61 protein-coding genes (1 of these 61 running past the window's edge) are annotated in these 52,421 nt (G+C 70.3%); 23 read left to right on the top strand and 38 right to left on the bottom strand.

Annotated elements, in window-relative coordinates; translation table 11 throughout:
* Nucleotides 1-51: 51 nt before the first annotated feature.
* Nucleotides 52-960: an MFS transporter gene (locus tag ACWEOO_RS32505; protein WP_452146284.1), complete on the bottom strand. Its 909-nt coding sequence runs from the start codon at nucleotides 958-960 to the stop codon at nucleotides 52-54.
* Between the two features lie 55 nt (nucleotides 961-1,015).
* On the opposite strand from ACWEOO_RS32505, the gene ACWEOO_RS32500 reads away from it, so the two are divergent.
* Complete coding sequence (locus ACWEOO_RS32500) at nucleotides 1,016-2,059, top strand: LacI family DNA-binding transcriptional regulator (protein ID WP_452146283.1); 1,044 nt, start codon at nucleotides 1,016-1,018, stop codon at nucleotides 2,057-2,059.
* Between the two features lie 48 nt (nucleotides 2,060-2,107).
* On the opposite strand, the gene ACWEOO_RS32495 is transcribed toward ACWEOO_RS32500, so the two are convergent.
* The 3 genes from ACWEOO_RS32495 to ACWEOO_RS32485 all read right to left on the bottom strand — a co-directional run bounded on the left by ACWEOO_RS32495 (nucleotide 2,108) and on the right by ACWEOO_RS32485 (nucleotide 3,165).
* Nucleotides 2,108-2,335: a hypothetical protein gene (locus tag ACWEOO_RS32495; RefSeq protein ID WP_452146282.1), complete on the bottom strand. Its 228-nt coding sequence runs from the start codon at nucleotides 2,333-2,335 to the stop codon at nucleotides 2,108-2,110.
* A gap of 72 nt (nucleotides 2,336-2,407) precedes the next feature.
* Complete coding sequence (locus tag ACWEOO_RS32490) at nucleotides 2,408-2,857, bottom strand: hypothetical protein (RefSeq protein ID WP_452146281.1); 450 nt, start codon at nucleotides 2,855-2,857, stop codon at nucleotides 2,408-2,410.
* Entirely contained in the window at nucleotides 2,854-3,165 is a 312-nt protein-coding gene (locus ACWEOO_RS32485; protein ID WP_359935545.1) for an STAS domain-containing protein, read from the bottom strand. Before ACWEOO_RS32485 ends, ACWEOO_RS32490 begins: the two co-directional genes overlap by 4 nt.
* Nucleotides 3,166-3,307: 142 nt before the next feature.
* Here ACWEOO_RS32485 and ACWEOO_RS32480 point away from each other — a divergent pair, with 142 nt between their 5' ends.
* Complete coding sequence (locus ACWEOO_RS32480; protein WP_359935543.1) at nucleotides 3,308-4,009, top strand: response regulator transcription factor; 702 nt, start codon at nucleotides 3,308-3,310, stop codon at nucleotides 4,007-4,009.
* Here ACWEOO_RS32480 and ACWEOO_RS32475 read toward each other — a convergent pair.
* Nucleotides 3,988-4,596, bottom strand: a complete 609-nt coding sequence (locus ACWEOO_RS32475; RefSeq protein ID WP_452146280.1) for a hypothetical protein — start codon at nucleotides 4,594-4,596, stop codon at nucleotides 3,988-3,990. The genes ACWEOO_RS32480 and ACWEOO_RS32475 overlap by 22 nt on opposite strands.
* Between ACWEOO_RS32475 and ACWEOO_RS32470 the strand changes: the two genes are divergently transcribed.
* Together ACWEOO_RS32470 and ACWEOO_RS32465 are read left to right on the top strand one after the other, a co-directional pair.
* Nucleotides 4,565-5,377, top strand: coding sequence for a HAMP domain-containing sensor histidine kinase (locus ACWEOO_RS32470; RefSeq protein ID WP_452146279.1), 813 nt, complete (start codon nucleotides 4,565-4,567; stop codon nucleotides 5,375-5,377). The two genes, ACWEOO_RS32475 and ACWEOO_RS32470, sit on opposite strands and share 32 nt — an antisense overlap.
* Entirely contained in the window at nucleotides 5,374-5,958 is a 585-nt protein-coding gene (locus ACWEOO_RS32465; RefSeq protein ID WP_452146278.1) for a GerMN domain-containing protein, read from the top strand. The genes ACWEOO_RS32470 and ACWEOO_RS32465 overlap by 4 nt, the downstream gene beginning before the upstream one ends.
* Before the next feature lie 736 nt (nucleotides 5,959-6,694).
* On the opposite strand, the gene ACWEOO_RS32460 is transcribed toward ACWEOO_RS32465, so the two are convergent.
* A complete protein-coding gene (locus tag ACWEOO_RS32460) occupies nucleotides 6,695-6,832 on the bottom strand; it encodes a hypothetical protein (protein ID WP_452146277.1) in 138 nt (45 codons plus the stop codon).
* A gap of 129 nt (nucleotides 6,833-6,961) precedes the next feature.
* Between ACWEOO_RS32460 and ACWEOO_RS32455 the strand changes: the two genes are divergently transcribed.
* Together ACWEOO_RS32455 and ACWEOO_RS32450 are read left to right on the top strand one after the other, a co-directional pair.
* Entirely contained in the window at nucleotides 6,962-7,903 is a 942-nt protein-coding gene (locus ACWEOO_RS32455; RefSeq protein WP_452146276.1) for a TIGR03560 family F420-dependent LLM class oxidoreductase, read from the top strand.
* A gap of 127 nt (nucleotides 7,904-8,030) precedes the next feature.
* Nucleotides 8,031-8,396 carry a TraR/DksA family transcriptional regulator gene (locus ACWEOO_RS32450; RefSeq protein WP_452146275.1) on the top strand — a complete coding sequence of 122 codons (366 nt, stop codon included), beginning with the start codon at nucleotides 8,031-8,033 and terminating at the stop codon, nucleotides 8,394-8,396.
* Nucleotides 8,397-8,627: 231 nt separating this feature from the next.
* Here the strand turns inward: ACWEOO_RS32450 and ACWEOO_RS32445 are convergent, their stop codons facing one another.
* The 3 genes from ACWEOO_RS32445 to ACWEOO_RS32435 all read right to left on the bottom strand — a co-directional run bounded on the left by ACWEOO_RS32445 (nucleotide 8,628) and on the right by ACWEOO_RS32435 (nucleotide 9,868).
* Entirely contained in the window at nucleotides 8,628-8,831 is a 204-nt protein-coding gene (locus ACWEOO_RS32445) for a hypothetical protein (RefSeq protein WP_452146274.1), read from the bottom strand.
* Between the two features lie 129 nt (nucleotides 8,832-8,960).
* Nucleotides 8,961-9,227 carry a hypothetical protein gene (locus ACWEOO_RS32440; protein ID WP_452146273.1) on the bottom strand — a complete coding sequence of 89 codons (267 nt, stop codon included), beginning with the start codon at nucleotides 9,225-9,227 and terminating at the stop codon, nucleotides 8,961-8,963.
* Complete coding sequence (locus tag ACWEOO_RS32435) at nucleotides 9,224-9,868, bottom strand: hypothetical protein (protein WP_452146272.1); 645 nt, start codon at nucleotides 9,866-9,868, stop codon at nucleotides 9,224-9,226. The genes ACWEOO_RS32440 and ACWEOO_RS32435 overlap by 4 nt, the downstream gene beginning before the upstream one ends.
* A gap of 132 nt (nucleotides 9,869-10,000) precedes the next feature.
* On the opposite strand from ACWEOO_RS32435, the gene ACWEOO_RS32430 reads away from it, so the two are divergent.
* Nucleotides 10,001-10,441 (top strand): Hsp20/alpha crystallin family protein, encoded by a 441-nt coding sequence (locus ACWEOO_RS32430; protein WP_452146271.1) that lies wholly within the window; start codon nucleotides 10,001-10,003, stop codon nucleotides 10,439-10,441.
* Nucleotides 10,442-10,660: 219 nt separating this feature from the next.
* Here the strand turns inward: ACWEOO_RS32430 and ACWEOO_RS32425 are convergent, their stop codons facing one another.
* Nucleotides 10,661-11,080 (bottom strand): hypothetical protein, encoded by a 420-nt coding sequence (locus tag ACWEOO_RS32425; protein ID WP_452146270.1) that lies wholly within the window; start codon nucleotides 11,078-11,080, stop codon nucleotides 10,661-10,663.
* 102 nt (nucleotides 11,081-11,182) lie between these two features.
* On the opposite strand from ACWEOO_RS32425, the gene ACWEOO_RS32420 reads away from it, so the two are divergent.
* Complete coding sequence (locus tag ACWEOO_RS32420; RefSeq protein WP_452146269.1) at nucleotides 11,183-11,944, top strand: GAF and ANTAR domain-containing protein; 762 nt, start codon at nucleotides 11,183-11,185, stop codon at nucleotides 11,942-11,944.
* A 64-nt stretch (nucleotides 11,945-12,008) separates the two neighbouring features.
* Here ACWEOO_RS32420 and ACWEOO_RS32415 read toward each other — a convergent pair whose 3' ends face one another.
* The gene (locus ACWEOO_RS32415) at nucleotides 12,009-12,431 is read right to left on the bottom strand and encodes an LIC_13387 family protein (RefSeq protein ID WP_452146268.1); all 423 of its coding nucleotides are present in this window, start codon (nucleotides 12,429-12,431) and stop codon (nucleotides 12,009-12,011) included.
* Nucleotides 12,428-12,622: a hypothetical protein gene (locus ACWEOO_RS32410; RefSeq protein WP_452146267.1), complete on the bottom strand. Its 195-nt coding sequence runs from the start codon at nucleotides 12,620-12,622 to the stop codon at nucleotides 12,428-12,430. The genes ACWEOO_RS32415 and ACWEOO_RS32410 overlap by 4 nt, the downstream gene beginning before the upstream one ends.
* An 85-nt stretch (nucleotides 12,623-12,707) precedes the next feature.
* Between ACWEOO_RS32410 and ACWEOO_RS32405 the strand changes: the two genes are divergently transcribed.
* Complete coding sequence (locus ACWEOO_RS32405) at nucleotides 12,708-13,301, top strand: TetR family transcriptional regulator (RefSeq protein ID WP_452146266.1); 594 nt, start codon at nucleotides 12,708-12,710, stop codon at nucleotides 13,299-13,301.
* A gap of 2 nt (nucleotides 13,302-13,303) precedes the next feature.
* On the opposite strand, the gene ACWEOO_RS32400 is transcribed toward ACWEOO_RS32405, so the two are convergent.
* Together ACWEOO_RS32400 and ACWEOO_RS32395 are read right to left on the bottom strand one after the other, a co-directional pair.
* On the bottom strand, nucleotides 13,304-13,891 hold the full coding sequence (locus ACWEOO_RS32400) for a hypothetical protein (RefSeq protein ID WP_452146265.1): 588 nt from the start codon (nucleotides 13,889-13,891) through the stop codon (nucleotides 13,304-13,306).
* A gap of 74 nt (nucleotides 13,892-13,965) precedes the next feature.
* Nucleotides 13,966-14,829 carry an extracellular catalytic domain type 1 short-chain-length polyhydroxyalkanoate depolymerase gene (locus tag ACWEOO_RS32395; RefSeq protein WP_452146264.1) on the bottom strand — a complete coding sequence of 288 codons (864 nt, stop codon included), beginning with the start codon at nucleotides 14,827-14,829 and terminating at the stop codon, nucleotides 13,966-13,968.
* Between the two features lie 447 nt (nucleotides 14,830-15,276).
* Between ACWEOO_RS32395 and ACWEOO_RS32390 the strand changes: the two genes are divergently transcribed.
* Nucleotides 15,277-17,982, top strand: a complete 2,706-nt coding sequence (locus tag ACWEOO_RS32390) for an ATP-binding protein (RefSeq protein WP_452146287.1) — start codon at nucleotides 15,277-15,279, stop codon at nucleotides 17,980-17,982.
* On the opposite strand, the gene ACWEOO_RS32385 is transcribed toward ACWEOO_RS32390, so the two are convergent.
* From ACWEOO_RS32385 to ACWEOO_RS32375, 3 genes are read right to left on the bottom strand one after another with little or no spacing between them, the layout of a single operon-like run.
* A complete protein-coding gene (locus tag ACWEOO_RS32385; RefSeq protein WP_452146263.1) occupies nucleotides 17,979-18,707 on the bottom strand; it encodes an SDR family oxidoreductase in 729 nt (242 codons plus the stop codon). The two genes, ACWEOO_RS32390 and ACWEOO_RS32385, sit on opposite strands and share 4 nt — an antisense overlap.
* A gap of 21 nt (nucleotides 18,708-18,728) precedes the next feature.
* Entirely contained in the window at nucleotides 18,729-20,213 is a 1,485-nt protein-coding gene (locus ACWEOO_RS32380; RefSeq protein ID WP_452146262.1) for a DHA2 family efflux MFS transporter permease subunit, read from the bottom strand.
* A complete protein-coding gene (locus tag ACWEOO_RS32375; RefSeq protein WP_452146261.1) occupies nucleotides 20,210-20,815 on the bottom strand; it encodes a muconolactone Delta-isomerase family protein in 606 nt (201 codons plus the stop codon). The genes ACWEOO_RS32380 and ACWEOO_RS32375 overlap by 4 nt, the downstream gene beginning before the upstream one ends.
* Before the next feature lie 160 nt (nucleotides 20,816-20,975).
* On the opposite strand from ACWEOO_RS32375, the gene ACWEOO_RS32370 reads away from it, so the two are divergent.
* A complete protein-coding gene (locus ACWEOO_RS32370) occupies nucleotides 20,976-22,331 on the top strand; it encodes a dihydrolipoyl dehydrogenase family protein (protein WP_452146260.1) in 1,356 nt (451 codons plus the stop codon).
* Between the two features lie 6 nt (nucleotides 22,332-22,337).
* Here the strand turns inward: ACWEOO_RS32370 and ACWEOO_RS32365 are convergent, their stop codons facing one another.
* Complete coding sequence (locus ACWEOO_RS32365; RefSeq protein ID WP_359935505.1) at nucleotides 22,338-22,820, bottom strand: MarR family winged helix-turn-helix transcriptional regulator; 483 nt, start codon at nucleotides 22,818-22,820, stop codon at nucleotides 22,338-22,340.
* 95 nt (nucleotides 22,821-22,915) lie between these two features.
* Here ACWEOO_RS32365 and ACWEOO_RS32360 point away from each other — a divergent pair, with 95 nt between their 5' ends.
* On the top strand, nucleotides 22,916-24,928 hold the full coding sequence (locus tag ACWEOO_RS32360) for an MMPL family transporter (RefSeq protein WP_452146259.1): 2,013 nt from the start codon (nucleotides 22,916-22,918) through the stop codon (nucleotides 24,926-24,928).
* Between the two features lie 7 nt (nucleotides 24,929-24,935).
* Here ACWEOO_RS32360 and ACWEOO_RS32355 read toward each other — a convergent pair whose 3' ends face one another.
* The 4 genes from ACWEOO_RS32355 to ACWEOO_RS32340 all read right to left on the bottom strand — a co-directional run bounded on the left by ACWEOO_RS32355 (nucleotide 24,936) and on the right by ACWEOO_RS32340 (nucleotide 28,468).
* Nucleotides 24,936-25,925 carry a cobalamin B12-binding domain-containing protein gene (locus tag ACWEOO_RS32355; RefSeq protein WP_452146258.1) on the bottom strand — a complete coding sequence of 330 codons (990 nt, stop codon included), beginning with the start codon at nucleotides 25,923-25,925 and terminating at the stop codon, nucleotides 24,936-24,938.
* Complete coding sequence (locus ACWEOO_RS32350) at nucleotides 25,922-27,223, bottom strand: PP2C family protein-serine/threonine phosphatase (RefSeq protein ID WP_452146257.1); 1,302 nt, start codon at nucleotides 27,221-27,223, stop codon at nucleotides 25,922-25,924. The genes ACWEOO_RS32355 and ACWEOO_RS32350 overlap by 4 nt, the downstream gene beginning before the upstream one ends.
* Nucleotides 27,210-27,602 (bottom strand): STAS domain-containing protein, encoded by a 393-nt coding sequence (locus tag ACWEOO_RS32345; RefSeq protein WP_452146256.1) that lies wholly within the window; start codon nucleotides 27,600-27,602, stop codon nucleotides 27,210-27,212. Before ACWEOO_RS32345 ends, ACWEOO_RS32350 begins: the two co-directional genes overlap by 14 nt.
* A 227-nt stretch (nucleotides 27,603-27,829) precedes the next feature.
* Complete coding sequence (locus ACWEOO_RS32340) at nucleotides 27,830-28,468, bottom strand: ANTAR domain-containing protein (RefSeq protein ID WP_452146255.1); 639 nt, start codon at nucleotides 28,466-28,468, stop codon at nucleotides 27,830-27,832.
* Nucleotides 28,469-28,667: 199 nt separating this feature from the next.
* Here ACWEOO_RS32340 and ACWEOO_RS32335 point away from each other — a divergent pair, with 199 nt between their 5' ends.
* Nucleotides 28,668-29,357 carry a GAF and ANTAR domain-containing protein gene (locus ACWEOO_RS32335; protein WP_359935493.1) on the top strand — a complete coding sequence of 230 codons (690 nt, stop codon included), beginning with the start codon at nucleotides 28,668-28,670 and terminating at the stop codon, nucleotides 29,355-29,357.
* Here the strand turns inward: ACWEOO_RS32335 and ACWEOO_RS32330 are convergent.
* The 3 genes from ACWEOO_RS32330 to ACWEOO_RS32320 are packed head-to-tail and all read right to left on the bottom strand — an operon-like array spanning nucleotide 29,354 to nucleotide 32,846.
* Entirely contained in the window at nucleotides 29,354-30,316 is a 963-nt protein-coding gene (locus ACWEOO_RS32330; protein WP_452146254.1) for a family 43 glycosylhydrolase, read from the bottom strand. The genes ACWEOO_RS32335 and ACWEOO_RS32330 overlap by 4 nt on opposite strands.
* Nucleotides 30,317-30,342: 26 nt before the next feature.
* Complete coding sequence (locus ACWEOO_RS32325) at nucleotides 30,343-31,791, bottom strand: glycoside hydrolase (RefSeq protein ID WP_452146253.1); 1,449 nt, start codon at nucleotides 31,789-31,791, stop codon at nucleotides 30,343-30,345.
* Nucleotides 31,788-32,846 carry a LacI family DNA-binding transcriptional regulator gene (locus ACWEOO_RS32320; protein WP_452146252.1) on the bottom strand — a complete coding sequence of 353 codons (1,059 nt, stop codon included), beginning with the start codon at nucleotides 32,844-32,846 and terminating at the stop codon, nucleotides 31,788-31,790. The genes ACWEOO_RS32325 and ACWEOO_RS32320 overlap by 4 nt, the downstream gene beginning before the upstream one ends.
* 161 nt (nucleotides 32,847-33,007) lie before the next feature.
* Here ACWEOO_RS32320 and ACWEOO_RS32315 point away from each other — a divergent pair, with 161 nt between their 5' ends.
* From ACWEOO_RS32315 to ACWEOO_RS32300, 4 genes are read left to right on the top strand one after another with little or no spacing between them, the layout of a single operon-like run.
* A complete protein-coding gene (locus ACWEOO_RS32315) occupies nucleotides 33,008-34,411 on the top strand; it encodes an ABC transporter substrate-binding protein (protein ID WP_452146251.1) in 1,404 nt (467 codons plus the stop codon).
* Entirely contained in the window at nucleotides 34,411-35,343 is a 933-nt protein-coding gene (locus tag ACWEOO_RS32310) for a carbohydrate ABC transporter permease (protein ID WP_452146250.1), read from the top strand. The genes ACWEOO_RS32315 and ACWEOO_RS32310 overlap by 1 nt, the downstream gene beginning before the upstream one ends.
* Entirely contained in the window at nucleotides 35,340-36,179 is an 840-nt protein-coding gene (locus ACWEOO_RS32305; RefSeq protein ID WP_452146249.1) for a carbohydrate ABC transporter permease, read from the top strand. The genes ACWEOO_RS32310 and ACWEOO_RS32305 overlap by 4 nt, the downstream gene beginning before the upstream one ends.
* Nucleotides 36,176-37,507 carry a glycoside hydrolase family 32 protein gene (locus tag ACWEOO_RS32300; RefSeq protein ID WP_452146248.1) on the top strand — a complete coding sequence of 444 codons (1,332 nt, stop codon included), beginning with the start codon at nucleotides 36,176-36,178 and terminating at the stop codon, nucleotides 37,505-37,507. The genes ACWEOO_RS32305 and ACWEOO_RS32300 overlap by 4 nt, the downstream gene beginning before the upstream one ends.
* Before the next feature lie 51 nt (nucleotides 37,508-37,558).
* Here the strand turns inward: ACWEOO_RS32300 and ACWEOO_RS32295 are convergent, their stop codons facing one another.
* The 7 genes from ACWEOO_RS32295 to ACWEOO_RS32265 all read right to left on the bottom strand — a co-directional run bounded on the left by ACWEOO_RS32295 (nucleotide 37,559) and on the right by ACWEOO_RS32265 (nucleotide 43,313).
* Nucleotides 37,559-38,530, bottom strand: coding sequence for a hypothetical protein (locus ACWEOO_RS32295; protein ID WP_452146247.1), 972 nt, complete (start codon nucleotides 38,528-38,530; stop codon nucleotides 37,559-37,561).
* Between the two features lie 363 nt (nucleotides 38,531-38,893).
* Entirely contained in the window at nucleotides 38,894-39,262 is a 369-nt protein-coding gene (locus ACWEOO_RS32290) for a DUF2255 family protein (RefSeq protein WP_452146246.1), read from the bottom strand.
* A 22-nt stretch (nucleotides 39,263-39,284) separates the two neighbouring features.
* Nucleotides 39,285-40,163 carry an aldo/keto reductase gene (locus tag ACWEOO_RS32285; protein ID WP_452146245.1) on the bottom strand — a complete coding sequence of 293 codons (879 nt, stop codon included), beginning with the start codon at nucleotides 40,161-40,163 and terminating at the stop codon, nucleotides 39,285-39,287.
* Entirely contained in the window at nucleotides 40,163-41,035 is an 873-nt protein-coding gene (locus ACWEOO_RS32280) for a helix-turn-helix transcriptional regulator (protein WP_452146244.1), read from the bottom strand. The genes ACWEOO_RS32285 and ACWEOO_RS32280 overlap by 1 nt, the downstream gene beginning before the upstream one ends.
* 56 nt (nucleotides 41,036-41,091) lie before the next feature.
* Complete coding sequence (locus ACWEOO_RS32275; RefSeq protein WP_452146243.1) at nucleotides 41,092-41,235, bottom strand: hypothetical protein; 144 nt, start codon at nucleotides 41,233-41,235, stop codon at nucleotides 41,092-41,094.
* Nucleotides 41,236-41,239: 4 nt separating this feature from the next.
* Nucleotides 41,240-42,019 (bottom strand): CoA transferase subunit A, encoded by a 780-nt coding sequence (locus tag ACWEOO_RS32270; RefSeq protein ID WP_452146242.1) that lies wholly within the window; start codon nucleotides 42,017-42,019, stop codon nucleotides 41,240-41,242.
* A gap of 85 nt (nucleotides 42,020-42,104) precedes the next feature.
* Nucleotides 42,105-43,313 (bottom strand): acetyl-CoA C-acetyltransferase, encoded by a 1,209-nt coding sequence (locus ACWEOO_RS32265; protein ID WP_452146241.1) that lies wholly within the window; start codon nucleotides 43,311-43,313, stop codon nucleotides 42,105-42,107.
* A gap of 80 nt (nucleotides 43,314-43,393) precedes the next feature.
* Here ACWEOO_RS32265 and ACWEOO_RS32260 point away from each other — a divergent pair, with 80 nt between their 5' ends.
* Together ACWEOO_RS32260 and ACWEOO_RS32255 are read left to right on the top strand one after the other, a co-directional pair.
* Nucleotides 43,394-44,275 (top strand): LysR family transcriptional regulator, encoded by an 882-nt coding sequence (locus ACWEOO_RS32260; RefSeq protein WP_452146240.1) that lies wholly within the window; start codon nucleotides 43,394-43,396, stop codon nucleotides 44,273-44,275.
* Nucleotides 44,276-44,368: 93 nt separating this feature from the next.
* Nucleotides 44,369-45,052, top strand: coding sequence for a hypothetical protein (locus tag ACWEOO_RS32255; RefSeq protein ID WP_452146239.1), 684 nt, complete (start codon nucleotides 44,369-44,371; stop codon nucleotides 45,050-45,052).
* A gap of 1 nt (nucleotide 45,053) precedes the next feature.
* On the opposite strand, the gene ACWEOO_RS32250 is transcribed toward ACWEOO_RS32255, so the two are convergent.
* From ACWEOO_RS32250 to ACWEOO_RS32235, 4 genes are all read right to left on the bottom strand, one after another.
* The gene (locus tag ACWEOO_RS32250; protein ID WP_452146286.1) at nucleotides 45,054-46,361 is read right to left on the bottom strand and encodes a sensor histidine kinase; all 1,308 of its coding nucleotides are present in this window, start codon (nucleotides 46,359-46,361) and stop codon (nucleotides 45,054-45,056) included.
* 2 nt (nucleotides 46,362-46,363) lie between these two features.
* On the bottom strand, nucleotides 46,364-47,047 hold the full coding sequence (locus ACWEOO_RS32245; protein ID WP_359935459.1) for a response regulator transcription factor: 684 nt from the start codon (nucleotides 47,045-47,047) through the stop codon (nucleotides 46,364-46,366).
* 133 nt (nucleotides 47,048-47,180) lie between these two features.
* Nucleotides 47,181-47,801 carry a hypothetical protein gene (locus tag ACWEOO_RS32240; protein WP_452146238.1) on the bottom strand — a complete coding sequence of 207 codons (621 nt, stop codon included), beginning with the start codon at nucleotides 47,799-47,801 and terminating at the stop codon, nucleotides 47,181-47,183.
* Between the two features lie 17 nt (nucleotides 47,802-47,818).
* On the bottom strand, nucleotides 47,819-48,640 hold the full coding sequence (locus tag ACWEOO_RS32235) for a tryptophan 2,3-dioxygenase (RefSeq protein WP_452146237.1): 822 nt from the start codon (nucleotides 48,638-48,640) through the stop codon (nucleotides 47,819-47,821).
* Nucleotides 48,641-48,721: 81 nt separating this feature from the next.
* Between ACWEOO_RS32235 and ACWEOO_RS32230 the strand changes: the two genes are divergently transcribed.
* The 4 genes from ACWEOO_RS32230 (at nucleotide 48,722) to ACWEOO_RS32215 (ending at nucleotide 51,596) form a co-directional block, all read left to right on the top strand.
* Nucleotides 48,722-49,225, top strand: coding sequence for a hypothetical protein (locus ACWEOO_RS32230; protein ID WP_452146236.1), 504 nt, complete (start codon nucleotides 48,722-48,724; stop codon nucleotides 49,223-49,225).
* 100 nt (nucleotides 49,226-49,325) lie between these two features.
* Nucleotides 49,326-50,783: a glycoside hydrolase family 76 protein gene (locus ACWEOO_RS32225; RefSeq protein WP_452146235.1), complete on the top strand. Its 1,458-nt coding sequence runs from the start codon at nucleotides 49,326-49,328 to the stop codon at nucleotides 50,781-50,783.
* Between the two features lie 34 nt (nucleotides 50,784-50,817).
* Nucleotides 50,818-51,309 carry a DUF2505 domain-containing protein gene (locus tag ACWEOO_RS32220; RefSeq protein WP_452146234.1) on the top strand — a complete coding sequence of 164 codons (492 nt, stop codon included), beginning with the start codon at nucleotides 50,818-50,820 and terminating at the stop codon, nucleotides 51,307-51,309.
* Between the two features lie 77 nt (nucleotides 51,310-51,386).
* Nucleotides 51,387-51,596, top strand: coding sequence for a hypothetical protein (locus ACWEOO_RS32215; protein WP_452146233.1), 210 nt, complete (start codon nucleotides 51,387-51,389; stop codon nucleotides 51,594-51,596).
* 134 nt (nucleotides 51,597-51,730) lie between these two features.
* Here ACWEOO_RS32215 and ACWEOO_RS32210 read toward each other — a convergent pair whose 3' ends face one another.
* Entirely contained in the window at nucleotides 51,731-52,342 is a 612-nt protein-coding gene (locus ACWEOO_RS32210; RefSeq protein ID WP_452146232.1) for a hypothetical protein, read from the bottom strand.
* Nucleotides 52,343-52,384: 42 nt separating this feature from the next.
* Nucleotides 52,385-52,421, bottom strand: partial view of an esterase/lipase family protein gene (locus ACWEOO_RS32205; protein ID WP_452146231.1) — the end only. Its footprint extends 824 nt past the window's final position; the window shows 37 of its 861 coding nt (coding positions 825-861); the start codon falls outside the window, past its right edge; it ends in the stop codon at nucleotides 52,385-52,387.

Raw genomic sequence — 52,421 nt, 5'->3', positions numbered from 1 at the left:
GGTCATGGTACTTCGCGGACATGTCGTCCTCCGCCACGGACCCCTCGCCGGTCACCCGGCCGGCGAGGGCGCACCCCGCCTGCGCCCCCCCCACCCCGACCACCCCGCCCCCCCCCCCACGAACCCGGCCAGGGCCACGGTGAGCGCATAGGCGAAGAGCCGGCTCGGATCGTACCGACGCGCGAACCGGCTGCCGAGCAGCCGGCCGGCCAGAACGCCGCCGAAGTACCCGCCCATCGCCGTCACCGCAGTGCCGGCAGCAATTCCCGCGGTGTCGGCGACGAAAGTGGCACCCCAGGCGGCGATGCACCATTCAGCCGCCGTGGCGCAGAACAGCATCGCCGCGGCGAACCAGAACACGCTGGGCAGCCGTCCGCCGGACGTCTGAGTCTGCGGCGGGGTGTCGATGGCCAGCCGTCGGTTACCGGCCCAGGCGACCAGCGGGACGGCGAGGGCGGCCAGCAGCGCGGCCCGCCAACCCCAGTGCAAGGCCGCGGTCAATGCCAGCGCCCCGATCAAGGTGAGGTAGCCGATGCTGGCCGCCAGGTTGCCCTCGGTCAAAGCGACGGTGCGCCGCTCGCCGTGGTGGTCGGCGAGCACGGCCTGGATGGTGATCAGCAGCAGTCCGCCGCCGACCCCCATCACCGTTGCGGCGGCGATCGTCACCGCAGCGACCGGACCGAGGGTCAGCCCCACCGCCCCCGCTGCCATGCCGGCGGCCGCCGCCCACAGCAGCGCACGCCGCCCCACCAGGCGCTCCAGCCGCGGCGACACGACACCGGCGATCATGCTGCCGGTGGAGAAGGCGGCGATGTGCAGCCCGCCGACGGTGTAGCTCAAGCCGAGCTCGGCTCGCAGATGCATCATCACGAGCCCCGGCGCCGCCTGCAAATAAGCGAAGAACGCCAGCAGCAGATACGCCAACCAAGTCAACCGATCCCGAACGAAGCCGTGAGTCATATGTGTAAGGTTACACAGGATGTGTAAGGATACACAAGCCGGTAGGCTGAACGCTGTGACTCCGATCAATAGCTCCAGCCGGGCGACGCTGACCGCGGTCGCCGAACATGCCGGGGTCTCGGTGATGACCGCCTCCTACACCTTCAACCAGCCCAGCCGGGTCTCTGCACAGGCGCGGGCGAAGGTGCTGGCCGCCGCGGCCGAGTTGGGCTACGCCGGACCGGATCCCAGCGCCCGGTCCTTGCGCCGCGGCAGCACCCGCACGGTCGGGGTGGTGCTCGGGGAGCACCTCAGCTATGCCTTCGAGGATCCGGGAGCCACCGCCTTCTTGGCCGGGGTCGCCGAGGTCTGCGCCGACCAGGGCTACGGCATGACGATCCTCCCGATCACCGGCACCGACGCCGACATCGACCGAATCAGCGACGCCGCCGTCGACGGGTTCATTGTCTGGACTACCTCCGACGACGACCCGGTGCTGTCCGCCGTGCAGGCCCGACGACGTCCAGCCGTAATCCACGGCGGACCTCCGCTAACCGGTGTCGAGTTGGTGGGCATCGACAACTACGCGGCAGCCCGCGCCATCGGCACTCTCGCCTTCACCGGCGCCCAGCGGCCCGCGATCATCAGCCAGCCGCTGTCCCGGGCCCGTATCAGCACGATCACCCACGGCCTCGACATCACCGACGTCGCCTTCCCGGTGACCCGGGACCGGCTGGCCGGCTACCGGCAAGCAGCCCAAGACCTCGGACTCGACTGGCACGACCTGACCGTCGCGGTCTGCGGCCGCAACGACACCGTCGAAGCCGACCAAGCCGCCACCACCCTCCTGGCGGCGCCAGAACCGCCCGACGCCATCGCCGCCATGAGCGACGAACAAGCCGCCGGTGTCATCCGCGCGGCCCGAGCCAAAAAGATCCGTATCCCTCACGACCTCGCCGTGACCGGCTGGGACGACATAGCGATCGCGGCGGACCTCGAGCTGACCACAGTCGCCCAATCCCTACGCGACCAAGGCGCGGCCTGCGCCCAGGCCGCGCTCGGCCAGCAGTTCAACGGCCACGCCTCGTGGTCCATTGTGGAACGACGTAGCACGCGCTGAACACCAACTCGCCAGCCAACACCCTCTCGATCAGGTCGGCTGGATGGCTCAGATCGTGTCGGCGGGTGTGCCTGCAGCCCCCTGCTCTGCGGAACGGTTGGCCGCGGCCAGTGATTCGACGGCGTAGGCGAGTCCGTTCTGCACGACTACTTCGCTGCCGGTACGGACCTGGTACGCCTCGGTCAGGACTTGGTCGACGAAAACGACCGCAACCTCGACAAGGTCCGCGAGCTGAACCCCGCCCTGGAATCCTTTGCAACCTGGGTCAACAAGCACCGGGACGAGCTCAAAGCCTCGCAAAATTAGGAGAAACCAAGCGCCAGGGCAGACGGCCCGTGCTGCGCGGGTTCAGTCCCAGCGGATGCTGGGAGCTTCGGCGCAGGTGGTGTGCGGGTCCAGGTCCGCGGCGATGTCGAGCGCGATGATGGCGGAGTCCAGCGCCTCGTACGACGGCTGTTCTGTCGTCGCCGGTCCGTAGATGCATACGGCACGGCGCCCGTCGCGTGTCCGTCCTGCTGACTCCACCGCGCCGTCCTCGTCGTGCAGCAGACTCCATCCGGTCTCTGCGAGCGAGGTCAGTGCCCGTTGCCGGTCGGCCGCGTGCAGGGAGAGCGGCCGTGGGCGCTCGAAGTCGGTGAGCCGTTCGGACCAGGCCGCTTCGACCAGAGGATCCGACAACGCCTCGATGTCGGAGCCGGCCGGCGGCAGCACCAGGTAGCCGATGCCGGTGACCGGGTCGAGAAAAGCTGTATGGGCGGCGAATTCGACCACCGTGACGTCGACGTACGGGCGCGTCATGCTGCCTCGACCTCGAACACGCGGTCGAGCCCGGTCCTGCGGAGTACGTCGGACATCCTGCGGCTCGCGTGCCGGATGACCACGCCACCGCCGCGCCGCCGGCAGACGCGATGCGTGTCGAGCAACGCGGCCAGCACGGTCGAGGAGATCTGGTCGAGCTCGGACACGTCGACGACGACCAGGCTGACACCGTCCATGACCAGACCGCGCAGTTGCCAGCGCAAGGCGGTCGGTGCGCTGCCCGGATCCGGCTCGGACAGGGTCACGATCGCCTTCTGGTGAGGCGGGCTGTGGGTGGGGTCGGTCATCGACGGCCCTTCCGCGGCGGTTTCGGGTGATGTCACCACTGTGGCCCGCGGAGTTTGAGAGCACCGGTGCGCCTTCTTTACGATCGGATGACATGCCCCGCCCCGCTGTCACGGCAACCTGTTCGGTTGCGAGGATGTGACGATGCCTATGCATGTCCTGGTCGTGGAGGACGACGATCGCATCCGGGCCGTCCTGCGCCTGGCGCTCGAGGACGAGGGCTACCAGGTCGCCGAGGCCGCCGACACGCCCTCGGCGCTGGAGGCCGTCAGATCGGCGCTGCCCGACCTGATGATGGTCGACCTGATGCTCGGCGAGGTCGACGGCTACACCTGCATCCGTGAGGTACGGCGGGTCAGCGACATCCCGATCGTCATCGTCAGCGCGCGCTCCGACACCCACGACATCGTCGCCGGACTCGAGGCGGGCGCCGACGACTACGTCACCAAACCCTTTCAGGTGAAGGAGATCACGGCCCGGATCCGCGCGCTCCGCCGCCGGCTGCGCGGCAGCGCCGAGGCGACCGAACCCGACATCGTCCTCGACTCCGACCCCGCCCGCGCCCTGGTGCTGTCCACCTCGCGCGGGGCCGTCATGCTCGACGGCAGGGACGTCCCGCTGACCGTCACCGAGTATCGCCTGCTGGCCGAGCTCGCGCATCCACCCGGCCGGGTGCTCAGCCGCCCGAGCCTGCTCGAGAAGGTGTGGGAGCACGGGTACTACGGCGACGAGCGGATCGTCGACGTGCACATCCGGCGGCTGCGCACCAAGATCGAACGCGATCCCGGACGGCCGCAGGTCGTCGTCACGGTCCGAGGGATGGGCTACCGACTGGACCCGCAATGAGGCGCGGACGTCGTACGCTCGGCCTGCGGCACCGGCTCGTCGCGGCCTTCTCCCTGGTGGCTCTCCTGGTGTCCGCGGTCTTCGCGATCAGCACGTACCTGCTGGCCCGCGGGTACCTGCTGGCCCAACGCGAGCGCGTCGTCCAGCACCAGAGCTTCGCCGACGCGGTCTTCGTGCAGCGACGGCTCGAGAGCGCGGGCGCGGACGTGTCGGCCGTGCTGACCGCTGCCGGGACACCCGCCGGGCACACGATCATCCTCAGATGGCATGACCAGTGGTACGCCTCGGCCCTCGACCAGGGCCGGGACGCGGTACCGGCCTCGGTCCAACAGGAGATTGCCGCCGGGCGCTCGGTCAGCCAGCGGTTCCGATCGGCCGACGGTCCGGCCCTCGTCGTCGGCGTCCCGGTGCGAACGGCCGAGGCCGAGTTCTACGAGATCGCCCCGCTGACCGAACTCGACGGCACGGTGCGTCTGCTCAGCGGCATCCTCCTCGGCGGCGCGCTGCTGGCCACCGCGGCCGGGGCGGCGCTGGGGGGTCTGGGCCAGCCGGTCGGTGGTCACGCCGCTCAACCGGGTCGCGATCACGGCCGCCTCGATCGCCGGGGGCGATCTCGACCGCCGCCTGGCGGCCACCGACGATCCCGAGCTCGCCACCATCGTCGGCTCGTTCAACAGCATGGTCGACACCCTCCACCAGCGGATCACGCGGGACGCACGGATGGCAGCCGACGTGAGTCACGAACTCCGGTCCCCGCTGACCACTCTCGTCGGCAGCGTCGACCTGCTGAACGCCCGGCGCGACGAGCTTCCCGAACGCTCCCGGAAGGCCCTCGATCTCGTCACCGCCGATCTGCAGCGCTTCCGGCGGCTGCTCGACGACCTCCTCGAACTCGCACGCTCCGACGCCGGACTCGACCAGCGGCCGAACACCGTCATCGACCTCGGCGGGCTCTTGCGACAGGTACTGGGCGAAGCCGGCGCCGGACCACCGGCGTTCCCCGACGGCGACGACGTCTTCGTGGCAGCGGACAAGTCGCGTCTCGGCCGGCTCTTCCGCAACCTGTTCGACAACGCGAACACCCACGGCGGCGGACTCACCAGCGTCACAGTGACCCGATCCGGCGACGACGTGCTCGTGCTGGTCGACGACAGCGGTCCGGGCATCCGGCCCGAGGACCGGGAAAGCGTCTTCGAGCGGTTCGCCACCGGCGCGGCGAAACGCGGGTCGTCGTCGGGTACGGGTCTCGGGCTCGCGCTCGTGGCCGAGATGGCGGCGGCCCATGACGGAGCCGTGTGGTGCACGGCATCGCCCGGCGGCGGCGCGCGGTTCGTCGTACGGCTCCCGGAAGCGGAGCGAGAGTCGTGAGGAACGCCGTCGTCTGCCTGGCGGCCGCGGTGCTCGTTCTCGCCGGGTGCGGCGTTCCGATGCAGGACGAACCGGCGCCGATCGCCTCCGGCGAGATCCCGTCCCGCCTGCAGCGCACCGCTCGCCCGTCCTCGGCGGCGCCCATACCGAGCACCGGCAGGCCCGCCGTCCAGGTGAGCTTCGTCCGCGACGACAAGCTGGTCACGCTTGTGCGCGAGGTGCCCACGACGACGCCCGCGGACGGGCTCACCGCGGTTGTTGACGCCTTGCTTGCGGGACCGACCGACCGGGAACAGGCCGGCGGCATCACCACGGCGCTGCCGCCCGGCCTGATCCTGACGATCGTCGAGGTCCGAGGCAGTCGCGTCGTCCTCGAACTGTCCGGCCAGACCGGCGGCAGGTCCGCGACCGAGAACATCCTCGCCGTCGGGCAGATCGTCCTGTCCCTCACGGCGTCGCAGTCCATCGACCAGGTGACGTTCGCGCGCGACGGGGTGCCGGTCGAAGCCCTGCTGGCCGACGGCGCCCTGACGACCGCGCCACTCACCGCCGCCGACTACGACTCCCTACGGAGCCGGTAGCAGTTGACGGTGGCACTGAGAGAACTTTGAGATCACGTGACGTTCCGCGACCTGAGCCGCACCGTGACCGGCTCGCGCGCTAGACAGGTGACGACCGCTCGAAGGGAACCCATGATGACCGAACCACGCCCGACCTGACGATGGCGCTTCACCGATCCATCGGGACGGTCCTGGCGGCTGTCTCACGACTCCGCCGGAGGCCGAAGCCCGCGATTGCCGCTCCCGGATTGCAGGCGCCGCCGCGGCTCGCCGACTGGTCCGACGCTGAGCTCTATTCGGTCTGGCGTGCCACCGGAGCGGAGCTTGTCCGTGCTCTGCACGCCGAGCACACCGCGACGGCCGCCGAGGCACGGCAGTATCTCCTCACCGAGATAGAACGCCGGCACCCCCTCGAGACGGCCGCGTGGCTCGAGTCGGACGCGCTCCGGACCGGCGGAGCACCGGACTTCCTGAAATCTGACCGCTGACTCCACTGCCGTAACGGCCGTGCCGAGTCAGCGCGTGACTGCGAAGTCAACTTCTCTGGCTCTGCGGAGGCAGCGATGGTATGACCTTCCAAGCGCTTGATCGATTCCTCCGGAAGTCTGGTCGAGACACCCCGAGACTGGCTTTCGCCTGCCGCGCCGGACCTGGCGCAAGGTGCGGCAGGCGAAAGCCGCCTACCCGATGACAACAACACCGGCGGCACCAACCGACGTACCCGATCACTGTCAGAACCAGGTCGCGCGTCCGTGGGTCAGTTCTTGGCGGCGGCCTTTCCGCCCTTGCGGCCGGCCTTCTTCTTCTGGGCCGTGGTTCCGCCCTGGCTGCTGGAGCCGCCCTTGCCGCTCTGCTTGCCGCCGTGCTCACTGGCCCAACCCGGTGCCCGCCACACCGACTCCTGTGCGGCGCCCTGAAGTGCACAGACGGGACAGCGATTCCTTTCGCGGGTTCGTCCGGTCAGTACCTCTCGACAGCCTGGCCGCGTCGTGCCAGGTCGGCCAGACGAAGCAGGAGCCTGACGATGAAGTTCAATCTGTTCCTCCCCACCGGCTTCGGCAGTGATCTGTCGTCGTTCAGCGATCCGGTGGATGCGGTCGAGCGGATCATCCAGCTGGCGCAGACCGCCGAATCCGTCGGGTTCGCGGAGGTCTGGCTGCCGGATCACCTGCAGACCATCCCGCCGTCGAACCGCTACCTGTTCGAGGCCTGGACGCTGCTGACCGCGGTGGCCCGGGCGACCACCAGGATCCGCGTCGGCCAGCTCGTGACCGGCAACGGCTATCGGAACCCTGCCCTGCAGGCGAAGATGGCCTCGACACTCGACGTGCTCTCCGGCGGGCGTCTGACCTTCGGGATCGGCGCGGGCTGGTACGAGGCCGACTACGCCGCGTTCGGGTACGAGTTCCCCGGTGCGGGCCGGCGACTTCGCGAGCTGCGCGAGGCTGTGCAGGTGATCCAGTCGTTGTGGACGGACGAGGTCAGCGACTTCGCCGGCGAGTTCTACTCGCTGAAGAACGCCATGGTGCAGCCGAAGGGCGTCCAGGCACCGCGCATCCCGCTGATGATCGCCGGCGGCGGTGAGAAGGTGACGCTGCGGATCGTCGCCGAGTTCGCGGACGTCTGCAATCTGATGACGTCGCCGGCCGACATCGAGCGCAAGCTGCAGATCTTGCGCAAGCACGCCGCGGACGTCGGCCGGGACGCCGGCTCGATCAGGGTCACTGCGACGACCGGCGCGCTGGTGACCGACACGGACGAGGCCGCCCAGGCGCAACTGCACCCGAGCATGGGCGCGTTCTATCCCGGTGACTTCGCGTCCTACCTGCTCTACGGGACGCCGGAGACGGTCCGCGCACGGGTCGCGGCGTACGAGAAAGCCGGCGTCGACGAGTTGGTGGTCGGCTTCCACCAGTCGACCGATCCCGGCGCGATCCGGGACTTCGCCGAGATCGTCGGGCTCTGATCCGACTGGCAGGGGTTCCGGCGGGGTACTTGAGGCGTGGTTACAACACGGAAGCGCTGAGGAGCGATCTCCTTCCGGACGGTCAAAAAGCGGCCTGAGTTTGTCACCTCGTACGAGGAGGCTGTCGATGAGCCAGGAGCGATCGACCGAGGTACGGCGGAGCGAACCCGCGATGGACGTGGATTGGTTCCGCTGGGAGTTGTGTCAGGAACGTCAGTTCCGGCTGGATCAACTGATGGATCTGGCCCGCGAGGAGACCACGCCCTTCTCGCCGGCGGTGGCGGAGGTGCGGGCCGTGCTGAAGGCCGGGGCGGTCCGGGCGTTGGAAGAGATCGACGCCGCGCTGTCCCGCCTTGCCACGGGTGTCTTCGGCGCCTGCGAGATGTGCGGGGAGATGCTGCCGCTGCATCGTCTCCGAGCGATACCGACCGTGAGGCTCTGTCTGCGATGCGAGCACCGCCAGGCGAGAAACGCGAGGCCCGTGGGCCGGTAGGCATGCCGAGGGGTACTGCAGGGTCACCATGTCTGACAGCACCATGCCTGACGCGGACACCGCGGAGATCGCGGAGCGGATGGGCCGTGCGGTACTCGCGGTTCGTCGGCGGAGTCGTGGCGTACGCGGCGGACGTCAAGTTCAAGGTCTTGGACGTCGATCCAGGTCCGCTGGTGACGCCACGCTGCGCGGCTCAGTTGGCGTCACGACCTGGTTGCGGCTTGAATCCCTTTAAGCTTTGCCGGTCTCGGCGCGGAGATGTGCGGCCCGCTTTGCCTGGGCGTCGGCCGGCGCGATCGGCTCCTGGGTGGTCACGGCAGCCCGCTGGGTTGCGGGGCGGCGGACAGCCTCGCGTACCGGCCCGCCACCGAGCCGGCGGAATTTCCACTGCCGCTCGTCGTAGTCGTAATAGGTGTCCACGCCGCCGACAGCCACGATCGAACCCTCCCACCCGTTGACGCGCTCGAGTGAGCACGGTGCTCCCGCGGTTCCCGGCGAACCCGCTCCGCAAACCTTTTCCACCCGAACTGACGGGTGCGGCGCCTCAGATCGGGCCGCCGGCCGTCACGGTGCGGGAATCGTCTCGCGGATGCTGCCGTCGGCCGCACGGATGATGTGCGGCAGCCGGTTCCAGCGGGCGACCTGGGAGCCGAGGGCGATCTGCTCGAGCTCCTCGTCCCCGGCGGCGAACGGGATGTCGCTGTCGTACCGGCGTGAACACCACGTGCCATCGGCGTAGTACGTCTCGATGTACCCGGCCTCGTGTCCGGCTTCGCGGCGGGTCTCGGTGCGGTCGTGGGGGCGCGTGCTGGGCACGGGAAGGTGGGTCATTTCTCGGCGCCTCCTGGCGGGGTGCGGCGGGCAAGGTCGGCGGTGCGGATGGTGTCGGTTGTCTCCGAGATGGCGGTGATCTGGTCGGCGAGGCTCGGGTGGGTGGGGCGGAGTTCGGGGCCGGCGGCGGCCAGCGGCTGGATCAGGTCGGCCGGGTCGTTGCCGCCGAGCGCGTCGCGGAGACGGTCGATCGCGGGTGCCGCGCCGGCCGCGGACGGATTGGAACTGTCGGACGGCAGAGCGGTGATCCGCCCGGCGAGCTGGCGCAGGTCCGCGGCGTTGTCGCGGGCCCACCCCGCGACGGCGCGATCGCCCGAGCGGCGGTCGCGGGCAGCTTGGACGCGCCGCTCGCGCGTGGTGTCCGGTTGGTCGGCGGCATGGGGTTTCAGCCGTAGGTAGCGCCGCTCGGCGGCTTGGCGGCTGGCGAGGCCGAGCGTCGGTGCGATGTCGGCCCAGGTCGCGCCGCGGTCGCGGGCGGCGTCGACGAGGACGGGCTCCCACTGGTCGAAGTACGCGCGCAGGCGATGCAGTGTCGTGAGTGTGGCGAGCAGTTGCTCGGCGTCGGCGTCCGCGAGCGCGCCGGGTGTCTCGAGCAGCTCGAGCCCGCGGAGTCGATCGCCCGTGTCTTTTCTGCTGGTCACCCGCTACCCCGATCTGCGTCAGATGTCGTCTAGATGCTGACAATGGATCTTGTCATCGTTTCGATGACATGTTAGAACAGGAGTGCGTGTTGACACCACCGGTTCCATCGACGATCAGGAGGTGCAGGACAGATGTTGATGCGCACAGACCCGTTCCGGGAGCTCGACCGACTGACGCAGCAGGTCTTCGGCGCGGGGAGCCAAGGGACCTGGTCGCGGCCGAACCCGATGCCGCTGGACGCCTACCGTTCGGGCGACGAGTACGTGATCGCCTTCGATCTTCCCGGCGTGTCGCCGGACGCGATCGACCTGGACGTGGAGCGCAACGTGCTGACGGTGAAGGCGGAGCGGCGTCCGCCAGAGGTCCCGGAGAGCGTCGAGATGCAGGTGGCCGAGCGGCCGCTCGGGGTGTTCTCCCGGCAGTTGTTCCTCGGCGAGACACTGGACACCGACAAGATCGAGGCGCAGTACGACGCCGGCGTCCTGACGCTGAGGATCCCGATCGCCGAACGGGCCAAGCCGCGGCGGATCGCGATCGCCGGTGTCGACAGCCAGAAACAGATCAACGCCTGACGGCTGAAAGGTGGTGGTTCATCTGAGCGGATCGGCGAGCACCGCCGACGTCGCAACCCAGTGAAAACCAGTCGAGTACGGCATCACCACAGCGAACCGAGTGCGTGACGTGGCGGCCCGCGGCACCGACAGGGCCATGCGAACACGTGCAGCGGCCACCGGGACGACATCCCACCGGCGAGGCCGCCACGTCACACCTCACCTGCCGCGGCCGGGTCCTCAGCCGTTGGCGTTCGAGCCCTGTGCCGCTCGTGAACGAGCCGAGCTGTTGCCCTCAGGGTCGGCCGAAGCGTCCTGCTGGTCGAGTTTGCGGCGGTAGAAGTCGTAGGCCGCTTGCTTGCTCATTCCCAGCGCGCTGCCGACCTGGCTCCAACTGGAGCCCTCTTCCCGGGCCTGCCGGATCATGTGCCATCGCGCGCCGGTGAGGAGATCGACCAACCGCCGGCTGGCGCTCAGGGCTTCGAGTCCGGTCACGCCGGGCAGGTTTCCCAACGCCCGCACGAGCGCCGTGACGGGCTGGCCCGCGCCCTCGGCTTTCGCGATGCGGCGCTCGTACGACTCGCGCTGGTCGCTGACCCGCAGTACGCCGAGCAGTTCCTCCATACCCCTGTCGTCCGCGGCCAACGGAGGCTGTGCCATGTCACCACCCATCTCGTCAAGATATCTTGACGACCGTCGCCACGCCAACCCATGGCGTCAAGCTATCTTGACGCCAGTTCGCCGTCAAGCTATCTTGACGCTATGAGTACAGCCGCGCTACACCAAGGGCATCTGGCCGGGCACCCCCGTCGCCAGACCGACCGCGCGCCTCAGATCAGGTCGCGCGAACTCACTTCGGCCGACCGCTTCGCTCAGCTCGCCCTCGACCTGCACGACTCCGGCGGGATCGAAGAGACCGTGGAGGCCGTGGTCGAGTTCGCCTCACAGGCGCTGAGCTGTTCCCACGCCGGCGTCGCGCTGATCTCGGGCCGGCCCCGGCGGCTGGAGATCCCGGCGGTGACCGACCCGCTGGTGGCCGAGATCTACAAGCTGCAGGTGGACGGCGAGCAGGGCCCTCTCACCGAGTCGATGCGCGACCACTCCGTCGTCCGCGTCGAAGACGCCGAAACCGACGATCGCTGGCCGGAATGGTCCGCGAAGGTCCTCGAGCTCGGCGTGCGAAGCGTCCTCGACGTCCCGTTGCACACCGGAAGTTCCGTCGTCGGCGTGCTCGGTCTGTACTCGTCCCAGCCGGGCGGATTCGGGCCCGACGAGGAAGCGATCGCCGAGATCCTCGCCCGGCACGCCTCGGTCGCCGTCGCGAGCGCCCGCAACGAAGGCAACCTCGCCGCCGCGGTCGACGCCCGGAAGCTGGTCGGTCAGGCGATGGGCATCCTGATGGAACGCTTCGACCTCGACGACGAGCGAGCCTTCGAGGTCTTGCGGCGCTACTCCCAGGACAACAACCGCAAGCTCCGCGACGTCGCCCAGGAACTCGTCGACACCCGCAAACTGCCCCGCTGACGAGAGTCCGCCGGGCCCTGTGCCGGAGCGCCGGATGCAGGGCCGCACAACCGATCGCGCGCGGTCAGTGCATAGCCGTCGCGCGGGTTGGTGACTTGGTGAACAGGGCGGCGCAGAAGGCGATGGTGGCGACGGAGAAGGTTACGAGGGGCGGGCCCGGGACCCACAGTGCGGCGATCGCCAAAGCCAGAAGCGTTGCGATCAAAGCGACGATCCCGTACGGGCGCAGGCGATCCGGGGCACTTCGGAGTGTGTCGGCGATCATCCACAGGAGAGCGCCCACGACGATCACCGCCAGGCCCATGACGAGGCTCACGCCGCGGTGCAGGGACTCGGCGTTGAGCTGCAGCGGGCCGATCTCGAACTGACTCGCCCGCATCACGACGTCCAGCTCCGGGTCGCTGGGGAGGAAGAAGCTCAGGACGGTGTGGCCGACACCGGTGACGGTCCAGGTGACGGCTCCGACCCGGAACGCGGTCGCGTTCATGAGGCCGCCATCAGCTCGGGCCAGCAGCGAGTCTCGCGGCCGCGGAACTCGCGGTCGACCGGGAGTGGCAGGCCGGGGCTCAAGGTGAGGACGAAGTCTTCGTGAACGGCATCGCGCAGGGCACCCGGGTCGTGTGCGGCCAGGCTGTCGTAGAACTTCCGTACGGCGAATTGTCCGGAATCATCGCTCATGGTCTGGAAGCTACGCCCGCCGCGACATCCCCGGCAACGCGAGCTGTCTCACACATACATACATGCGTGAATGTATGATGATGCTGTGCAACGGCGGACGCAGGCGGAGCGGATCGAGCTGACCCGGAACAAGCTGCTCGAGGCCGCAGCGAGAGGCTTCTCGACGTACGGCTACGGGAACGTGCGGCTCGACGACATCGCCCGCGAGGCGGGATACACCCGCGGCGCGCTGTACCACCAGTTCGCGAACAAGGAGGAGCTCGCACTCGCCGTCATCGACTGGGTGTCTCGCACCTGGCGTGCCGAGGTCGGCGACCCCGCGGAGGCGATCACCGACCCGGCCGAGCGGCTGCTGTGGACGGCGCAGGCGCACGCGCTCTACTGCCGGCGCGACGTCGCCGCGGTGCTGATGAGCCTGCGGGTCGAGTTCGCCGGCCGCGACCACGCCGTCACAAAGGCACTCACCGAACTGATGACGCCTTTGAAGGACACGATCGCCAAGCTCATCACCCGCGGCCGGCGGACCGGATCGATCCCCGCCGGCCCGCCGCCGCGCGCACTCGCCTCGGCGTACCTCGGTGCCCTCGAGGGCGTCACCGCCGCAGTCGGCGGACCGCCGCACGACAAAGAGCTGACCATGCGGGCGGTCCGCGGGGTGCTTGGCCTGCCGCCGAGCTGACGTCACCCTTCCGGCAGGGGCGGCAGCTCGACGTGCCGGACCTTGTAGTCGCCCTTCGTCACCGGCGCGAACGGGGCCGGTGCCATGCAGGTGCCGACCGGCGCCTCCTCGGTTTGACCGGACGCATTCTGGGTGAGGTTGACGACCGTCCAGGACAGTCCGACGCGATCGTGCTTGCCGTTGTCCAGGACGCTGAAGCCGAGTCGCTTGCCGACCCAGTCCTTGACCGGCTCGTCCGCCCTCGTGATCTTGGCGGTCAGCGAAGCGACGCCCGGCCCGGTGACCAGACAGTCCACCGTTCCCTCGGCGCGGATGGTCTGCTTCCAGGCGGCGACGTAGTGCGAGATCTGCACGGTGCCGCGCGCGTCGGTCGGCAGCCCGATCGGGGCGCCGGGGATCGGGCGGGTGTACGGCGCGGCCGCGGCGTCGAAGGCGAAGTGGCGTACGTCGTCGTCCGGGGCGAACGGCAACATGAAGTCGGCCGCACCGGTGACGCGAGCCACCTTCGGAGCGGCCTGCGCGGTGGAGATCCCGGCCACAGCGGTGGTAGCCACAACGGTCAGGGCGGCGAGCTTCTTGGTGAGGTTCATACCAGGATCCTCGCGAGCCGACCGCGCCGGGACCTCCCTCGCGAGAGGGGATCAGGTCCCCCGCAGGTAGCAGATCAGGTGATGCCCCAGAAGCGGGTGATGTGGGCGGCTGCGCAGAGGTTGACGTCGAGGATGTACGGCGCGGTGGCGCCGCACTGGTCCGCGCCGGCGCCAGGGTCGACGGGCTGGCCGTGGCCCATGCCGGGGATCGACCAGGTCTCGACGACCGGCGTACCGGTGCCGTCGGTGTACGACTTGTGCGTGGCGCCGTTGACCGTTTCGGTGGCGTCGGCGGTCTGGTCCGCGGCGTTCACGTCGGTCCACTGCTCCATCGACTCGTTGAGGTTGCGGTAGGCAACGGTATAGTCGGCGGTGCCGTGCCAGATCGACACCTTCGGCCGGTGCGTGGCCGAGGCCGCGGCGCGGACCTTGTCACCCCATTGCCGCGGCGTGAGGTCGACGCCGGGGTTCTGGCAGCTGAAGGCCTGGACGAGTGACGTCGCACACCGGTACGGCAGGCCGGCCACGATCGCGCCGCCGGCGAACACGTCCGGATACGTCGCCAGCATCACGGCCGTCATCGCACCGCCCGCGGACAGGCCGGTCACGAACACACGTCCGGTGTCCGAGCCGAGATCACTCACAGTGCGGTCCACCATCTGCTTGACCGACAGCGCTTCTCCCGAACCGCGCGCCGTGTCACCGGCCTCGAACCAGTTGAAACACGAGCTCGCGTTGTTGGCGGACTGCTGCTGCGGCAGGACCAGCGTGAAGTTCGCGCGCTGCGCCATCGCGACCCAGCCGGGCTCGTCGTCGTACGTCGCTGCCGACTGCGTGCACCCGTGCAACGCGACCACCACCGGCCGGCCGGCGCCGAGCCCGGGCGGCACGTAGCGGAACATCTTCAGATTCCCCGGATTCGATCCGAATCCGGTCACTTCCTCGAGCGTCGCGGCATCGGCTCGCGACGCCGGACTGATGGCCAGAGCTGCCAGTAGAGCGATGGCCGAAACGACAGGACGGAGAGTCATTCCACACCTCCAGGACGGGTCCTTCACCCGAACGTCGCACGACCCGCACCGCCGCAGCCATGTCGTGCGGCACCACATTCGGTCAGTGCAGCGTGTAGCCGCGCGCGACGACAAGCACGGAGTCAGTGCACCGTTCTCCCGGCCTGCGCGCCTGTCGCGGGCTGCTTCCGGCAACGGCCTTGCGGTCTTAGGCTGGAGCGGTTCGGCAGACCGCGGCGGGACGGACTCGGCGCGTCGTAGGCGTACCGCGAAAGGGCGGCGGACGGTTTGGGACGTGGAGACGGGTTCCGCGACCTGGGGGCGGAGCGAACGCAACCTGCGCAGCTTCTCGGTCGGCGGGCGGAACGGGCAGTCCTGGACCAGTTACTGACCGATGTCCGCAACGGCAGGAGCCGGGTGCTGGTCGTACGCGGCGAGGCCGGCGTCGGCAAGACCGCCCTGCTGACCTACGCGGCCGAATCCGCGACGGACGTCAGCACGCTGCGGGCGGTCGGCGTCCAGTCGGAGATGGAGCTGGCGTTCGCGGCGCTCCACCAGCTGTGCGCGCCGCTCCTCGATCGGCTGGACCGGATCCCCGAGCCGCAGCGCCGGGCGCTCGCGACCGTGTTCGGGCTGGCGCCGGGCCCCGCTCCGGACCGCTTCATGGTCGGGCTCGCAGTGCTCAGCCTGATCTCCGACCTGGCCGGTGAACGGCCGGTCCTGGTGGTCGTCGACGACGTGCAATGGCTCGACACAGCCACCGCGCAGGTGCTCGGGTTCGTCGCCCGCCGGATCGGCGCCGAGGCGGTCGGGTTGTTGTTCGGCGCCCGCGAGATCGGTGTCGAGCTGCACGGTCTCGCCGAGCTCCAGGTCGAGGGGCTGCCGGCCGACGAGGCCCACGCCTTGCTCGGTTCGGCCGTCGAGTTCCTGCTCGACGAGCCGGTGCGCCGGCGGATCGTCGCCGAGACCGGCGGCAACCCACTCGCCCTGCTCGAGCTGCCGCGTGGCCTGACCGCGACGCAGCTCGCGGCCGGGTTCGGCCTGCTCGGCGGCCAGGAGCTGCCCGGCCGCATCGAGCAGAGCTTCCTGCGGCAGGCGGACACCCTGCCCGCGCCGACGCGCCGGCTCCTGCTGGTGGCGGCGGCCGAGCCGATCGGCGATCCGGTGCTGGTCCGCCGGGCAGCCGACCAGCTCGGGATCGAGGTGGCCTTCGCCGAGATCGACGGGCTGATGAGCCTGGGCGAGCGGGTGACGTTCCGCCATCCGCTGGTCCGGTCGGCGCTGTACGGCTCGGCGTCCGAGACGGAGCGGCGCGCGGTGCATCTGGCACTGGCCGGAGCGACGGACTCGGCGACCGATCCCGACCGGCGTGCCTGGCATCTGGCCGCCGCCGCAACCGGACCTGACGAGGACGTTGCCCTCGAGCTGGAGCGGTCCGCGGGTCGCGCGCAGGCTCGGGGCGGTTTCGCCGCCGCCGCTGCGTTCCTGCAGCGGGCGGTCGCGCTGACCCGCGACCCCGTCCGCCGGACCGAGCGCGCGCTGGCGGGCGCGCAGGCCAGTCTGCAGGCCGGTGCGTTCGGGACCGCCTGGGCGCTGCTGGCGACGGCCGAGGCCGGGAAGCTCGACGGTCTGGGCCGGGCACGGATCGATCTGCTCCGCGCCGAGGCGGCGTACGCGCAGCAACGCGGCGGGGACGCGCCCGGCCTGCTCCTGCGCGCGGCCAAGACGCTCGAGCCGCTCGACGTCCGGCTCGCTCGCGACACGTATCTGGACGCCTGGAGTGCGGCTCTGTTCGCCGGTCAGCTGGCCACGGATGCGAGTCTGCGCGACGTCTCGGCGGCGGCCGAGTCAGCGCCCCGGCCCGAGACCCCCGGCCGCAGCTCCGACGTCCTGCTGGACGGGTTCGCGCTGCTGTTCGCCGAGGGCCGCCCTCGTGCCGTGCCACTGCTCAAACAGGCTGCCCGCGCGTTCGGTGATCAGGGTGCCACGGTCGAGGAGGTACTGCGCTGGGGTTGGCTGGCCACCGCGGCCGCGGCGACCGCATGGGACTTCGAGGCGTGCCTGTCGACCGCCACCCGGCAGGTCGAGGTGGCGCGCGGCGCCGGCGCGCTGGCGGTCCTGGCGGTCGGCGTCAACGTGCTCGGCCAGGTCGTCGCGCTGGCCGGCGACTTCGCCGAGGCGACCTCGCTGCGGGCCGAGGCCGACGCGGTCCGCGAGGCGACCGGCGCGCACGTCCTGCCGTACGGCGGGCTGGTGCTGGCTGCCCTGCGCGGGCTCCCGGACGAGGCGTTCCCGCTGATCGACGAGACCATCGAGAGCGCGATCGCCGGAGGGCAGGGTACGGCGGCGCAGTACGCGCGCTGGGCGCGGTCCGTCGTACTGAACGGCCTCGGCCGCCACGGCGAAGCGTTGCCGTGGGCAGTCGCCGCGAGCGAGGACACACCGGAGCTGTTCGTGTCGTCGTGGGCGCTGAGCGAGCAGATCGAGGCGGCCGTCCGCAGCGGACGCCCGCGCGAGGCTGCCGCCGCACTCGGCCTGTTGCAGGACAAGACCCTGGACACCGAGGAGCGCTGGGGCCGCGGTATCGAGGCACGCGCGCGAGGTCTGCTGGACGACGGCCCGACCGCGGAGGGTGCGTACCTCGAGGCGATCGAACACCTCACCGGAACCAGGCTGCGCCCCGACCTGGCACGGGCACATCTGCTGTACGGCGAGTGGTTGCGTCGGCGCACGCGCCGCGGGGAGGCGCGGGCCGAGCTGCGGGCGGCGTACGACCTGTTCGCGTCGATCGGCATGGCCGCGTTCGCCGAGCGGGCGCGCCGCGAGTTGCAGGCGACCGGAGAGACGGTGCGCCGCCGGACGAACGGACCGGGCACGAGTGACGAACTCACGCCGCAGGAACTCCAGATCGCGTTGCTGGTCCGCGACGGCCTGTCGAACCCCGAGGTGGGCAGCAGACTCTTCCTGAGCCCGCGCACCGTCGAATGGCACCTCCGCAAGATCTTCGACAAGCTCGCCATCAGCTCGCGCCGGCAGCTGCGCGACGCCCTGCCGGACGCGGTCAGCGAGGCCGCTGGTTAGTGCCGCAGCAGCTGCTGACCGCCGTCGACGTCGTACGTCGCTCCGGTGAGTGCCGTGTTCGTCATCAGGTGCAGGATCAGCGCGGCGACATCGTCCGGGCCGACCACCCGCCGGATCGGCAGGGTCGCCCGCAGGTCGGCGCGGCGGGCCTCGAGCTGGTCGCCGAGCAGCCGCGCCGACAGCGGCGTGTCGACGAATCCGGCGGCGACCGCGTTCACCCGGATCGGGGCGAGCTCCAGCGCGGCGTTGGCGGCGATCGCCTGCAGTGCGACGGTCCCGATCGCGGCGACACTCAGGCCGATGCCGGGCCGGCGCGCGCCGGTCCCGCTGATGAAGGTGAGCGAGCCGCCGGCCCGGACCCTTCCGATGCACAACCGCGCGATGCGGAGGGCGCCGACCAGATCCTCGTCGAACACCCGCAGCGCCCAGTCGAAGTCCAGCTCGGCGATCGGTGCGTAGAACGGCCCGCCGCCGCTGACCAGGACGTGATCGAGGTCCGCGGGCAGGTCGGCGAAGACCTGCGCGAGACGGCCCGGATCGCCCAGGTCCAGGATCGGCGCGCTCTCCGCGCCGACCTCGGCGGCGGCCGCGGCGAGCCGCTCGGGATTCCGGCCGGTGACGACGACCCGGGCGCCGGCACTGCGGGCCTGGTGGGCCGTCGCCAGCCCGATCCCCGAGCTGCCGCCGATCACGACCACACGCTGCCCGTCGAGACTGCCGTTCATCGTGTTCTCCCTCTCCTCAGGTCAGGTGGACACCGGGACGGCGCAGCCGTGAACCCGCGGCGTCGCCGGCAGTTGGGTGGCGGGTGGGCGGCCGCGGGCGACGTACCCGAGGGTGATCACCGCGGCGACCACGCTGAGAGCCGCCATCACGAGCATCGCCGTCTGGTACCGGTGCCCGAGCGGCTGGACGAGGTCGTCCGAGCCGCCGACGCCGAGCAGCGCGGGGACGAGCGCGATCAGCACCACGCCTCCGACCCGGGAGGCGGCGTCGTTGATCGCCGACGCCTCGCCGAGGTCGGCGTCGTCGACAGCGGCGAGTACGCCGGCCGTGAGCGGAGCGACGGTCAGTCCGATGCCAAGGCCCCACAACAGCGCGCCCGGCAGGATCGCGCTCAGGTAGCTCTCGCCCGGGCTCGCCGCCGACAACCACGCGAATCCGCCGGCCACGATCAGGATGCCGGCAGCCATCGGCAAGCGGACACCGACCCGGGCGACCAGAGCGCCGGCGAACGGCGAGACGAGCAAGAACACCACCGACTCCGGGATCAGCGCCGCACCCGCCTCGGTTGCGCTGTACCCCAGCTGCAACTGGCATTGCAGGACGACGAGGTAGCTCGCGGCGGACAGTGCGCCGTAGAACAGGACCGTCGCGGCGTTGATGGCGACGAACTGGCGGATCCGGAAGAGCGCCGTACGCAGCATGGGCGCTGCCTGTCGTTGCTCCACCGGGACCAGGGCGGCGAGACAGACCACACCGACACCGCCCGGGACCAGCACCGTCGCGCTCCCCCATCCGTCGGACGGTCCTGCGGTCAGCGCATAGATCACGCCGCCCAGTCCGACGACGGTGAGCAGAGCGCCGAGGAGGTCGACAGAGAGCTCCCGACGCGGGCGGCTGACTTCCGGTACGCCGCGCAGTACCCAGAGCGCCGCTCCTATCAGCGGAACGTTCAGCAGGAACACGTACCGCCAGGAGGCGTGGTCGATCAGCCAGCCTCCGCCGTACGGCCCGAGCGTCGTACCGAGGGTCGACAACCCTGCCCAGATGCCGATCCCCTTGGCACGATCCGCGGGCCGCAAGGTGCCGTTGAGCAAGGCCAGGCTGCTGGGCACGACCATCGCTCCGCCGACTCCCTGCACGACCCGCGCGGCGATCAGCGCCTCGGTGTTCGGGGCAGCCGCGCAGCACAGCGACGCAATCAGCATGACGCCGAGGCCGATCATCAGGAGCCGGCGCCAGCCGAAGTGATCGGCCAGCGCACCGGCGAGGAGAAGCATCGAGGCGACCGTCACCAGGTAGCCGGTCAGGACCCATTGCAGCCCGGTCACACCGGTCCCGAGGTCGCGGCCGATCGCGGGGATCGCGACGTTGATCATGTAGGCGTCGATGAAGCCGACCATCGAGGCCAGCACCGTCGCCGCCACCAGCAAGGCCCCGGCCCGCCCACGGATCGCGATCCCGGCGTACGACGCCCCGCCCGCCGCGGGCTCGTTCCGTGTCGTCATCGCGCGACCGTTCCGGGATCGCTCGGGTGCCGGGTCAGGGGCAGCGTGTCGACCGAGAGCCAGGGCGCCATCGGCAGGCCGTCGACGATCTTGCGGAGCAGCTCGGCCTCTGCGGTCTGCCAGTGGCCGAGGTTGCGGCCGTCCCCCGGAAGCCGCCACAACCGGATCAGCTGTCCCGCGGCCGCGAGCTCCCGCGTCCGCCGCGCCTCCCGCGCAGTCATGGCGTCGACGTCGGCGGCGGTCGCGTCGGACGGGACGGCCACGACGAAGGTCGTGAAGAACTCGCCGGCGCCCGGATCGAGCGCGATCCGATCAGCCCCCGGATCGTTCGGATGGGCGGACAGCTCGGTCACCTCGTCGGTCCGCCAGATCCGCAACGGCATCGAGGCCAGGACGACCTCCAGCGCCGCGGCGTCGTCCGCCGCGAACAGACCGAGCGTTCGCCACTGACCGGGTGCCGGCGGCGGACGCCACAAACGCTTCAGGTGGCCCTGCCCGGCCAGATCCGCGGAATGGGCGGCCTCCCGGGCGCGCACTTCGGCGACCTCGGCCTCGGTGACGCCGTCCGGCACCCGGGTCGTCATCGTGACGAGAAATTCCATATCCAGCCTCCGGCTCGTGGATGCCCCCGGGTCCCACGATCCGCCGCGCCCGGCCACCACGACACCAGTGACGGTCCCTGGTCGCGAAAACCAGGGACAGTCACTGGCCCGGCGGCCACGTGGTGGGCGCCACCCTGGACGCAACCGAAGGGAGTGCGCAATGGACAGCAAGCACGAGTACGACGTGATCGTGCTCGGCGCCGGGGCACCGGGCGAGCACTGTGCCGCGACGTTGGCCAAGGGCGGCGCGCGCGTCGCCGTCGTGGAGCGTGAGCTGCTCGGCGGCGAGTGCTCGTACTGGGCCTGCATCCCGTCGAAGACCTTGCTGCGCCCCGGCGAAGCGCTGGCCGAGGCACTCGACGCGCCCGGCGCCCGGGAAGCAGTCACCGGCTCGCTCGACGTCTCCGTCGCCCTCGGCTGGCGGGACTTCATGGTCTCCGGGTACGACGACTCCGGTCAGGTCTCGTGGGCCAAGGGCGCCGGGATCGAGGTCCTGCGCGGTCACGGCCGGCTCGCGGGTCCGCACACCGTCGCGGTGGACGACCGGACCTACACTGCGGACGCGATCGTGGTCGCGACCGGCGCCGACCCGGTCATCCCGCCGGTCCCCGGACTCCAGGACCTGCCCGGCGTGTGGACGAACCGCGACGTCACCGGGCTGGTCGACGTCCCGGACCGGCTGATCGTCCTGGGCGGCGGAGCCACCGGGGTCGAGATGAGTCAGGCACTGGCCCGGATGAGCGCGACCGTGACGCTGCTCGAGCGCGGCGAGCACCTGCTCCCCCGCGAACCCCGGGCAGTCGGCGAAGCGGTCGCGACCACACTCACCGCGGACGGCGTGGACGTCCGGGTCGGCACCGGCGCGGAGCGCGTCGCGCTCGCGGGATCGACGTACGTGGTCGACCTGAGCGACGCGACGCAGGTGACGGGTGACCGGATCCTGGTCGCGACCGGCCGCCGGCCGCGGGTCGACGGCATCGGGCTGGAGACCGTCGGCATCGATCCCGATCCGCGCGGCGTCCCGGTCGACGACACGCTGCAGGCAGCTCCCGGCATCTGGGCGATCGGCGACGTCACCGGTCTGTGGCAACTGACGCACGTCGGCGAGTACCAGGGACGTGTTGCCGCAAGCAACATTCTCGGCAGGCCCCGGACTGCGAACTACGAAGCGGTGCCGCGGGTCGTGTACTGCTACCCGCAGGCGGCGTCGGTCGGCGCCGCGGACGGCGCGTTCGTGGCCACCGTGCAACTGTCCGGGGTGCCACGAACCGCGACGTACCTCCGCTCGTACGACACCCAGCCCGGCTTCCTGACGCTGGTCTCGGACGGAAGCCTGATCACCGGCGCGTACGCCGTCGGCCCGGAAGCCGGCGAGTGGCTGCAACAAGCCACGCTGGCGATCCGCGCAAAGGTCCCGCTGCCCGTCATGCTCGACGTCATCCAGCCGTTCCCGACGTTCTCCGAAGCCTTCCTCCAAGCGCTGCGCGATCTGGAGGCCCAAGTCACCGCACGCTGACACGCCTCAGCGCTTGGGCTGCTCGCTCAGCTCCGAGCGATACGCGCGGAACGCGTCGATGGACGCCGTCAGATAGCGCTTGACGACCTCGAGCTCGGCGGGCGTGAACTCGCTGGTGGCCGCGCGGTGATGGGCTCCCAGCGGCGTGAAGAACCGGCCGGCGAGTTCGCGGCCGGGCTCGCCGTACCGCAGGATCACCCGGCGCCGGTCGGCCGGGTCGCGTTCCCGCTGGACGTGGCCGGCACGTTCGAGCCGGTCGAGCAGGGTCGTCACGGACCCGGTCGTCAGTCCCAGTTCGGCGGCCAACTGGCCGGCCGTCAGCGGCCGGCCACGCTCGCCGGCGACGAGGATCCGCACCAACGCCTCGACGTCGGTGCCGTGGACGCCGTGCCGCTGGGCGAACACGTGCGCGATCCGCTGCCCCTCCGCGACGAGCATCTGCACCAGGCCGACCAGGTCGTCCTGTGGGGGCCGGGACTTGCGCTCCACCACCTCCACCTCCTAATGTCTTGGAAATCAAGATACTTGATCATCGAGTTTTCTAGGTCTCGTTGGGAGTCACTGTGCCAGGTCCGGCCCGGTTGGTGCGCAGTCGGCGCACGGCCGCCTTCGTCGTCCTCGTGGCCGTCCTGCTGGCGGCCGCGGCGTTGCTGCTGCCCAGCCCGGGCGAGGCCGCGCCCAGATCCGCGACGGGTCTGTCGACCGCGGCCGAGTCCGCGCAGGTCGAGCAGCTTCGCGCGCAGCTCCCCCAGGCCGACGGTTCCGCCGCGCTGATCGTGTTCAGCCGGTCCGACGGCGGCTCGCTGACCGCCGCCGACCGGTCCGCGGCGCAGGCCAAGGCCGCCTCGGTCGGCGTGCGGGCCCCGTTGCAGGTCCCGGAGAACGGGCGCGTCGCACTCGCCGTACTCCCCCTGTCGGAGCGCGACGACGCCGCGATCGCCACAGCCGTCGACCAGTTGCGCGAGAAGCTGCGCGATCTGCCGTCCGGCCTGGAGACCGCCGTCACCGGTCCCGCTGCCTTCACCACCGACCTCACCAAGGTCTTCGACGGCGCCGACAGCAAGCTGATCATCGTCACCGCCGCAGTGGTCGCGCTGCTGCTCCTGCTGACGTATCGCAGTCCCGGCCTGGTGCTTCTTCCACTGATCGTCGTCGGGCTCACCGAGCAGGTCACGACCAGCCTGTCCGACCAGGTCCTGTCACGCCTCGGGATTCCCGGCGGCGGACAGGTCACCGGGATCGTCAGCGTGCTGGTCTTCGGCGCCGCCACGGACTACGCACTGCTCCTGATCGCTCGGTACCGCGAGATCCTCCGGCACGAGGAGCGGCCGGGCTACGCCATGGCCCTCGCCGTACGCCGGGTCGCCGAACCGATCCTGGCCAGCGGCGGCACCGTCATCGCCGCACTTGCTCTGCTGTTGCTCGCGAGCACCGAGACGCTGGTCGGGATCGCGATCGGATGCATCATCGGTATCGCCCTCGCGATGGTCGCCGGGCTCGTCGTCCTGCCCGCGGTCCTGGTGCTGTTCGGACGGAAGGTGTTCTGGCCGTTCGTGCCGCGGGTGGGTGACCCCGCGACCGAGGGCAAGCTGTGGGGCCGCCTCGGGGCGGTTGTCGCGCGCCGGCCGGCCGTGGTGCTCGTGCTGTCCACTCTGGTTCTCGCCGGGCTCGCGCTCGGCACGTTCGGCGTCCGCACCGGTCTCGCGCAGAACGAGCAGTTCCGGGTCGAGCCGGAGGCGGTGCGCGGCGCGAAGATCCTGGCGGAGGCGTTCCCGGCCGGCTCCACGGAGCCGCTGACGGTGATCGGTCCCGCGCAGCAGGCATCCGCGGTGGCGGCGTCGATCAAGGACGCACCCGGCGTCGCCGAGGTCCGGCCGGGCGCCCGCAACGACCAACTCGCCTCGTACGACGTGGTGCTGACCGCCGAGCCGGGAAGTCCCGAGTCCTTCGCCGTGGTCCGGGACCTCCGCGAGCGGCTCGACCAGGTCGGGACGGACGTCCTGGTCGGCGGGGGCGCGGCCGAGACCCTCGACGCGAACGAGGCCGATCAGCGTGACCGGCTGCTGATCATGCCGCTGATCCTGCTGCTGGTCGGGGCGGTCCTGGTGGCCGTACTGCGGTCCGTGCTGGCACCCGTGCTGTTGCTGCTGACCGTCATCGCGTCGTTCTTCGCGAGCTTCGGGGCCAGCTGGCTGCTGTTCGACCATCTCCTGGGGTTCCCGGCCCTCGACGGACAGGTCATCTTGCTGTCGTTCCTGTTCCTCGTGGCGCTCGGCGTCGACTACAACATCTTCCTGACCACGCGGGCTCGCGAGGAGGCGCGGACCACGAGCACCCGGGAAGGCATGCTGACCGGGCTCCGGGTGACGGGCGGCGTCATCACCAGCGCCGGGCTGCTGCTGGCGTCCGTCTTCGCGGTGCTCGGCGTGCTCCCGCTGATCACGCTGACCCAGGTCGGGGTGATCGTCTGTGTCGGCGTCCTGCTCGACACCCTGCTCGTCCGCACGGTCGTCGTCCCGGCGCTGGCCTTCCTGCTCGGCGACCGGTTCTGGTGGCCGAGCAGGTCCGGGCAAAAGGTGCCTACGGCAACATCATGAGCGGCGCTCAGGTCCAGGACGTGGCGAACAGGAAGCTCGCCAGCGGATAGTCGCGCAGCGCGCGGGTCAGTTCGTCCCGGAGGCCGGTCGCCAGAGCCGGTGGCAGCCGACGGAACTCGAGCAGCGCCGTGACCCAGCCCGCGGTCTGTGAGATCGGACGCGGGTCAGTGGTCAGCAGCGCTGCCCAGACCGCGTGCAGCAACTGCTCGATCGAGTCCTTGACCAGATCCGGGTCCAGATCGCACGCCGGTCCCGGCCATCTCGACGTCAGGTCGGCGATCAAGGCCGCGTGCGCCAGCTCGAGCGCGGCTTGTTCGGCCGCCGCGGCCTCGGGCAGCGGTTCCGCCCGCGGCACCACGGCGGGCATGGTCCGGATGACCTCGATCGCGTGGGCCGCGTCGGCGGCCCAGGCGGTCGCCCCGAGGCTGGTGGCCCGCAGGTCGTCGGTCCCGAACGCCGGCCCGCCGACCAGCACCGGGATGCCCGCGGCTCGCGACGCCTCGATGAAGCGTCGTGTGGTCGGCAGCGAGCCGAGGACCGAGCAGCTGACCGCCACCGCGTCCGGGCCGAGATCCTGCAGGTACTGACTCAGCCGCAGCGCCGGTGTCGACGCGCCGAGCAGCGTCGTCTCCCACCCATCGGATCGCAGCGCGCAGTCGATCATCATCGCCGCGAGCGCATGCCATTCGCGCTCGGCGCACGCCACGACGACCCGCCCCCGGACCACCGGCGTACGCCGTACTGCCCGTGCGATCGTCTCGGTCGCGGACATCGCCACCGCGGTCGCGGCGTGCTCGTCCGCCACCGACCACTCCCCGCGCTGCCACTTGTCGCCGACGACGCGCTGGGCCGGACCGACGACCTGGGTCAGCAACGCGATCGGGTCCACACCGTCCGCCAGCGCCGCATCCACGACACCGAGTGCGTTCGTGACATCGACCTTCGCCACGGCGTCCTGGAACGCCGTCAGGGTCGCTCCGAGATCGGTCGCGCTCATGCGGTCGTCCGCGCGCAGCCGACCGACACCACGGCGATGTCGTCATGAGCACGACCGGCGAGGTGCTCGACCACGTCCTGTTCGACGGCGGCGCAGACCACGTCGGGTGCGGCACCGGCGAGCCGGCCCAGCAGCTCGGCCAGCCGGTCGTCGCCGTAGAAACCGGACTCACCGCGGGCCTCCTCGACACCGTCGGTGTACAGCACCAGCTGATCGCCGGGCGCCAGCCGGACCGTGGTCGCGACGTACTGCGCATCGCCGACGACGCCCAGCACCGCGCCTTCCGCCTCGACGGCCTCGACCTCGCCGTCGGCGCAGACAAGCAGTGGTGGTGCGTGGCCGGCGGACGCGACCTCCACGACCAGGTCCCCGGCCTCAGGACTCTCTCCTGGGCGAACGCGCAGGCAGAGCAGTGTGATGAAACGCTCCGACGTGTCGTCGTGGAAGACCGCGCTCAGCGCGCCCAGCAGAGCGCCCGGTTCGCGCTCGAAATGTGCCGCGGTCCGAAGGCTCTGGCGTGCTCTGCCGGTCAGGACCGCGGCATTCACGCCCTTGCCGCAGACGTCGCCCAGGGCGATCAGCCAGTCCGCCCCCGCGCGGAAGACGTCGTAGAAGTCACCGCCGATGTCGAGCTGCTCGGCAGCCGGCCGATAGCGCGCCCCGAGCACGGCACCGGGCACGTCCGGCAGCGGCGGTGGGACGAGGCTGTCGTGCAACGCCGACGTGATCTCGCCACGCTGTTCGTACAGCCGTGCGGAGTCCAGCGCCAGCGACGCCCGGGCGGCGATCCGCTCGGCCAGTGCGATGTCGTCCGAACCGAATCCGCGCCCCTGCCCGCGCACCATGATCAGCGCGCCCAGCGTCGCGCCGCGCGCGGTCAGGCCGATGGCGAGTACGTCCGCCGGGCGCAGCGACGCAGCCTCGTGCCGCAAGACCGAATGCGGGATGAGCGCGGACAGGCCGTCCTCGACCCCCGCGGCGACATGCAAGAGCTCCCGCATACCGGTCGTCAGCACCCGCCCGAGAGCTGTGCCGGCCACACGCCGCCGCGACACAGTCAGCTCGGCCGTCACGTCGCTGCCCCCGAACAGCTGGAGACCGGCGCCCTGCGGACTGGCGAGCGCGACCACCGCCCAATCGGCGACCTCCGGGCGTACCCCGTCGAGGAGCTGCAGGACGGAGCGCCGCAGGTTGAGCGAACCTGCCATCGCCAGCGCGATGTCCTCCGCGAGCTCTGGCCGGGCCCCGGTCGTTGCCGGTGCGGGTCCGGTGCCGGTGGTGTCCTCAGCCTTGATCATCGGTCACCGAGCCAGTGGCCGGAACCGTTGAAACGACCGCTTCGACCGCCTGGTCGACCGTCTCGTGGACGGCGAACACCTTGTGCAGTTTGGTGACCTTGAAGATCTTGTGCACCCGCGGGCTGGGCGCCGCCAGGACCAGGGCGCCGTCCCGCGCCGCCGCTTCCTTGTGCGCGCCGACCAGGACGCCGAGGCCGCTGGAGTCCATGAACTCGACCCCGCTCAGGTCGAGCACGATCGGGCGTGGTCCGAGCTGGGCCTTCAGGCCGGCGGTGAGCACCGGCGCACTCTCCAGGTCGAGGTCGCCCACGACCCGGACCATCACGTACGACCCCGCATCGATCGTGGCGAGGACGAGTTCGGCACCTTCATCGAGCATGACAGCAGCAGCTTCCTGCCGGGCACCTGGCAACGGACGACGCAGGCAACCCGACGGCTCAACGCGCGCGAAGGCGCGGGCCAATACTCGGCTGCTGGCTAAACCGATGACCTCGCCTACAACTATCACCGCCACCCGGCGCGGGCAACCTGACACACCTGCATCCGGCGACCGGCCGCCGTGATCGCGACTGTCCGCTCACGACCGTGTACAGGGAGCGGGCAGGGTCAGCGGGAGACCGGCAGGTCGCGGTCCTCGATGACCCGGCGGGCGATCTCGGGCAGCTTCACGTTGTACTCCAGCGAGATCCCGCTCAGCACCTCGTACGCCTCCCGGCTGTCGATGCCGTAGCGCTCCATCAGCACCCCGAGGCTCGAGCTGACCAGGCGGTGCGTCTCGATCGACGCGTGCAAGCGGTGCTGGTACCACAGCGATTCCATGGCGACAGCGACATGGGTCGAGAACGGCCTGACGTACGTCAGGTCGGTGACCGTGCCGGGCCAGTACAGCGACAGCACACCGACGGCCCGCCCGCGGCCCGGGATCAACGGGACGTGCGTGACGCGCCTGGCATCGCGTACGTCGGCGGACACGGGCTCGGCCGCCTCGAGCGAACGCCGCAAGGCACCGGCCGGCGCCGACGCGTCGTCGCGGAGCAGATCGGCTGCCGGACCGGCCGTGTCGAGGAGCGCCGCGTCGCGGCCGAGCGTGGCGACGCCGACCAGTGGGCAGGCGAAGAACGTCGCTGCCAGCTCGGCTGTCACTGTCAGTAGGTCGGTCGTGTCCCGGGCGGACTGGAGCCGCAACGCCACGTCGGCGAGTTCTGCCGCCTTACGGCGCACGATCTGCTCGTCGTCTGTTCGCAACGGACTCCCCATCGGCAACGTGGACCGGCGGGCGCCAAGTCCTGGTCTGGATCGTCGGGATCATAGGCGATCCGTCCCCCGCAGGCCGCCGGTCCGGGCACTTTCCGGCCGGTGGGGCCGCGCTGGGCACGGTGGCCCGGAAGACGCACAATGAACCCACCGGTCGGCGCCGCCGACCATTCGAGTCGAGGGTACTGCGATGGAACTACCGGAGTTGGCCGACCTGATGACCACGGTCGCCGACACATTGCGAACGCCGGTCACGGCCGAGGATTCGCTCGACCTGATCACCTCCAGCGTGGCCGCGTCGATCCCCGGCATCACGGGCGCCAGCATCTCGGTGACCAGCACCGACGGCACGATCGAGACGCTCGCACCGACCGATCCGCTCGCGGCCGAGGTCGACCAGTTGCAGTACGACCTGGGTGAGGGGCCGTGCCTCGACGCGGCGCTCAGCGAGCCGGTCGTGCAGGTCGACAACCTGGGAACCGACGACCGATGGCCGCAGTACGGTCCGAAGGCCGCCGCCCTCGGGATGCACTCGCAGCTCTCGTTCCAGTTCCGGGCCGCGCCGCGGGTCCGCGGCGCGCTCAACCTGTACGCCGACAAGCCGCAGGCCTTCGACGCCGACGCCCACTACATCGCGGGCATGTACGCCGACTGGGCCGCCGTCCTGCTGGGCTGGAGCCGGCAGGAGTCGACGATGACGGAGGCGCTCGAGAGCCGGACCACGATCGGCACCGCCATCGGGATCCTGATGGAGCGCTACCAGCTCGACGCGAACCGGGCCTTCACGTTCCTCGTCCGGACGTCGCAGACCGGCAACGTCAAGCTCCGCGAGGTCGCGGCCGGGGTGGTCCGGGACACCGCCAAGAAGGCGCGAACCTAGCTGAGGTAGGGGTTGCCGGCGCTGGTCCACTTCACGACGCCGGTGTACGCCTGCCGTTTGTTCGAGTCCTTCACCCCGTTGCGGTTGGCGTCGACGTACGCGTGGAACGCGATCCGCGTGGTCCCGCCGACGTTCAGCACGGTCGCTCCGCCGGGACCGCAGAGCCGGGTCGAGGTGGTCGTCATCAAGGTCTTCACCCGTGTGAAACGCCCGCCCCAGAAGGTGTTCGCGGACCATACGTCGGTGTTGTACGAGCAGTTGACGTAGTCACCGCGCGAGGCGAACAACCACACCTTGCCGCCGTGCGCGATCACCGACGGGCCTTCGATCCTGGTCGAGCTGACGATCTTCGCGATGCTGTTGCCGACGACCCGCGTACCGGTCTGGGTGTCCATCTGCACCGCGCGGATCTGGAAGCCGGACGCGTTGCGGTAGTCGCTCTTGTAGATCAGGTACCGCTTGCCGTCCTTGGCGCGGTACGCCGCCGGGTCGATCGCCTCGTACCCGCGCGAGACCCACGGCGAGCACACGACCGGCTTCGCACCGGGTGTGTAGTTGCCCGCCGGTTGCCGCGAGGTCGCGACGCCGATGCAGTGCACGTGCCGGGACGCGGACTCGCCGGTGAAGTACATGACGTACAACGCGCCGCGGCTGTCCGAGCTCTGGAAGACCTCCGGTGCCCACAGCAACGGCTTGCTGTGATCGACCCAGGCCGGGATCGCCGCCATCGACTTGTGGACCGCCGACCAACCGCTGCTCGTCGTCCAGCGCGCGCCGTAGCCGGCGCCGGTCCGGAACAGGTAGTACTTCGAGCCGAAGTGCGCGAATCCGGGGTCGGCGAACTCCTCGGTGCCGACCCGGCGCACACTGCTCGGCCCGGCCGCCTCGGCGACACCCGCCGGCATCAGCGTTGCGCACAGACTGGCGGCGATACCTAGGACAAGTGGCGTACGGCGCATGCGAACTCCCGTGGGCGTCGGGGTTGTCAAGGTGCTGCAATGTACCCCGGCCACCGGGCCACCTTCAGCGACACCAAGCCGAACCCGCCGTCTGTGACGAACAGGCCCAGCTGCCCAAGCCCCACGTCGTACCGGCGGAAACTCAGCGCGACCCGGTTGTCGACCACGACCTGACCGGTCGTCCCGTCCAGCAGAACCTGCACCGTATGCCGGCCAGGCGGCAGCGGACAGGCTCGCTCGAGCTCCACGACGTACGGCACGTCGCCGCGAACCTGCCACTGCGCAGGGCCGGTGCGGCCGCGGGGCCAGTGATCCATGACCAAACGGTTCGCCTGTGGCTCCAGGCGGACGATCGTCGCGTCCTCGCCGTCCGACCCGGCATGCAGCAGCAAGCCGAACGACTGCGTACCGGGATCGACGTCGACGGTCAGTGTGATCAGGCACCGCTCGGGAACGGGTTCAGCGATCCAAGCGGCGTACCGGTCGATCGCGCCCTGCCCCGGCACGGCGTCCGCGCCGTCGAGCGGCGACACCTGCACATCCTGTACGTCGCCGTGCGCCGCGACGACCTCACGCGGGAACCCGAACGCCAGCGTGCCGTCGTCCTCCTGATGCGCCTCGAGGACAGCGAGGTCGCCGGCCCACTGCCACGGGCCGGTGTCCGAATCCCCTTGTTTCGTGGGGATCCAGCCGACGAAGAACCGCCGTCCGTCGTGTTCGACCGATTTGGCTGCGTAGAACGCTCGTCCGTCGACGGTGTCGCGTGCCGGTGCGAGCCACGGCCCGTCGGGACCGCGCGCGATCCGGTAGCGCGTCTGGAACGCGTCGGTGAACTCGGAGTAGACCAGGTACCACCAGTCGCCCCACTGGAACACGTCCGGGCACTCCTGGGTGATGAACCGGTGCGGCTCCCACAGCGGCTCCGCGAGGTCCCACTTCTCCAGATCGGTCGACGTCAGCCGCGCCACCACACCGCACCGGCGATCGGGCGCAGCGGCGTACCGCGCAGCGAGCACCAGCTGCCAGGTTTCACCGACCCGGTAGACGAACGGATCACGCCAGTCCTGTGGCACGAAGCCTTCCGGCGCACCGAAGGACAACGCGGGGTGCTTCGTCCAGCGCGTCGGATCACCGTCGCTGACCGCGTGACAGACCACCTGGAACGAGCCGCCCGCATCGCCGCGCCGCGGATTGTGGCCGGTGTAGAACAGATGCAGCCGGTCCCCGTCGGCGACCACACTTCCTGTGTAGCAGTCGAAGTCCTCGTCGTCGCGACCACCGGCCGGCAGAACGACGCCGTGGTCCGTGTACTGCACGAAATCCGTTGTCGACAGCAACGCCCAGGGCATCCCACCCTCCTCTGCGGTCGGGTCGTCGGGGCGCTCGTCGAGCAGGTAGAACAACCAGATCCGCCCGGCGTGGCCGAACGGGATCACGTCACCGACGAAGCCCGACGGCGGGCGCCAGTGGATCATTGCGGCGTCCCGCGCCGGCGCCGGCGCGGCGGATCGCCGACCGAGTCGCGCTCGATCAGCTCGCAGTCGACGATGATCCGCTCGGGGGCCTCGTCCGGCGGGGACAGCACCAGCTCCCCCGCGCGGCGGCCGAGCATCAGGTGCGGCAGTGCGGCGGTGGTCAGCCCCGGGCGGACCTGGTCCGCGACGTCAGGCTGGTCGTCGAAGCCCACGATGCTGATGTCGCGCGGGCACTCCAGGCCGAGCGCGTGCGCGGCGAGCAGCGCACCGATCGCCATCCGGTCGTTGCCGCACACGAGCGCGGTCGATCCGTGCTCCGGCACCACCTCGGTCGCGAGGTCGTACCCGGAGCCGATCTGGTAGTTGCCGTACCGGTGGACGAGGTCGGCCGGCCGCAGACCGGCCGCGCGGGCGGCGTCGTCGAAGCCGCGGCGGCGCTCCTTGCAGGCGTAGTCGTTCCGCATACCGCCGAGGAAGGCGACGTCGCGGTGCCCGCGGTCGAAGACCGATGCGGCCGCGGCGCGCCCACCAGCGTACTCGTCGGCGAGCAGGACCGTGTCGGCGTGCCCCTCCTCGGGCCAGCAGTTCACGAAGATCGTCCGGATCCCGTCGAGGCGCGGGCTGCGGTGCAACGGTTTCGGCGAGAGTGACGCGTACACGATCGCGGCGACGCCCTGCCCGACCAGACTCGCCACCGCGTCGTCGCCCTGCCCCGGGTCGTCGGTGGTGTCGACGACCATGCACACGTACCCGGCGGGCTGGACGACCTGTTGCAGGCCGAGCACGATCAGACCCGCATACGGCTGGGAGACGATGCCGCTCGTCACGACGCCGACCGTGAACGACTTGTTCGACCGCAGCAGCTGCGCGGCCCGGTTCGGGACGAACTCGAGCTCGGCCGCGGCCTCGAGGACGCGTCGCCGGGTCTCCTCGGCCACCGCGACGTCACGACGGTCGTTGAGCACGAACGAGACCGTCGGCTGGGACACCCCCGCACGTCGCGCGACGTCGGTCATCGTGACCCGTTTCGGCCGGCCGGCCGACTGCTTCGCCATGGTCCCCCTCTGCGCTGCGCGGCCTCGTCGCCGCCGTCATTTTCCTATCACAGATCGACCCAATACGTATTGCGTCACACCGTACACCGCTGCTACGGTCCCGGGTCAATACGTATTGGGCGGCCTTGCCGGGCTGCCCGAGCGGTCAAGGAGGAACCCAGATGACAGGTACTCGTCCGCCCGGCGGCGCGCTCGCCCGCCGTACTCTGCTGAAGGCCGGAGCCGGTGGCCTCAGCCTGGCCGCACTGGCCGATCTGGCCGCCTGCGGCAAGGACGGCGGCAGCTCGCCGAAATCGCTGAAGATGCTGTACTTCGGTGAGCAGGCCGCGGCCACCCAGCTGCAGAACCGCCTGCAGCCGCAGATCGCCAAGCTCGACGCGAGCATCAAGTTCGAGATCTCGGCCATCAACGGCACCGACTGGAACGACTTCCTGGCGAAGGTGCTGACCCAGATCGCCGCCGGGACGCCGCCGGACATCATCAGCGTCGCCACCGAGGGCCTGCAGCTGATGGCGTCGAAGGAGCTCGCGGTCCCGCTCGACGACTACGTCACCAAGGACCTCGACGCGCTGAAGGAGTACTTCGCCGACATCCACCCGGCCCTGGTCGAGTCGATGATGTACCAGGGCCACCTGTGGGAGCTCCCGGACAGCTTCAACGCCGGAAATATGTTCTACAGCACCGGCCTGTTCCAGCGCGCCGGCGTCGTACCGCCGAGCGAGAACTGGACCCTCGACGACTTCGAGGCGGCCGCGACCAAGATCGCGAAGTTCCAGGGCGTCAACGCCTTCGGCTGGGTGGTCCGGCTGTGGGGCAGCTGGACGTCGTTCATGTACGCCAACAACGCCAACCTGCTCGAGGAGGGCAAGTACGACGGCGGCGACTGGCTGTGGAACAAGGCGTACGCCGGTGACGCGGCCGCCGCGGGCCGCAAGGGCGGCTGGAAGTGGGGCGCGCCGACCGCGAACTCCGAGGCCACCGTCGAGGCGCTGAACTACATGATCGAGCTGACCAAGAAGGGCCTGTCGCCCTCGCCCGACGTCGGCGGGGGCGGCACGCTGCAGGGCCTGTTCGCATCGAACCGGATCGGGATGTCGATCGGCGGCGGATTCTGGGCCGGCGGCCTGACCAACGCCGGGATGAAAAACGGCAGCTTCGACGTCACGATGTTCCCGAAGTGGAAGAGCCAGCGGCACCTGTTCGGCGCCGGCGGGTACGCGATCTTCAAGTCGTCGAAGAAGAAGGACCTGGCCTGGGAGGTCCTGAAGCTGCTGGTGAAGCCGGAGACGTTCGACCTGGTGTTCCCGGGCAACGTCACCACGCCCGGCCGCAAGTCCCTGGTGACGGCCGCGCGGTACGCGAAGACCGGCCCGAAGCACTGGTCGGTCTTCTACGACACGCTGACCAAGCACCCGGACACCGCCCCGATCCCGGCGCCGCCGTACTACAACGCGCTCGCGACCGCGCTCAACCAGCGCACCACCGAGGCGATCTCGTCCGGCAACGCCAAGGCGGCGCTCGACGGGTTGCAGTCCGACCTCGAGAAGGCTGCGGGGGCCGGCTGATGACTGCCGTCACCGCGGAGGTACGGCGGACGGCGGTGAAGCCGCGCAGCCACCCGAGCTCGTACGGGGAGACGCGGTTCGGGTTCGCGATGATCGGGTTGTCGGTGCTGTTCGTCGCGGTCTTCACCGCGATCCCGATCGTCGCGTCGCTCGGCCTGTCGTTCTTCTCCTGGGACGTCATCTCGTCGCCCGAGTTCGTCGGGCTGGAGAACTACCGGCGGCTGTTCACCGACGGACCGGTGCTCAAGTCGTTCGGCGTGACGCTCGGCATGGCGCTCGCGATCGTCGTCCTGCAGCTGACCGTCGGGCTGGGGCTCGCGGTCCTGGTCAACCAACGTCGGCTGATCTGGGTGCGGACGGTGTTCCGAACCGCGTTCTACCTTCCGCTGCTCGCGTCGACGGCGGCCGTGTCGATCTTCATGGGCTATCTGTTCGACTACAAGTTCGGCGTCGTGAACTACTACCTCGGCCTGCTCGGAATCCCGAACGTGCCATGGCTGACCAACGGATTCGCGGCCGCGACCACGATCGTGCTGATCGCGGTGTGGCAGCAGGCCGGGTTCACGTTCGTGCTGTTCGTGGCCGCGCTGATGTCGGTGCCGACCGACGTCCTGGAGGCGTCCCAGATCGACGGCGCCGGGCCGTTGCGGACCTTGCTGCGGATCAAGATCCCGCTGATCAGCCCGACGATCCTGTTCGCCGCGGTGGTTGCCCTGATCAACGCGATGCAGCTGTTCGACCAGCCGTACATCATGACCAAGGGCGGGCCGGGATCGGCGACCACGACGGTCACGATCGCGATGTACCAGAAGGGCTTCCAGAACCTGCAGTTCGGCTACGGCTCCGCGATCGCGATCGTGCTGCTGGCCGCGATCCTGGTGATCACCGGGCTGCAGTTCCTCGCGGCACGAAAGCTGGTGTTCTACCAATGATCCACTCCACCTCGACCCTCGCCCGGATCGGCCGCGGCACCGGCGTCGCGATCCTGGTGATCGCCGCGATGGTTGCCCTCGGCCCGTTGCTGTGGACGGTCACCACGTCGCTGCGGACACCGGCCGAGGCGTTCACCAACCCGCCGCAGTGGTTCTCGCTGCACCCGGACTTCTCCAACTACGGTGCGGTCTTCGACCGGATCCCGATCGGCCGGTTCTTCGTCAACAGCGTGGTCGTCACCGGGCTGATCGTGGTCGGCCAGACCATCACCTGCACGCTGTCCGGGTACGCGTTCGCGATGGTCAGCTTCCCGGGGCGCTCGGTGATCTTCGGGATCTTCCTGGCCACGATGATGGTGCCGCTGCAGACGATCATCATCCCGGTGTTCGTGATCGTCCGGTACCTCGGCCTGTCCGACAGCCCGTTGTCGCTGGTGGTCTCGGCGCTCGGCAGCGCGTTCGGCACCTTCCTGATGCGGCAGTACTTCCTGCAGATGCCCCGCGAGCTGGGCGAGGCCGCACGGATCGACGGCGCCGGGCATTTCCAGACCTTCCTGATGATCTACGCCAAGATGGCCGGCCCGGCGATCGCGACCCTCGCGATCCTGAACTTCTCCGGCTTCTGGGCGGAGTTCTACCGGCCGCTGATCTTCCTGCAGTCGCAGGACAGCTTCACGCTGCCGCTCGGCCTGGTCGGTCTGCAGGGCAATCTCGGCACCGGCTCGATCTCGGTCGTGCTGGCCGGTGTCGTGCTCGCGATCCTGCCGAGCGTCGTGCTGTTCGTCTTCGCCCAGAGGTACTTCATCGCAGGAATCACGGCAGGAGCTTCACGGTGACCCAGATCCAGTCCGCCCGATCGGCCGGCACGGTCGCGCATCTCCGTCCCGCGTTCCATGTCCGGCCGCCGCGCGGCTATCTCAACGACCCCAACGGCCCGATCGAGCTCGGCGACGACGTCCACCTGTACTTCCAGTCGCGGCCGGTACTCGACCTGCAGGCCCCGGTCGAGTGGGGTCATGCGACGTCGACCGACTACGTCCGCTGGACGCTGCACCGGCCCGCGATGGCGCCCCGGCCGGGCGGTCCGGACACCGACGGCTGCTGGTCCGGCAACACGGTGCTCGACGACGGCCGGATCCGGGCGTTCTACTCGGGCCGGGTCGAGGAGCGCCCGTACCAGTCGGTCCTCACCGCGGTGTCCGACGACGGCGGCGCGTCGTTCGGGCCGCCGCGCCAGGTGGTGCCCGACCCCGCCGACGGCGCGATCATGTTCCGCGACCCGTTCGTCTGGCGGGAGGACGGTTCGTGGTGGATGGCGGTCGGCGCCGGGTACGCCGGACGCGGCGCGAGCATCGCGTCGTACCGGTCGAACGATCTGGAGAACTGGACGGACGCCGGACCGCTCGCCGAACTGCCTCGCGGTGTCGTGGGCGGCGAGGACACCGGTGCCGCGTGGGAATGTCCGCAGATGCTGACGATCGACGGCCGGCGGATCGCGGTGGTCTCCTCGTGGTCGCCGGAGGGCGGTCCCGGCGAGGTGCTGTCGTTCGGCGTCGACGGGCCGCCGGCTCCACAGCGGGTCGATCACGGGACGAACTTCTACGCCGCGTCGGCCTTGCGCGACAGCCGGTTCGGCCCGCTGTTGTTCGGCTGGCTGACCGAGGGGCGCGACCGCCCCGGGTGGAACGACGACTGGGCGGGGGTGATCTCGCTGCCCCGCGTCGTCTGGCTCGGGGCCGATTCGTCACTCCGCAGCGCCCCGGTTCCGACGGTCGACTCGCTGCGCGTCGGCGATGGCTCACCCGCCGACGGGGCGTCGACCGGCGCGCAGTGCGAGATCGTCGTACCGGAAGGCTCCGGACAGGTCGTCATCCACTTCAGCGACCAGGAACGGCTCGTGATCGAGCTCGACGCGAACGCGCTGACGATCGACCGCAGCCAGGCCGGCCTCGACCGGCACGCCCACGGCGGGCGGATGCGGGTGACGGACGCCTTCGACCCGGCGTCGGACCGGCCGGCGGCACGGATCATCCTCGACGGCTCGGTGCTCGAGGTCTTCACCAGCGCGGGCAGGGTCCTCAGCACCCGCGTGTACCCGACCACCCCGCCCACGTGGGGTGTGGAAGCGCCGGCGACGGCGCGGATCTGGAAGCTGAGCTGGTGAAAACGACTGATGCCGCGCCGGTGAACCGGCGCGGCATCAGGTCTGTTCGGACTACTCGCCGACCAGCTGGTCGTAGTGGGTGGTGAGAGACACGTGGGTGACACCGTTGAACGTGGCCGGGATCTTGCCGTACTTCGTGATCGCGGTCGCGGTGCCGTTCGCCTTGCTCATCGCGTACTGGTCGGCGGACTGCGTGTTGTGGTCGGCGAACACGAGCAGCGTGCCGCCGCGGGTGCCGCAGCCCTGCGCGACGATGGATTCGTACGCCGCGAAGCCGCTGGAGCGGATCAGCTTCATGACCGGCTTGGCGCCGGCCGCCACCGGGATGTGCGCGGTCCACAGCGCGCCTGCCTTCGAGACCATCAGCAACGTGTCGTACGTCGCGGTCTCGCTGATGACCGTCATCGCCTTGAAACCGCCGAAGCCCGCGAGCGGGCCGAGCGCCTTGAAACCGGTGCCGACGATCGCGTAGCGGTACAGGCTGCCGTTGGTGTTCAGGCCGTACAGGTAGGCGTGCCGCGGCTGGGCGACGCTGTAGTTGGACGTGGCGATCGACGTGAAGCTGGTCCAGCCGTTCCCGACCTTCTTGAAGGTCGGCACCGGCGGCTTCTCCTCGTCGGTCGGCAGATACGTCGTGTGCCGGTAGAGGTTCCCGCCCTGCAGCAGCAGGCCGTAGTAGTAGAACTGGGTCTGCGAGGCGTTGGTCGCGAAGTACCAGGTCGCGTCCGCGCGGGTGCCGACGTACGGGAACGGCTCGAAGATGTCGGCGGTCGGCGGTGTCGGCGGCCGGTTCGGCGGCGTCGCGTCGATCTCCTGCATGGTGCCCGCCGCGGTGGGCACGCCGACCGCGCTGATGCACGGCGTGGCGGCGATCGCGGCCTTCGCGGACAGCGGCCGGGCGGTTCGTTCCGAGAAGTACGGCTTCGGGTCGGCCTGGCCGCTCGCTGCGGCCGGGGCGGATGCGGCCGCGGCCGCGAGCAGGCCCGCGCCGGCCAACGAGAGCGCAAAGCGCTGCAGTTTCATAGGAGTTCCCCCTCCAGTGTCATCTCGAAGAGCTCGAGATCGGCCGACTATAGCCGAGCCCAAGGTCCTTTGAATACAGGGTTGCAGCAAGCTGCACGCCTCAGACCCGGCGGCGGCGCGTGGCTGCCAGCAGTCTCCAGGGTCCCGGTGTACCCGGCGGCCACGGGCGCGGTGATGGTCACCGAAATGGCCGCCCCTTCGGGCAGCAACGCCGTACCGCATTGGACGGTGCCGGCCTCAGCCGTTGCCGGCAGCACCGCCCCGGACGGTCCCCGTTTTCCTGTCGGCAGTCGCGCACGCAACAGGCCACAGAGTAATCAACCAACTACTCGATGTCACCGGTATCCGTTGCCAACGGCCACTTCACTCGCGCGGTTCGACGCGCAGCGTGGTGGCTCTCGCCGCGGCGTTCGTGATCGCGCGGCTGGGCGATCCGTTGCCGTACTTGGCGAAATAGGCCGCGTCGATCCGATCGTCCGCCGTGTCGTCCGGCACGTAGCTGACCTCCCGAGTCGTCCCGTCCCACGCGATCGCACCTTCGTGATGCCGGCCGACCCCCTTGTACCAACCACCCTCGGCCCCGCGCACCGATCGCACGTACAGCTTCCTGTCGACGACGACGTGCCACACGATCGTCAGCGTGCGCAGCGATCCGTCCAGGCGGCGCCCGGCGACGCGGATCTCGCCGAGCCGGTCCAGGGTGTTCAACTCGTCAGCAGTCCAGGTACTCACGCTTTCGCCTCCACTGTGCGGGTCAGGCCTCGGGGATCGGGCGGCCGAAGGCGGTCAGGGTGATGTCCTCGGGCTCGGGGCCGCCGCGCTTGCCGGTTTCGAGGGTGTCGATGGTGGCGAGTTCGTCGGGAGTGAGTTCGAAGTCGAAGACGTCGAGGTTCTCGGCGATTCTCGCGGGCCTGGTCGACTTGGGGATGACCGAGCGGCCCTGCTGGAGGCCCCACCGGAGCATGACCTGGGCCGGTGACTTGCGGTGGGCGGCGGCGATGCTGCCGATGACGGGATCTTCGAGGGCGCTGACGTGGCCGCTGTCGCGGTAGAAGGTGATGCCGCCGATCGGCGACCAGGCCTGGTTCAGGATGCCGTGGTCGCGGTCGAACGCCTGGACCTCCCGCTGCTGGAAGTACGGGTGGATCTCCAACTGGTTCACCGCCGGGACCACGGTGGTCGCGTCGAGGAGCGCGCGGAGGTGGTCGACCATGAAGTTGCTGACGCCGATCGCGCGGACCTTGCCGTCGGCAAGGAGCTTCTCCAGGGCACGGTACGCCGCGAGCGTCCGGCCGAAATCGCTCGGCAGCGCCTGGTGGAGGATCAGCAGGTCGATCTGCTCGACGCCGAGCTTGCCCGCGCTCTTGGCGAACCCGTGCAGGGTTTCGTCGTACCCGTAGTCGCTGATCCAGATCTTGGTCTCGACGAACAGCTCGTCCCCGGCGACGCCGGAGTCGCGGATGGCTTCGCCGACCTCGCGCTCGTTGCCGTACGCCGCGGCGGTATCGATATGGCGGTACCCGAGATCGAGAGCGGCCGCGACGGCGGCACGGGTCTCGTCGGGCGGCGTCTGGAACACGCCGAGGCCGAGCGCGGGCATCTGGACACCGTTGTTGAGCGTCAGGGTCTGCATCAAAGAGTCCTTCGGAGGGGTTCGCGTACGGTCCAACTGGCGAGGAGGCTCAGTGCCTCCTCGGCAGGCGAGTCAGGGGGTGCGGTGTAGATGTTGACGCGCTGGCCGGGGTCACCGGCGAGCTCGAACGCTTCGTAGTCGAGCTCGATGTCGCCGACGACCGGGTGGTGGAAGCGTTTGCGGCCGGTGCGGTGGTAGCGGACGTCGTGGGCGGCCCAGCGGCGGCGGAAGTCCTCGCTGCGGGTGGACAGCTCGCCCACGAGGTCGGAGAGATCCTTGTCGTAGGGATCGCTTCCGGCCGCGGCCCGAAGGAACGCTACACAGTCGTTGGCTGCCTTGTCGTAGTCGACGAAGAACTCTGTCGCACTGGAGTCCAGGAAGCAGAAGCGGGCGCTGTTGGGCAGCCTGTGAGGCCCAGCCTGGTCGTACAGCGGGCTGTACAGGGCTCGGCCCAGATCGTTGGCGGCGAGGACGTCGAAGCGACTGTTCCGCAGGTACGCCGGCATCGGCATCTGGTCGAGAATGCGCTGGACGACTGGACGCACACGCTTCTTCCCCGGCGTACGGCGCGGCGCGCGAGTCGCGGCCGTGGCCGCCGTACGGACCAGGCGGTAGAGGTAGTCGCGCTCGGCCTCGTCAAGCTGCAGCGCGTGCACGAGACCGTCGAGGACGCTCTCCGAGACGCTGCCGGCGCTGCCGCGCTCCAGGCGGGTGTAGTACTCGACGCTGATGCCGGCAAGCAGGGCGACCTCTTCGCGCCGGAGGCCGGCTACCCGCCGGTTGGCGCCGTACACGGGCAGACCGGCCTGATCGGGGGTGATCCTTGCCCGACGGGTGGTGAGAAACTCCCGCAGGTCGTTGTTGACGGCCATACCTTCACGCTACGTCGTCGCCACGCTCCTACCAGACCCTGTCAGTACCCCTCTGATCAGGTGAGCGCGACGGGCGCCGCGGTTGCCTCTTGGAGTTCGGTGACGGTGACGTACGGGGCAAGTTCCACGACGGTGAAGGTCCCGTCGATGATGTCCAGGACGGCCAGGTCGCTCAGCTCGGCGGCCGCTCGGGCAGCCATCTGATCACGCGTCCACGGCACGTCGAACCTCCCGCGGCCGGGTCGTACGTTTCTCGATCGACTTCCGGCCGGCCTGCTCCGCCGTCAGCGGTACGACGCGCTGCACGAAAACACCTGGCAGGTGGATCGCGTCGGGAGCGAGCTCGCCGACCTGCTCGGCCTCGACGATCGTCAGCCGGCCGGCCATCGCCGCGACCGGGTTGAAGTTGCGGGCCGAAGCGTGGAACACGCAGTTGCCGGCCCGGTCGGCGACTGCGGCGCGGACGAGGGCGACGTCGGTGACGATCGCCTCCTCGAGCACCATGTCGCGGCCCTGGATCGTCCGCACCTCCTTGGCCGGTGAGGCGACCGCGACGGTGCCGTCCGGCGCGTACCGCCACGGCAGCCCGCCCTCGGAGACCAGCGTGCCGACGCCGGTCGGGGTGAAGAACGCCCCGATCCCTGCTCCGCCCGCGCGCAGCCGCTCGGCGAGGGTGCCCTGCGGTGTGAGTTCGACGGTCAGCTCACCCGCGAGGTACTGCCGGGCGAACTCCTTGTTCTCCCCCACGTACGACGCGATCACCCGGCTGATCCGCCGGCGTTCGAGCAGCAGGCCGAGTCCGGCACCGTCGACGCCACAGTTGTTCGACACCACGGTCAGATCGCCGGCGCCCTGCTCCAGCAGCGCCTCGATCAGGAACCACGGGATCCCGGCCAGCCCGAACCCGCCGACCGCGACACTCGAACCGTCCGCGATATCCGCGACCGCGAGCGCCGGGGTGGCGACAACCTTGTCGAGGCTCATGAGCCGTCCTCCAGGAGATACGCGATGACGGCCTCCGCCACCGCCGGCGTACCGTCAGAGAGAACGAGTTCCGTGCACGCGACCTTCACCGGATGGCCTCGAAGATCGCGGCGAGGCCCTGACCACCGCCGATGCAGAGGGTTTCCAGGGCGTACCGGCCGTCGCGCCGGTGGAGTTCGCGGGACAGGGTGGCCAGGATCCGCGCGCCGGTGGCGCCGAGGGGGTGGCCGAGGGAGATGCCGGAGCCGTTCGGGTTCAGGCGCTCGTCGAGCGGGTCGACCTTCCACTCGCGCAGGCAGGCCAGGACCTGGGACGCGAACGCCTCGTTGAGCTCGATCAGGTCCAGGTCGTCGAGGGTGAGGTCGGCGCGCGCGAGGGCCGCGGCGGTGGCCGGCACCGGCCCGATCCCCATCACCTCGGGTCCAACACCAGCGACCGCCCACGAGCGCAGTGCCACGAGCGGGCGAAGGCCGCGGCGCTCAGCCTCCTTGCGGGTGGTGACGACGCAGACGGCGGCGCCGTCGTTCTGCCCGCTGGCGTTGCCCGCGGTGACGGTCGCGCCGGGGTCTTGTGCGAGCATGACCGGCCGAAGCGCGGCGAGGCCCTCGAGCGAAGTATCGGGACGCGGGTGCTCGTCGGCGGTGACGAGCGTGCTCGTACCGCGCCGGCCGGGAGCCTCCACCGGCACCACTTCGTCGGCGAACCGGCCTTCGGCCTGCGCGGCGACGGCGCGCTGGTGGGACCGCAGCGCGAACGCATCCTGCTCCGCACGGGAAATGCCGTACTCGCGGCGGACGTTCTCGGCCGTCTCCAGCATCCCGCCCGGCACCGGATGAAACTTGCCCCCGGCCGTTTCCCTGGCCCGAATCAGGCGGTCGCTCAGCTCCACACTGCCGCGGAGGCCGGTCCGCAGACCGAGCGCGTAGTGCTCGACCTGCGACATCGACTCGGTGCCGCCGGCAACAACCAGCCGAGCCGCGCCGGTAGCGACCATGCCTGCCGCGTACAGCACGGCCTGCAGGCCCGATCCGCAGCGGCGGTCGACCTGCACCCCGGGTACGCCGACGCCGAGGCCCGCATCGAGGGCGGCGATCCGCCCGATCGCCGGCGCCTCGCCGTTCGGGTAGCACTGGCCGAGCACGACGTCGTCGACATCACCTTCGCCCAGACCGGTCCGGCGGACGAGTTCGGTGAGAGCGGCTGTGGCGAGGTCGGCGGCCGACAGCGCGGCCAGCGCACCGCCGAAGCGGCCCACCGGGGTACGGATCGGTTCGCAGATCACCACATCGCTCATGCCCTCGACGGTAGGCCGCCAGGACCGATATGGAGAAATACTCATTTACGCTCGACTGAGACTCTGCCAGTATCAATCCCGTGGAGCTCCGTCACCTGCGGTACTTCGTCGCCGTCGCCGAGGAACGGCACTTCGGGCGCGCCGCCGCCCGGCTGCACATGGCCCAGCCGCCGTTGTCGCAGCAGATCCGCCGGCTGGAGAGCGAGCTCGGCCTGCAGTTGTTCCGGCGTACGACGCGACGCGTCGAGCTCACACCCGCCGGCGAGTCGTACCTGGTCCGGGCCCGGCAGATCATCGCGGCGGTCTCGTCCGCGGCAGGTGAAGCCCAGCGGGTCGCGGCGGGGCTCCAAGGGCGGCTGGTGATCGGCTGCGTGGGCTCGGCGACGTACAGCCTGCTGCCGCATCTGGTGCGGACGTTGCGCGAGGAGCTGCCCGACGTGGAGCTCGCCGTCCAGGGCGAGATGCTCGCCCCCGAACAGGCCCAGGCGCTCGTGGACGGGCGGATCGACCTCGGGCTGCTGCGGCCGCCGGTGGAGGACGAGTCGCTGCGGGTCGACGTACTGCGGGCCGATCCGCTGATCGTCGCCGTACCCGACGGTCATCGGCTGGCCGGCAGGCGCCGCGTGCGACTGGTTGAGCTGGCCGACGAGGACTTCGTGATCCACGCGGGCACCGGGCGATCGGTGATGCACGACACCGTGCTCGCACGCTGCCGGACCGCCGGGTTCGAGCCGCGGGTACGGCACGAGGTGGCGGAGACGTCGACGTTGGTGACCTTCGTCGCGGCCGGGCTGGGTATCGCGATCGTGCCCGCACCCGTTGCCGAGCTGAAGGTTCCCGGGGTCGCCTACCGCGCGCTCAGCGGCTCAGCGGCCGTCGAGCTGGCGGCCGCCACCCGAGCCGACGACGAAGCACCACACCTCGAGCGCGCACTGACGGTCCTCACAGGACTGGTTCAGTAGGTACGGCTGGCGACGCTCCCCTTGGACAGGCGACGTGGACCAGGCCGTCGGTAGGCTGACTCCTCAGGCCTGCGACGTGTAGGGGAGCCGCGGATGAGCAACACGACAACGGGCCAATCGAAGGACGACCGGGACTACGCGTGGCACCGTCACCCTGCCCTGCTCGCCGGGATCCCGGCCGTCGCGGCAGTCGTCGCCTCGGTTCTCACGATCGTCCTGGGCCAGGCAGGCGCCTTGCCGCAGAGCATCAATCCGGCACCACCGACAACCACCGTGACAAGCACAGCGACGAGCACGGTGACAAGCACCGTGACCAGCACAGTGACAAGCACCGTGACCCCGACGGCCGGCAGCACCGATCGTCCGTCCGGCAGCCCGGCCGCGGGCGGTGCCGGCTCCCTGGTCTGGAAGGAGAACATCAAGGTTCCAAACGGCTACGGCGTCGACGTCGACCAGCCGGGACCGGTTGTCAACCAGGACACTTTGACCATCGACGTCGGCGAGTTCAGGCCGATCGGTGGCGTTCCGTACGCGCAACTGGGACTCAGCGCCAAGGCAGGCGGCCTCGACCCCGGAGCACCGGCCACCTACGACGATTGCCTGAGCGCGCTGGGCACGGACGCGCAGCCGGAATCGTTCGCGGCCGGCAAGGGTACGGCGTTCTGCGTGCGCTCCGGTGGGTCGGTGAACCCGCACGTCGGCCTGTTCCGAGTCCAGTCGTGGAACGCGACCACCGGAAGAGTTGAGCTCGAGGTGACGGTCTGGACGACCAGCTGACCTACGTCGCCGCGAGGGTCAGTTCGACCTCGTTGCGGTGGAGGGTCAGTTGGCCGCCGGCGGCTTCGGCGCAGCGGCGGGCGATGTCCAGGCCCAGGCCGGTGGAGCCTCGGTCGCTGCGGCCGCGTTCGCCGGCGCCGAGGGGGATGCCGGGGCCGTTGTCGGCGACGACGATGCGTACGACGCCGGGCGCCCGGGTCAGAGTGATCCGCGCGGGCGTGCCGTCGGGGGTGTGGGCGACGACGTTCTCCACCAGGGCGTCGAGTGCCGCGCCGAGGTCCTCGGCGGAGGAGCGAACGGTTGCAGGCGTGTCCGGCAGGTCCAGCGCCAGCTCGCGGCCCTGGTCCTCGAACAGCGGCTCCCAGAATGCGGCCCGCTGACGAGTCACCTCGACCGCGTCCGAGTGCGGTACGCGTCCTTCGCGTTGCGGTCGACGGGCGGCGCTGATCACCGCGGTCAGCGTCCGTTCGAGACTGTTCACCTGGGTGTTCAGCTCCTCGGCGCTCTCCCGGTCCGGTAGCGCCTCGACCTGCAGACGAAGCGCGGTCAGCGGCGTACGAAGCCGGTGCGACAGGTCGGCGACCGCCTCACGTTCGACCGCGATCACCTCGTCGATCCGGTCCGCGAGTCCGTTCAGCGCGGCACCGACCTTCGCCACCTCAGCGGGCCCGGTCGTCGGGGCGCGGGCGTCCATGTCACCGCGGGCCAGGCGTTCCGCCGTACTCGCGGTCTCCTCCAGCGGACGCGCGAGCCGGCGCGACACCAGCTCGGCGCCGGCGATGCTGAGCAGCAGTACGAGCAGGCTGCCGCCGACGAGGAACAGGACCCGCGGCACCAGACCGTCGTACAGCTCCTCGGCGGTCAGGAAGACACAGACCGAGGCGGGCCCGGCCGGCGTACCGACGCCGACGTCCACCGCGAGACCGCCGTCGACGTCGCGGTAGTCCGCGTCGCCGAGCTTCGGCGGCCCTTTCCCGTCGTCGCCGTCCGGGTCGTCGCCGTACCCGGCCGGAACCTCCTTCGGCGTCGGCACCCCGCCGGGCGGCGGCTCGCCCAGCGTCGTACCGTCCGGCATCCGCACCGAGATCCGCCCCGGCTTGTCCGCCAGACCGTTGATGTACGCCGTGATGTCGTCGTTCGTGCGGCCCTTCTCGCCGACGTAGTACGCGACGCTCTCGGCCAGGTACCGCGCCTTGTCCTTGGACTCGTTGGCCGTCGTACTGCGGAGCAGGACCACCAGCGGTACGGCGAACGCGAGCACGACCAGCGTGGTCATGCCGACCGACAGCAGCAGGATGCGGCGGCGCATGCTCACCCGTCCACCGCGAGCTTGATACCGACACCGCGCACGCTGTGGATGAACCGTGGAGCGGCGGCCGTCTCGCCCAGCTTCCGCCGTAGCCACGAAAGGTGTACGTCGACGGTCCGGTCGCCGCCGCCCCACGGCAGCCCCCAGACCTCCGCGAGCAGCTCCCGCTTGGTCACCACGGCCCCGGGACGTCGCGACAACGCCAGCAGCAGGTCGAACTCCTTCCGGGTCAGATCCACCGCGGCGCCGTCCACGGTCACCTCACGGCTGCGCGGATCGATCCGCAGTCCACCGATCTCGACCGTCGTCTCGCCTTGCTGGTCGTGCCCGAGCCGACGCAGCACGGCGCGGATCCGGGCATCCATCTGCGCCGCGCTGAACGGTTTGATCACGTAGTCGTCCGCGCCCGCGTCCAGCAGCCGGACGACGCTCGCATCGTCGTCGCGCGCCGTCGCCACGATCACTGGCACGTCGCTGACCGCGCGCACCATCGCGAGCACGTCGCGCCCGTCGAGATCGGGAAGCCCGAGATCGAGCAACAGCACCTCCGGCCGCTCGCGCGCGACCGCGGCGACCCCGTCCGCGCCGGCCGCCACCGCCGACACGACATGGCCGGCCGCCGTGAGGGACTTCCCCAACGACGCCCGGATCGCGTCGTCGTCCTCGACCAGCAGCACCCGCGCCATGCCACCGAGCGTATCCTCCGCCCGCTCAAGGCAACCTCAAGCCGGAATCAAGCGGACGCCCACCACTCACCAACCTCCGGCCCGGCCGCTCGGCCACACCTGACGGCGCGATCCGCGCGGCCCGGACGTGGGGTTACTGAGTGGTGGAGGTCCGGGGCGGCTTCAGTCCGCTGGAGCGCAGCTCCAGGCGGGCGAGCCGCGCGATCACGTCCGCGTCGCCGTCGCGCCAGGCAGCGACCGGGTCGTCGGAGATCTTCGCGAGCTTGTGCATCGGCTGGTTCGCCATCGCCCGGAGCGCGAACAGGTCCAGATCCGCCGTGCTGTCGATGAACCGCTGCGCCGCCCCGGCCCGCCGCGCGAACCGGATCCGCCGCGGCACCCAGATCAGCACGGCGAACAGCACCGGCAAGCCGATCGTCACCGCCGCGAGCACGTACGCGAGCTGCTCCACCGCGTGCGCCTGGTCCCGCCCCGCCTGCGCCAGCTTCCCCGCGGCCCCGGCCGCGCCGTCGATCGGCGACCGCAACTGGTCCCCCACCGCCGGCACCTTCCCGATCGGCTCGGACAACCGCCGCAGATCCCCCGCCAGCCCGTCCCCCGCCTCGGCCGCCTTCCGCCCCGGCGCGCCCAGCGCGTCGGTCACCTGGAAAACGACCTGCCCCAGCTGCACACAAACCCACACCCACGCCACCAGCATCACATCGCCGACCACCTGCCCGAAACGCTTCGCCCCGGTGTCGGCATAGAGCTTCATGGGCGGCCTTCCGTGGGCTACAGGTTGCTGCGCAGGTTCCAGAGGAGCGGATAGTAGCGGAGGTCGAGGCGGCTGCGGAGGTAGGTGGCGCCGGAGGATCCGCCGGTGCCCGGTTTGGTGCCGATCATGCGTTCGACCATGACAACGTGGCGGGCGCGCCAGGCGGCGGCCAGTTCGTCGTGCTGGACGAGGGCCTCGGCGAGTTCCCAGACGGCGGCGTAGTGGGAGCGGTCGCCGGCGACCTTGCGGAGAGCGTCGCGGACGGCGTCCTCGGAGCCGGTGTCGAAGCCCGCCTTCCCGAGCACCTCGAGGTACGCGTCCCACAGCGTCGGCTCCTCCAGCCGGCGCCGCAGGCGGTCCTTCTCGGCGTCGGTCAGACCGCGGAACCGGCGGACGAACGACGGGTCCTTCGCGCCGGACAGGAACTCGACCTCGCGGAACTGCACCGACTGGAACCCGGACGCCGGCGACAACCGGTGCCGGAACTCGCCGAAGTCCTGCGGGGTCATCGTCTCCAGGATGTCCACCTGCTGCGTCAGGACCCGCTCGATCGTGTGCACCCGCCGCAGCAGGTGTTCGGCCAGCCACAGCTCGCCGGCGAGCATCGCGTCCCGGGACCCGGTCAGCTCGTGCAGGACCTGCTTGAACCACAGCTCATACACCTGGTGGATCGTGATGAACAGCAGCTCGTCGTGCGCCGGCGGGTCGGACTCCAGCCGCTGCTGGTCGAGCAGCTCGGCGAGCCGCAGGTAGCTGCCGTACGTCAGCCGCCCGCCTTCCTCGCCGAAATTCACGTCGACCCCGCCCCACTGCCCCGCCACGCCGTCACCAGTGCTCATGACACGGAGACTAACCGACCACTTCGTGACTGGTCAGTGATTCATTCGTTGGACCTTGGGTACGCCGAGTTGAGGAGCTGCATGTCCGCCACGGTCGAGACACCGATCGTCCAGGGTCCCACCCGGGAAGAGCCGCTGATCGAGGCGTTGCTGCTCGACGACTACCGGTCGCTGGTCCACCTCGCCTACCTGATCCTCCCGCCTTCGATCAGCCGGGCGAGGCGGGTGGCGGCGGCGCACGCCGTGGTCCAGCGGGCGCTCCCGGCGGGCCTCGCGCTGCCGGCCGATCTCGCGCTGCCGTCGAGCCTCACCGTGCCGCCGGACGTCCGGCTGCCGGCGACCAGGCACCGCGAGTTCATGCGCCGCCGGGTGATCGAGGAGGCGACCCGGCAGGCGGAGCGGCGCTCGTTCCCGGCGCGGCTCGGCGGCGTCCTCGCACCGTCCGACGAGCTCGGCTTCGACCCCTGCACCACGCGTCCCGACCGCACCGCCCACACCCGCCGCCGCGCCCGCGGCCGCCGCGTCGCGATCACGTTCACGCTCGTCCTCACCACCGCAATCGTCGCGGCGCTCCTGATGTCTTGACGTAGCGTCGCGGCCCACCTACCTTCGGTCACACCGCTGCGCCGATTCCTTCCCCGCCCCACCACCCCAGTCGCTTCCTACCGCCCCAGGGAGATCTGTGATGTCCGTTGGAATCGTTTCCAGCCTGTCCCTGCTGATCGCTCTCGGCGCGCCCCTACCGGCGCCGGCTGAAACCCCACCGGTGACCATGACCACCCAGGCAACGATCTGCAACAAGTACTGCGACGCGCGCGATCCCGCGCTCGCGCCCGGCGACCGCGCTCCGGTCTCGACCACACTCTTCGGCCGCACGATCACCCTGCACTTCGACGACAGCGATGCGATGGGCTGGGCCTCGATCGAGAACGGCAATCCGGGTGACGAGGTCTGGCTGGACCGCTCGATGGACGGCGGCCGCACCTGGTCCGGCGGCAGCCGCCTCGGCAACACCGCGATCCCCAGTGGGCAACGCGGCTGGCGCACCCAGATGTACAACGTCGACGACTGGAGCAACCTCGGCGTCGGCGCCCTGCGCGCCTGCGGCAAGGCCGGCGACCGCGCCGACGTCGCCTGCACGCCGTGGGCCCGGACGACCTGGAACGCCTGGGACCGTCGTACGGCGGCCGCGACCGCGCTGATGCAGAACTACAACCTGTCCAGCGGCCTGTTCGACACCACGGGCTGGTGGAACTCCGCGAACGCACTCAACGCCCTGATCGACAACGCCCGGATCAGCGGGATGCCGAGCTACAAGTACGCGATCGGCAAGACGTACGACCTGAACCTCGGCCAGTTCGAGGGCCAGTTCCGCAACGACTACATCGACGACACCGGGTGGTGGGGTCTCGCGTGGGTCGCGGCGTACGACCTCACCGGCGAGGCGCGGTATCTGCAGACGGCCCGCGTGGATGCCGACCACATGGCGGCGTACTGGGACGGCACCTGCGGCGGTGGTGTCTGGTGGAGCGAGGCGAAGACGTACAAGAACGCGATCACCAACTCGCTCTACATCCAGCTGAACGCGCAGCTGCACACCCGGATCGCCGGCGACACGACGTACCTGCAACGCGCGCAGGCCGGGTGGACCTGGTTCCAGCAGACCGGGATGATCAACGCCTCGCACCTGGTCAACGACGGTATCGACCTGTCCACCTGCAAGAACAACGGCGACACCGCGTGGACGTACAACCAGGGCGTGCTGATCGGCGCGCTCACCGAGTTGTCGAAGGCAACGAACAACTCGGCGTACCTGACGTCCGCGCGCCAGCTCGCCGACGCGGCCACCACCGCCGCCGCGCTGCACACCGCCGACGGCATCCTCCGCGAGCCGTGCGAGAACGGCGACTGCGGCGGCGACGGCCCGTCGTTCAAGGGCGCGCACGTCCGCGGCCTCGGCAAGCTGAACGCCGCACTGCCGGACCACCCGTACACGTCCTACCTGCAACGCCAGGCCGACCGCGCCTTCGCGGCCGACCGGACCCCGATGGACCAGTACGGCCTGCGCTGGTACGGCCCGGTCGACAAACTCGACGCAGCCCGCCAGCAGTCGGCGCTCGACCTGCTCAACGCGGCACCATGACCTCGGGCGACGCCGGCAATGCCATGATGACCGCATGGAGCTGAAGATGTCGGCGTCGTACGACGCCACCCCTGAGGAAGTGTTCGCGATCGTGACGGACACCGCCTTCCGTGAGCAGGCCTGCGAGAAGACCAAGGCGCTGTCGTACGACGTGCAGGTCAGCACGTCGGGCGCCGACACCGTCGTCCGGGTCTCCCGGGAGATGGAGTCCACCGACATCCCGGACATGGCCCGGAAGTTCGTCGGCGAGACGCTGACCGTCGTGCAGACCGAGACCTGGCACGCGGCGGCCGCCGACGGCACACGGACCGCCGACGTGGCCGGCGAGATCTCGAACACCCCGGTGACCCTGAAAGGAACGGCCCGGATCGCCACGGAGGGCGCGCAGACCGTCCAGTCGATCGACCTCGACATCAAGGTCGCGATCCCGCTGATCGGCAAGAAGCTCGAGCCGTTCGTCGTCGACGCGATCCGCTCCGGCCTGCAGAAGGAGTACGACCTCGGCCACGAGTGGACTGGGAAGTAGACCCGTGTCGTTGCGCTGACCGCGTCGCCTCCGGTGGCAACCTGAAACGAAGTGTTGTCCCGGAGGTGACCGTTCCGATGCGAAGCACCCTGCGAAAGAAGCGGGATCGGACCCCGCCCACGACCGGCGCCGACCAGTACTGCGCGTTCTGCGCCGCCGTGATGCCGTTCGAGCGGATCGACCCCTCGGACTACCTGGTCGACGAACCCGACGAGTGGATCTGCGTCAAGTGCGGCTCCGCCCTCCTCATAGACCCACCCACCCAGCCACTCCACCGAACCGCCTGACCGCCGCGCCCAGCTAGCGGGTTGTTTCACCGCCGGCCCACTGCAACCCGCCAGCGGTCACACACCCGCTATCCGGCCGAGGTCGCGTCGGCGGCGGCCAGACCGGCCCGCATCGCCGCACGGACCTCGGCCGGTCACGGGCCGGTGTTGGTGAGCGGGATCTCGGTGATGAACCGGCGCTCGGCCTCGGGAATGCTCGCCGCGACCAGCCCCGGCTCGTCCAGGACCGCTGCGTACAGCCGCGGCCCGTCCGCGCTGAACAGGTCCGCCGCCACCAGACGCCCGTCCGCGGTGCGCATGATGTTGTCCGGGTTGTCGTCGAGGCTCGGCGCGAACCACGGCAGCTCCCGCGCCGCGCGCTCGTGCACCCGGCGTACGGCGTCCGCGAACTCGGCGACCGCCGGCGCGCGCGCGGCCAGTGCCCGGTGGAACCCGGCGGCCTCGTCCGCGTCGACCGGCTCGAGCCACTCCAGGAACTGCAGATCCCCGCCGCCTGCCAGCCGCCGATGCCCGAAGACCCGCGGAACCTGACGGGTGTGCGCCGCCTCGCGATACAGCGCAACTGTGTAGGGCCCCGCCGGATCGAACGGACTGATCCGCGCCGCGGCCCGGCCATCCGGCGCCCGCAACGCGACCGCCCAGTCCCCGGCCCCGCAAGGCGTCCACCCGGACTCCCGCAGCACCCGCTCGACGTCGCGATGGTCAGCGCCTGGGTCGAGCAGGTCCCCGTACGCGCCGCCCGTCATGCCGCTGAGCATAAGCAGCGACTCGCAGCCCGCGCCGCCGAATTACAGCGGGGGCCCGAAGGCACACACGACCGGCTTG

Source organism: Kribbella sp. NPDC004138, assembly GCF_053603655.1.
The sequence above is the reverse complement of the archived record's forward strand: the minus strand, read 5'-3'. Positions and strand labels throughout refer to the sequence as shown.

What these genes read in the sequence shown, in the direction of transcription:
- ACWEOO_RS32505 (WP_452146284.1), bottom strand. Translation starts at nt 960, where the DNA reads ATGACTCACGGCTTCGTTCGGGATCGGTTGACTTGGTTGGCGTATCTG.
- ACWEOO_RS32490 (WP_452146281.1), bottom strand. Translation starts at nt 2,857, where the DNA reads ATGACGCGCCCGTACGTCGACGTCACGGTGGTCGAATTCGCCGCCCAT.
- ACWEOO_RS32485 (WP_359935545.1), bottom strand. Translation starts at nt 3,165, where the DNA reads ATGACCGACCCCACCCACAGCCCGCCTCACCAGAAGGCGATCGTGACC.
- ACWEOO_RS32480 (WP_359935543.1), top strand. Translation starts at nt 3,308, where the DNA reads ATGCCTATGCATGTCCTGGTCGTGGAGGACGACGATCGCATCCGGGCC.
- ACWEOO_RS32455 (WP_452146276.1), top strand. Translation starts at nt 6,962, where the DNA reads ATGAAGTTCAATCTGTTCCTCCCCACCGGCTTCGGCAGTGATCTGTCG.
- ACWEOO_RS32450 (WP_452146275.1), top strand. Translation starts at nt 8,031, where the DNA reads ATGAGCCAGGAGCGATCGACCGAGGTACGGCGGAGCGAACCCGCGATG.
- ACWEOO_RS32440 (WP_452146273.1), bottom strand. Translation starts at nt 9,227, where the DNA reads ATGACCCACCTTCCCGTGCCCAGCACGCGCCCCCACGACCGCACCGAG.
- ACWEOO_RS32430 (WP_452146271.1), top strand. Translation starts at nt 10,001, where the DNA reads ATGTTGATGCGCACAGACCCGTTCCGGGAGCTCGACCGACTGACGCAG.
- ACWEOO_RS32425 (WP_452146270.1), bottom strand. Translation starts at nt 11,080, where the DNA reads ATGGCACAGCCTCCGTTGGCCGCGGACGACAGGGGTATGGAGGAACTG.
- ACWEOO_RS32420 (WP_452146269.1), top strand. Translation starts at nt 11,183, where the DNA reads ATGAGTACAGCCGCGCTACACCAAGGGCATCTGGCCGGGCACCCCCGT.
- ACWEOO_RS32415 (WP_452146268.1), bottom strand. Translation starts at nt 12,431, where the DNA reads ATGAACGCGACCGCGTTCCGGGTCGGAGCCGTCACCTGGACCGTCACC.
- ACWEOO_RS32410 (WP_452146267.1), bottom strand. Translation starts at nt 12,622, where the DNA reads ATGAGCGATGATTCCGGACAATTCGCCGTACGGAAGTTCTACGACAGC.
- ACWEOO_RS32400 (WP_452146265.1), bottom strand. Translation starts at nt 13,891, where the DNA reads ATGAACCTCACCAAGAAGCTCGCCGCCCTGACCGTTGTGGCTACCACC.
- ACWEOO_RS32385 (WP_452146263.1), bottom strand. Translation starts at nt 18,707, where the DNA reads ATGAACGGCAGTCTCGACGGGCAGCGTGTGGTCGTGATCGGCGGCAGC.
- ACWEOO_RS32380 (WP_452146262.1), bottom strand. Translation starts at nt 20,213, where the DNA reads ATGACGACACGGAACGAGCCCGCGGCGGGCGGGGCGTCGTACGCCGGG.
- ACWEOO_RS32375 (WP_452146261.1), bottom strand. Translation starts at nt 20,815, where the DNA reads ATGGAATTTCTCGTCACGATGACGACCCGGGTGCCGGACGGCGTCACC.
- ACWEOO_RS32370 (WP_452146260.1), top strand. Translation starts at nt 20,976, where the DNA reads ATGGACAGCAAGCACGAGTACGACGTGATCGTGCTCGGCGCCGGGGCA.
- ACWEOO_RS32355 (WP_452146258.1), bottom strand. Translation starts at nt 25,925, where the DNA reads ATGAGCGCGACCGATCTCGGAGCGACCCTGACGGCGTTCCAGGACGCC.
- ACWEOO_RS32350 (WP_452146257.1), bottom strand. Translation starts at nt 27,223, where the DNA reads ATGATCAAGGCTGAGGACACCACCGGCACCGGACCCGCACCGGCAACG.
- ACWEOO_RS32345 (WP_452146256.1), bottom strand. Translation starts at nt 27,602, where the DNA reads ATGCTCGATGAAGGTGCCGAACTCGTCCTCGCCACGATCGATGCGGGG.
- ACWEOO_RS32335 (WP_359935493.1), top strand. Translation starts at nt 28,668, where the DNA reads ATGGAACTACCGGAGTTGGCCGACCTGATGACCACGGTCGCCGACACA.
- ACWEOO_RS32330 (WP_452146254.1), bottom strand. Translation starts at nt 30,316, where the DNA reads ATGCGCCGTACGCCACTTGTCCTAGGTATCGCCGCCAGTCTGTGCGCA.
- ACWEOO_RS32325 (WP_452146253.1), bottom strand. Translation starts at nt 31,791, where the DNA reads ATGATCCACTGGCGCCCGCCGTCGGGCTTCGTCGGTGACGTGATCCCG.
- ACWEOO_RS32320 (WP_452146252.1), bottom strand. Translation starts at nt 32,846, where the DNA reads ATGGCGAAGCAGTCGGCCGGCCGGCCGAAACGGGTCACGATGACCGAC.
- ACWEOO_RS32315 (WP_452146251.1), top strand. Translation starts at nt 33,008, where the DNA reads ATGACAGGTACTCGTCCGCCCGGCGGCGCGCTCGCCCGCCGTACTCTG.
- ACWEOO_RS32310 (WP_452146250.1), top strand. Translation starts at nt 34,411, where the DNA reads ATGACTGCCGTCACCGCGGAGGTACGGCGGACGGCGGTGAAGCCGCGC.
- ACWEOO_RS32305 (WP_452146249.1), top strand. Translation starts at nt 35,340, where the DNA reads ATGATCCACTCCACCTCGACCCTCGCCCGGATCGGCCGCGGCACCGGC.
- ACWEOO_RS32295 (WP_452146247.1), bottom strand. Translation starts at nt 38,530, where the DNA reads ATGAAACTGCAGCGCTTTGCGCTCTCGTTGGCCGGCGCGGGCCTGCTC.
- ACWEOO_RS32285 (WP_452146245.1), bottom strand. Translation starts at nt 40,163, where the DNA reads ATGCAGACCCTGACGCTCAACAACGGTGTCCAGATGCCCGCGCTCGGC.
- ACWEOO_RS32280 (WP_452146244.1), bottom strand. Translation starts at nt 41,035, where the DNA reads ATGGCCGTCAACAACGACCTGCGGGAGTTTCTCACCACCCGTCGGGCA.
- ACWEOO_RS32275 (WP_452146243.1), bottom strand. Translation starts at nt 41,235, where the DNA reads ATGGCTGCCCGAGCGGCCGCCGAGCTGAGCGACCTGGCCGTCCTGGAC.
- ACWEOO_RS32270 (WP_452146242.1), bottom strand. Translation starts at nt 42,019, where the DNA reads ATGAGCCTCGACAAGGTTGTCGCCACCCCGGCGCTCGCGGTCGCGGAT.
- ACWEOO_RS32265 (WP_452146241.1), bottom strand. Translation starts at nt 43,313, where the DNA reads ATGAGCGATGTGGTGATCTGCGAACCGATCCGTACCCCGGTGGGCCGC.
- ACWEOO_RS32255 (WP_452146239.1), top strand. Translation starts at nt 44,369, where the DNA reads ATGAGCAACACGACAACGGGCCAATCGAAGGACGACCGGGACTACGCG.
- ACWEOO_RS32250 (WP_452146286.1), bottom strand. Translation starts at nt 46,361, where the DNA reads ATGCGCCGCCGCATCCTGCTGCTGTCGGTCGGCATGACCACGCTGGTC.
- ACWEOO_RS32245 (WP_359935459.1), bottom strand. Translation starts at nt 47,047, where the DNA reads ATGGCGCGGGTGCTGCTGGTCGAGGACGACGACGCGATCCGGGCGTCG.
- ACWEOO_RS32240 (WP_452146238.1), bottom strand. Translation starts at nt 47,801, where the DNA reads ATGAAGCTCTATGCCGACACCGGGGCGAAGCGTTTCGGGCAGGTGGTC.
- ACWEOO_RS32235 (WP_452146237.1), bottom strand. Translation starts at nt 48,640, where the DNA reads ATGAGCACTGGTGACGGCGTGGCGGGGCAGTGGGGCGGGGTCGACGTG.
- ACWEOO_RS32230 (WP_452146236.1), top strand. Translation starts at nt 48,722, where the DNA reads ATGTCCGCCACGGTCGAGACACCGATCGTCCAGGGTCCCACCCGGGAA.
- ACWEOO_RS32225 (WP_452146235.1), top strand. Translation starts at nt 49,326, where the DNA reads ATGTCCGTTGGAATCGTTTCCAGCCTGTCCCTGCTGATCGCTCTCGGC.
- ACWEOO_RS32220 (WP_452146234.1), top strand. Translation starts at nt 50,818, where the DNA reads ATGGAGCTGAAGATGTCGGCGTCGTACGACGCCACCCCTGAGGAAGTG.
- ACWEOO_RS32215 (WP_452146233.1), top strand. Translation starts at nt 51,387, where the DNA reads ATGCGAAGCACCCTGCGAAAGAAGCGGGATCGGACCCCGCCCACGACC.
- ACWEOO_RS32210 (WP_452146232.1), bottom strand. Translation starts at nt 52,342, where the DNA reads ATGACGGGCGGCGCGTACGGGGACCTGCTCGACCCAGGCGCTGACCAT.